The 57,671-nt window shown below is 58.6% G+C and carries 48 protein-coding genes and 2 pseudogenes; 27 read left to right on the top strand and 23 right to left on the bottom strand.

The annotated features are described in order from the left end of the window. Nucleotides 1–58: 58 nt before the first annotated feature. Nucleotides 59–235, bottom strand: a complete 177-nt coding sequence (locus FHK95_RS10550) for a DUF3094 family protein (protein WP_150304582.1) — start codon at nt 233–235, stop codon at nt 59–61. Nucleotides 236–468: 233 nt separating this feature from the next. Here FHK95_RS10550 and FHK95_RS10545 point away from each other — a divergent pair, with 233 nt between their 5' ends. Next, the gene (locus FHK95_RS10545; protein ID WP_150304581.1) at nt 469–1,146 is read left to right on the top strand and encodes an energy-coupling factor ABC transporter permease; all 678 of its coding nucleotides are present in this window, start codon (nt 469–471) and stop codon (nt 1,144–1,146) included. 74 nt (nt 1,147–1,220) lie between these two features. Further along, nucleotides 1,221–1,436: a hypothetical protein gene (locus tag FHK95_RS10540; protein WP_150304580.1), complete on the top strand. Its 216-nt coding sequence runs from the start codon at nt 1,221–1,223 to the stop codon at nt 1,434–1,436. On the opposite strand, the gene FHK95_RS10535 is transcribed toward FHK95_RS10540, so the two are convergent. Next, complete coding sequence (locus FHK95_RS10535; RefSeq protein ID WP_150304579.1) at nt 1,433–2,140, bottom strand: SIMPL domain-containing protein; 708 nt, start codon at nt 2,138–2,140, stop codon at nt 1,433–1,435. The two genes, FHK95_RS10540 and FHK95_RS10535, sit on opposite strands and share 4 nt — an antisense overlap. A 120-nt stretch (nt 2,141–2,260) precedes the next feature. Here FHK95_RS10535 and FHK95_RS10530 point away from each other — a divergent pair, with 120 nt between their 5' ends. Next, the gene (locus FHK95_RS10530; RefSeq protein WP_150304578.1) at nt 2,261–3,550 is read left to right on the top strand and encodes an ATP-binding protein; all 1,290 of its coding nucleotides are present in this window, start codon (nt 2,261–2,263) and stop codon (nt 3,548–3,550) included. After that, the gene (locus FHK95_RS10525; RefSeq protein ID WP_150304577.1) at nt 3,547–4,098 is read left to right on the top strand and encodes a response regulator transcription factor; all 552 of its coding nucleotides are present in this window, start codon (nt 3,547–3,549) and stop codon (nt 4,096–4,098) included. The genes FHK95_RS10530 and FHK95_RS10525 overlap by 4 nt, the downstream gene beginning before the upstream one ends. A 53-nt stretch (nt 4,099–4,151) precedes the next feature. On the opposite strand, the gene FHK95_RS10520 is transcribed toward FHK95_RS10525, so the two are convergent. Further along, the gene (locus FHK95_RS10520; RefSeq protein WP_150304576.1) at nt 4,152–4,997 is read right to left on the bottom strand and encodes a Tim44 domain-containing protein; all 846 of its coding nucleotides are present in this window, start codon (nt 4,995–4,997) and stop codon (nt 4,152–4,154) included. A 235-nt stretch (nt 4,998–5,232) separates the two neighbouring features. On the opposite strand from FHK95_RS10520, the gene FHK95_RS10515 reads away from it, so the two are divergent. Further along, nucleotides 5,233–6,258, top strand: a complete 1,026-nt coding sequence (locus FHK95_RS10515) for a Leu/Phe/Val dehydrogenase (protein WP_150304575.1) — start codon at nt 5,233–5,235, stop codon at nt 6,256–6,258. A 310-nt stretch (nt 6,259–6,568) separates the two neighbouring features. On the opposite strand, the gene FHK95_RS10510 is transcribed toward FHK95_RS10515, so the two are convergent. The 5 genes from FHK95_RS10510 to FHK95_RS10490 all read right to left on the bottom strand — a co-directional run bounded on the left by FHK95_RS10510 (nt 6,569) and on the right by FHK95_RS10490 (nt 15,390). Next, nucleotides 6,569–7,393, bottom strand: coding sequence for an SDR family oxidoreductase (locus FHK95_RS10510; protein ID WP_150304574.1), 825 nt, complete (start codon nt 7,391–7,393; stop codon nt 6,569–6,571). A 23-nt stretch (nt 7,394–7,416) separates the two neighbouring features. Beyond that, nucleotides 7,417–7,878, bottom strand: a complete 462-nt coding sequence (locus FHK95_RS10505; RefSeq protein ID WP_150304573.1) for a multidrug transporter — start codon at nt 7,876–7,878, stop codon at nt 7,417–7,419. Nucleotides 7,879–7,936: 58 nt separating this feature from the next. After that, entirely contained in the window at nt 7,937–8,728 is a 792-nt protein-coding gene (locus FHK95_RS10500; RefSeq protein ID WP_150304572.1) for a TatD family hydrolase, read from the bottom strand. A gap of 861 nt (nt 8,729–9,589) precedes the next feature. Further along, nucleotides 9,590–11,179 (bottom strand): peptide chain release factor 3, encoded by a 1,590-nt coding sequence (locus tag FHK95_RS10495; protein WP_150304571.1) that lies wholly within the window; start codon nt 11,177–11,179, stop codon nt 9,590–9,592. 380 nt (nt 11,180–11,559) lie between these two features. Further along, nucleotides 11,560–15,390: a DUF1631 family protein gene (locus FHK95_RS10490; RefSeq protein ID WP_178114762.1), complete on the bottom strand. Its 3,831-nt coding sequence runs from the start codon at nt 15,388–15,390 to the stop codon at nt 11,560–11,562. 589 nt (nt 15,391–15,979) lie between these two features. Here FHK95_RS10490 and FHK95_RS10485 point away from each other — a divergent pair. Then, nucleotides 15,980–17,143 (top strand): type III PLP-dependent enzyme, encoded by a 1,164-nt coding sequence (locus FHK95_RS10485; protein WP_150304569.1) that lies wholly within the window; start codon nt 15,980–15,982, stop codon nt 17,141–17,143. A 235-nt stretch (nt 17,144–17,378) separates the two neighbouring features. Here FHK95_RS10485 and FHK95_RS10480 read toward each other — a convergent pair whose 3' ends face one another. Next, on the bottom strand, nt 17,379–18,284 hold the full coding sequence (locus FHK95_RS10480; RefSeq protein WP_150304568.1) for an SDR family oxidoreductase: 906 nt from the start codon (nt 18,282–18,284) through the stop codon (nt 17,379–17,381). A gap of 310 nt (nt 18,285–18,594) precedes the next feature. Between FHK95_RS10480 and FHK95_RS10475 the strand changes: the two genes are divergently transcribed. Both FHK95_RS10475 and FHK95_RS10470 read left to right on the top strand, forming a co-directional pair. Next, the gene (locus tag FHK95_RS10475) at nt 18,595–19,539 is read left to right on the top strand and encodes an alpha/beta fold hydrolase (protein ID WP_150304567.1); all 945 of its coding nucleotides are present in this window, start codon (nt 18,595–18,597) and stop codon (nt 19,537–19,539) included. Between the two features lie 158 nt (nt 19,540–19,697). Next, nucleotides 19,698–20,912, top strand: coding sequence for an ABC transporter substrate-binding protein (locus FHK95_RS10470; RefSeq protein ID WP_150304708.1), 1,215 nt, complete (start codon nt 19,698–19,700; stop codon nt 20,910–20,912). A 68-nt stretch (nt 20,913–20,980) separates the two neighbouring features. On the opposite strand, the gene FHK95_RS10465 is transcribed toward FHK95_RS10470, so the two are convergent. Next, nucleotides 20,981–21,427 (bottom strand): DUF3010 family protein, encoded by a 447-nt coding sequence (locus tag FHK95_RS10465; RefSeq protein ID WP_150304566.1) that lies wholly within the window; start codon nt 21,425–21,427, stop codon nt 20,981–20,983. Between the two features lie 179 nt (nt 21,428–21,606). On the opposite strand from FHK95_RS10465, the gene FHK95_RS10460 reads away from it, so the two are divergent. The 6 genes from FHK95_RS10460 (at nt 21,607) to FHK95_RS10435 (ending at nt 24,409) form a co-directional block, all read left to right on the top strand. Further along, nucleotides 21,607–21,855 carry a DUF3297 family protein gene (locus FHK95_RS10460; protein WP_150304565.1) on the top strand — a complete coding sequence of 83 codons (249 nt, stop codon included), beginning with the start codon at nt 21,607–21,609 and terminating at the stop codon, nt 21,853–21,855. Between the two features lie 62 nt (nt 21,856–21,917). Continuing rightward, a complete protein-coding gene (locus FHK95_RS10455) occupies nt 21,918–22,400 on the top strand; it encodes a YehS family protein (RefSeq protein ID WP_150304564.1) in 483 nt (160 codons plus the stop codon). A gap of 209 nt (nt 22,401–22,609) precedes the next feature. Beyond that, a complete protein-coding gene (locus FHK95_RS10450; protein ID WP_235906765.1) occupies nt 22,610–22,918 on the top strand; it encodes a GNAT family N-acetyltransferase in 309 nt (102 codons plus the stop codon). 86 nt (nt 22,919–23,004) lie between these two features. After that, entirely contained in the window at nt 23,005–23,400 is a 396-nt protein-coding gene (gene fos, locus FHK95_RS10445; RefSeq protein WP_150304562.1) for a fosfomycin resistance glutathione transferase, read from the top strand. Nucleotides 23,401–23,514: 114 nt separating this feature from the next. Continuing rightward, nucleotides 23,515–23,820 (top strand): monooxygenase, encoded by a 306-nt coding sequence (locus FHK95_RS10440; protein ID WP_150304561.1) that lies wholly within the window; start codon nt 23,515–23,517, stop codon nt 23,818–23,820. 175 nt (nt 23,821–23,995) lie between these two features. Next, complete coding sequence (locus FHK95_RS10435) at nt 23,996–24,409, top strand: lysozyme inhibitor LprI family protein (RefSeq protein WP_150304560.1); 414 nt, start codon at nt 23,996–23,998, stop codon at nt 24,407–24,409. A 46-nt stretch (nt 24,410–24,455) separates the two neighbouring features. On the opposite strand, the gene FHK95_RS10430 is transcribed toward FHK95_RS10435, so the two are convergent. Beyond that, entirely contained in the window at nt 24,456–25,856 is a 1,401-nt protein-coding gene (locus tag FHK95_RS10430) for a PQQ-dependent sugar dehydrogenase (protein ID WP_150304559.1), read from the bottom strand. Nucleotides 25,857–26,272: 416 nt separating this feature from the next. Here FHK95_RS10430 and FHK95_RS10425 point away from each other — a divergent pair, with 416 nt between their 5' ends. The 8 genes and pseudogenes from FHK95_RS10425 to FHK95_RS10395 all read left to right on the top strand — a co-directional run bounded on the left by FHK95_RS10425 (nt 26,273) and on the right by FHK95_RS10395 (nt 31,932). Next, complete coding sequence (locus FHK95_RS10425; RefSeq protein ID WP_150304558.1) at nt 26,273–26,623, top strand: DUF3147 family protein; 351 nt, start codon at nt 26,273–26,275, stop codon at nt 26,621–26,623. Nucleotides 26,624–26,694: 71 nt separating this feature from the next. Next, the gene (locus FHK95_RS10420; protein ID WP_150304557.1) at nt 26,695–27,576 is read left to right on the top strand and encodes an oxygenase MpaB family protein; all 882 of its coding nucleotides are present in this window, start codon (nt 26,695–26,697) and stop codon (nt 27,574–27,576) included. Nucleotides 27,577–27,829: 253 nt separating this feature from the next. After that, on the top strand, nt 27,830–28,315 hold the full coding sequence (locus FHK95_RS10415; protein WP_150304556.1) for a VOC family protein: 486 nt from the start codon (nt 27,830–27,832) through the stop codon (nt 28,313–28,315). Nucleotides 28,316–28,339: 24 nt separating this feature from the next. Continuing rightward, nucleotides 28,340–29,041 carry a DUF899 family protein gene (locus FHK95_RS10410; protein ID WP_150304555.1) on the top strand — a complete coding sequence of 234 codons (702 nt, stop codon included), beginning with the start codon at nt 28,340–28,342 and terminating at the stop codon, nt 29,039–29,041. Nucleotides 29,042–29,082: 41 nt separating this feature from the next. Beyond that, nucleotides 29,083–29,337 (top strand): DUF2164 domain-containing protein, encoded by a 255-nt coding sequence (locus FHK95_RS10405; protein ID WP_150304554.1) that lies wholly within the window; start codon nt 29,083–29,085, stop codon nt 29,335–29,337. Nucleotides 29,338–29,571: 234 nt separating this feature from the next. Then, nucleotides 29,572–30,360: pseudogene (locus FHK95_RS20460) on the top strand (HAMP domain-containing protein); the annotation flags it as partial. Nucleotides 30,361–30,678: 318 nt separating this feature from the next. After that, nucleotides 30,679–31,218, top strand: a pseudogene (locus FHK95_RS20455) (methyl-accepting chemotaxis protein); the annotation flags it as partial. 102 nt (nt 31,219–31,320) lie between these two features. Beyond that, the gene (locus FHK95_RS10395) at nt 31,321–31,932 is read left to right on the top strand and encodes a class I SAM-dependent methyltransferase (protein WP_206668561.1); all 612 of its coding nucleotides are present in this window, start codon (nt 31,321–31,323) and stop codon (nt 31,930–31,932) included. Between the two features lie 53 nt (nt 31,933–31,985). Here the strand turns inward: FHK95_RS10395 and FHK95_RS10390 are convergent, their stop codons facing one another. The 8 genes from FHK95_RS10390 to FHK95_RS10355 form a co-directional block, all read right to left on the bottom strand. Next, nucleotides 31,986–32,228 carry an acyl carrier protein gene (locus tag FHK95_RS10390; protein WP_150304552.1) on the bottom strand — a complete coding sequence of 81 codons (243 nt, stop codon included), beginning with the start codon at nt 32,226–32,228 and terminating at the stop codon, nt 31,986–31,988. Then, entirely contained in the window at nt 32,225–33,511 is a 1,287-nt protein-coding gene (locus tag FHK95_RS10385; protein WP_150304551.1) for a dihydrolipoamide acetyltransferase family protein, read from the bottom strand. Before FHK95_RS10385 ends, FHK95_RS10390 begins: the two co-directional genes overlap by 4 nt. Further along, the gene (gene pdhA, locus FHK95_RS20255) at nt 33,508–35,520 is read right to left on the bottom strand and encodes a pyruvate dehydrogenase (acetyl-transferring) E1 component subunit alpha (protein WP_150304550.1); all 2,013 of its coding nucleotides are present in this window, start codon (nt 35,518–35,520) and stop codon (nt 33,508–33,510) included. Before pdhA ends, FHK95_RS10385 begins: the two co-directional genes overlap by 4 nt. 25 nt (nt 35,521–35,545) lie before the next feature. Then, nucleotides 35,546–37,264, bottom strand: coding sequence for an acetate--CoA ligase (gene acsA, locus FHK95_RS10375; RefSeq protein ID WP_150304549.1), 1,719 nt, complete (start codon nt 37,262–37,264; stop codon nt 35,546–35,548). A gap of 303 nt (nt 37,265–37,567) precedes the next feature. Next, complete coding sequence (locus FHK95_RS20250; RefSeq protein WP_235906764.1) at nt 37,568–38,356, bottom strand: hypothetical protein; 789 nt, start codon at nt 38,354–38,356, stop codon at nt 37,568–37,570. Between the two features lie 8 nt (nt 38,357–38,364). Further along, nucleotides 38,365–41,253 carry a two-partner secretion domain-containing protein gene (locus FHK95_RS10365; RefSeq protein ID WP_150304548.1) on the bottom strand — a complete coding sequence of 963 codons (2,889 nt, stop codon included), beginning with the start codon at nt 41,251–41,253 and terminating at the stop codon, nt 38,365–38,367. A 79-nt stretch (nt 41,254–41,332) separates the two neighbouring features. Then, entirely contained in the window at nt 41,333–43,003 is a 1,671-nt protein-coding gene (locus FHK95_RS10360) for a ShlB/FhaC/HecB family hemolysin secretion/activation protein (protein WP_150304547.1), read from the bottom strand. Between the two features lie 471 nt (nt 43,004–43,474). Beyond that, entirely contained in the window at nt 43,475–44,527 is a 1,053-nt protein-coding gene (locus FHK95_RS10355) for a class I SAM-dependent methyltransferase (protein WP_206668566.1), read from the bottom strand. 161 nt (nt 44,528–44,688) lie between these two features. Here FHK95_RS10355 and FHK95_RS10350 point away from each other — a divergent pair, with 161 nt between their 5' ends. Next, a complete protein-coding gene (locus tag FHK95_RS10350; protein WP_150304545.1) occupies nt 44,689–45,768 on the top strand; it encodes a GlxA family transcriptional regulator in 1,080 nt (359 codons plus the stop codon). 47 nt (nt 45,769–45,815) lie between these two features. Here FHK95_RS10350 and FHK95_RS10345 read toward each other — a convergent pair whose 3' ends face one another. The 4 genes from FHK95_RS10345 to FHK95_RS10330 form a co-directional block, all read right to left on the bottom strand. Further along, a complete protein-coding gene (locus tag FHK95_RS10345) occupies nt 45,816–46,649 on the bottom strand; it encodes an ion transporter (protein ID WP_150304544.1) in 834 nt (277 codons plus the stop codon). 217 nt (nt 46,650–46,866) lie between these two features. Next, complete coding sequence (locus FHK95_RS10340) at nt 46,867–47,343, bottom strand: cupin domain-containing protein (RefSeq protein ID WP_150304543.1); 477 nt, start codon at nt 47,341–47,343, stop codon at nt 46,867–46,869. A gap of 102 nt (nt 47,344–47,445) precedes the next feature. Further along, nucleotides 47,446–48,570, bottom strand: coding sequence for a PilT/PilU family type 4a pilus ATPase (locus FHK95_RS10335; RefSeq protein WP_150304542.1), 1,125 nt, complete (start codon nt 48,568–48,570; stop codon nt 47,446–47,448). Between the two features lie 202 nt (nt 48,571–48,772). Then, nucleotides 48,773–49,954: an acetyl-CoA C-acyltransferase gene (locus FHK95_RS10330; protein ID WP_150304541.1), complete on the bottom strand. Its 1,182-nt coding sequence runs from the start codon at nt 49,952–49,954 to the stop codon at nt 48,773–48,775. Between the two features lie 189 nt (nt 49,955–50,143). Between FHK95_RS10330 and FHK95_RS10325 the strand changes: the two genes are divergently transcribed. The 4 genes from FHK95_RS10325 (at nt 50,144) to FHK95_RS10310 (ending at nt 57,629) form a co-directional block, all read left to right on the top strand. Next, nucleotides 50,144–51,826: a fatty acid--CoA ligase gene (locus FHK95_RS10325; protein WP_150304540.1), complete on the top strand. Its 1,683-nt coding sequence runs from the start codon at nt 50,144–50,146 to the stop codon at nt 51,824–51,826. A 262-nt stretch (nt 51,827–52,088) separates the two neighbouring features. Further along, a complete protein-coding gene (locus FHK95_RS10320; protein ID WP_150304539.1) occupies nt 52,089–53,444 on the top strand; it encodes a DUF1329 domain-containing protein in 1,356 nt (451 codons plus the stop codon). 112 nt (nt 53,445–53,556) lie between these two features. Further along, nucleotides 53,557–56,280 (top strand): LuxR C-terminal-related transcriptional regulator, encoded by a 2,724-nt coding sequence (locus FHK95_RS10315; RefSeq protein ID WP_150304538.1) that lies wholly within the window; start codon nt 53,557–53,559, stop codon nt 56,278–56,280. A gap of 101 nt (nt 56,281–56,381) precedes the next feature. Further along, the gene (locus FHK95_RS10310; RefSeq protein WP_150304537.1) at nt 56,382–57,629 is read left to right on the top strand and encodes a dicarboxylate/amino acid:cation symporter; all 1,248 of its coding nucleotides are present in this window, start codon (nt 56,382–56,384) and stop codon (nt 57,627–57,629) included. The last annotated feature ends 42 nt before the right edge of the window (nt 57,630–57,671 follow it).

Below are 57,671 nucleotides of genomic sequence, written 5' to 3'. Positions count from 1 at the left end.
GCGGCCGCGATGAAACGTCAACAGGCCCCGAGAAATCGATCGTCAGTCGTTATGCCCCTCATATGTGGGCAAGTGTGGCCAGGAAGCGCGCGAGCAGGCCGAGACCGATCACCGAGCCGACTATCACGGCGAGCAGCAACCAGACTTTGAAAGGCTTGCGTTTAACCTGGTGAATCGGGGAGGCAAGGTATTCATCGACCCGTTTCTGGTCTTCAGGAAATAAGCGGCTTGGCATGGCATGACCTTTTTGTGGTGTACGCAATTCGATGTTGCGCGCTCAGGCTTGACTGACTATGCCTGCATTCTATTATGCGGGTGCAAAGAATGCATCTCGCAGAGTTTGATCCTGCTCCAGTTTCCATTTCGCGTCGGTTTCGTTGGCTCGCGCCGAATCTTTGCTGCCAGGGGCAATACACCTGGGATAGCCCAGGCCCGTCACGTTGAAGCAGTCCGTACCCAGAGGTTTCTATGCTCGCAGCCAGTCTGCTTACCGGTTTTCAGTCCATTGCCAGCCTGCTGCTTTATGGCGGGGTGCTGCTCTGGGCGCTGGCGCGTGCGCCCTGGGTTGAGCTGGCCGCCGACGCGCGGCGGCAGCACCTGCTGTATGGCAGCATCTTTCTGCTGTCTGTGCTGTGGCTGATGCGCCGGGAGTTCGACAGTGGCCTGACCTTTCATTTCATCGGCATGACCGCCGTTACGCTGCTGCTGGACTGGCCGCTGGCAATTATCGCCGGCACGCTGGCCCAGGTCGCCATGGTGGTGCTCGGTATGGACGATGCGGCAGCCTTCGGCGCCAACGGCCTGGTGCGTATTATCGGCCCGGTCGCGGTGACGATACTCATCAGTCAGGCGCTCGAGCGTACCAAACCCACCAACCTGTTTGTGTATATCTTCGTCAGCGGTTTCTTCGCCGCCAGCTTCGCTGCAGTGGCTGCGGTATTGCTGGGGATGGGTATGTTGAGCTGGTCGGGTGCGCTGACGCCGCCGGACACCTTGCTGGAGTTTTTTGGCTACATGCTGCTGGTGATGTTTCCTGAGGCGTTCATCAACGGCATGATCATTTCGGGACTTGTGGTGTTCTGTCCCGAATGGGTCGAAACCCTGAATTCGGACCGTTATTTCCAGGAGCCCCACGACAAACCTTGAGCCGGATCAATGGTTGAGTGCGGCGGTTGTGGTGCAATCAAGCGCTATTAAAGACTGTTTCGAGAGGGCTGCGCATGTCTGTTTACACACTGGCAAAAACCATCATGCAAGACGCGAGTGAGCAGGCCAGAACGGCCGGTTACAGTGACCAGGGCCTGGCCCGGGCGCTGATGAGCGAGCTCATCGCAGTGTATAAGCGCGAACGCAGCGACCAGGATATCGCGCATGAACTCAACTTCCTCGCCGAGAACCTCGACGAGGATGCCGAATACGCCTTTATGCGTCCTTAACGCAGCAGCACTTCAATAGTGCCATCGGCACTGACGGTCACGTCCGCCTGGCCACTCTCGACCGAGGGCGCTGACATTTCCTTATCAGCTGCCATCGCCATTGTCCGGTTGCGATACAGAGCCGGTGGCTGCGATATCTGCGAGTTCAGGTTCAGGTGTACCACCTTGTAACCGCTGCCACCCAGGCCGCGGGTTGCCAGATCGGCTCGCGCCTTGAATGCCTCGATGGCTTCCTGCATTAATTCGTCTTCGGTAGCGCGGCGGGTCACGGGTGACAGGCTGAATTGCATGCTGCCCAGGTTCAGATCGCCCATCAGCTTGCCGGTCAGCTCTGTCAATACGGCGAAATCGCTACCCTCCAGTATTATCTCGCCGCGCTCACGCCAGGCGACGATGTTTTCTCCTTCCTTGTCATAGACCGGCTGACTGCTGCGATTGCCGCTGGAAACCTTCACTCCCTTTGCCTGTCTGGCCGTTTCCAGGCCGCGGTTCAGGCGTGTAGTAATGTTTTCAGCGAGTATCGACGGTTCTTCATCCTGATCCTCGGCGAAGAAGGTGACGCGCAGGGTGTCGTGACTGACCGACTGCTGCACTTCGGCACGCAGGGCGACCTGGTTATAGCGTTGTTCATACTGGTCGGCCAGAACCGACGCGGATGCGCAGGACAGACCTAACAGAACGGCGGCGAAAAGGGAGCGATGCATGAAGTTCTCCTTGAAGGTGCGGTGAAGCATTGCTCAACGAAGCGGGTTCGCTGAGTAAACGAAAAGGGTATCCTGCCGATGTTATAGCTATATAGATACAAACTTGGAGCACTACACGCCATGCAGCGGTTTTTTGTCAGCCCTAACACCCTTGCGCTGTCTCCGACGCGCCAGAACCTCTGGCGGCTGATTCTCATACGCTTGTTGGTCTGGGTCGCTCAGTCGCTGTCTGTTGCAGGAGCCTACCTGAGCGGCTGGTTCCCGCTGCCCTGGTTACCCCTGCTGATGACACTGGGCATTTCTGCACTGGTATCGGTGATTACCCTCTTGCGTCTCAGCCGCGGCTGGCCGGTGACAGAGCCTGAGTACGGTCTGCAGCTGCTGTTTGACATGGTGGTGCACAGTGTTCTGCTGTATTACTCAGGTGGTCCGACGAATCCCTTTGTGTCCTATTATCTGGTGCCGCTGACCATCGCCGCAGCGACCCTGCCATGGATTTACGCATTGGTATTGGCCTGCGTGGCGATCAGCGCCTACAGCGTGTTGCTGGTGTGGTACAAGCCGCTGGATGCGTTCGAGCTGCCAGTGGTCAGCTACATGATCAATCTGCATGTGATTGGCATGTGGCTGAATTTCGCCATGAGCGCAGCCTTGATCAGTTTTTTCGTCGTGCGAATGGCGGCCGCGCTGCGCCATCACGCCGATCGGTTGGCCGAGCGCCGCGAACAGGGGCTGCGCGATGCGCAGCTGCTTGGCATTGCCAGCGTGGCGGCGGGGGCCGCGCATGAACTGTCGACGCCGCTGTCGACCATGAGCGTACTGCTCAAGGACATGCGCTCCGACTACAGCGCGGACGCGCAGATGCAGGAGGATCTGGTGTTACTGCAGCAACAGGTCGCCCAGTGCAAAGAAAGCCTGCAACATATGGTGCGCACTGCCGAAGACGATAGGCTCAAGCCCCGCCGGCGCGAGCGCGCCGACACCTGGCTGACCACCGTGCTGGCGCGCTGGCATTTGATGCGCCCTGAGGCGAGCTGGCAGTGGGGGACGCTGGCCGAAGGCGAGGTACCCTGGATCCAGACCGGTCCGGAGCTGGGGCAGGCGTTACTTAATCTTTTGAATAACGCAGCCGATGCCTGCCCGGATAACATAGAGGTCGCAATTGCCTGGGACGCGGATTGGGTAAGATTGCGCATTCGCGACCATGGTCCTGGCGTGCCGCTGCATATCGCAGATCAGTTGGGCACCGCCTTCCTGACGACCAAGGGCAAGAAAGGCTTCGGTCTGGGACTGTTTCTCAGTCAGGCAGCGGTCGAACGACTGGGTGGTAGCGTTAGGCTTTATAATCAGGACGGAGGAGGGACCCTCACTGAGGTGACTCTGCCAACCGCAACAGAGGTGGATCTATGACTGATGAGAGTACTGAAGAGCAGCCGCTACTGTTGCTCGTGGATGATGACCCGACGTTCACCCGGGTATTGGCCCGAGCGCTGACCCGTCGCGGGCTGCGCGTCGAGACGGCAGGCGGTGCAGAGGAGGCCATGCAACTGGCCAGGCAGGAACGCCCTGATTTCGCGGTGCTGGATCTGAAGATGGAGGGGGAGTCCGGACTGGTGCTGATGCCGCGTCTGCTGGAGCTCTATCCTGATCTGAAGGTGGTGATTCTTACTGGTTACTCGAGCATCGCCACGGCGGTGGAAGCGATCAAACGTGGTGCCTGCAACTATCTGTGCAAGCCAGCGGATGCTGACGATGTGTTGACTGCTCTGCTGTCTGATAAGGCCGACCCGGACACCCTGGTCCCTGACCATCCGATGTCCGTCGATCGCCTGCAGTGGGAGCATATCCAGCGCGTGCTGGCAGAACATGAAGGCAATATCTCCGCAACCGCCAGAGCCCTGGGCATGCATCGGCGCACCTTGCAGCGCAAGTTACAAAAACGCCCGGTACGTCGTTGACGTCCGGGCGCTTGGCGATTGGTTGATGCACGCATCAACCAATGAAGATACCGTCAGCTGTTCTGACGGATCCCGCAGATAATCCACGGCTGGTTCTCACCGGCCGCGCGCTCCAGACGCCAGCTCTCATCGAACCAGGTGCCGTCATCTTCTGGTGCGTCGCGATCCAGGCCGGTGAAACCAACCGTAGCGATCGCGCGACCATCGATCTCATCCACGCCTTCCAGCCGAACCTGCAACTGCTCGACGAAGCCATTGGCGGTCGGAGGATTGTCGCTGCGGGTGGCCTGCAGTTCCTGTAGCAACTGCGGATCGACATATTCAGCCATACCTTCCACATCGTTGTCGCGCCAATGCCGCTGCAAGGTGAAGAAGTGTTCTTCTGCGCCGCGCAGGAAGCGTTCGCTATCAAACCAGGCAGGGGTATTCACCGGTGCTGCGCTGGCGACTACTGATCCGGATGCCATGGGTGTGGGCCGGGTTGGCTCCATGGGCGCTTGACGGAACTGACCGCCGCCGGCCGGTTGGGGCTGCGGCTGGCTGGCGTGCCGGCGCGTGAATAGCTTGAACAGCATGAAGGCGATCAGGCCGAAGATGAGCATGTCCAGTAGCTGAATACCCTGGAAGCCATCACCGAACAGCATTGAGGCGAGCAAACCGCCAGCAGCGATACCGGCCAACGGACCCAGCCAGCGACCGGCACCGGAGGTTGCGCCAGGCTGTTGCTGGTTGCGCGGAGCTGCCTGCTGGTCCTGGGACTGCTGGCGTTGAGCCGGTTGGCTCTTGTGTGCAGGAGCGGAACCAAACGCCTTGCCGCCGCCGAACCGGCGTGCTTCGGCATCCGGAACAGCCAATCCGACCATTAGAAAGACAGTGAAAAAGGGTATCAACCAGCGCATGTGCGTTACTCCAATTTGATCAGCCGAAATAGTGCCAAACACTATTGGTCACTGACCAGCTTTAATGTGTATCGTTGTGTCAATCCCACATTTTACGGGAGCCTCTGGAAAGTCTGGCGAGCGACTTTCAGGCACGTCGCAGCCAGCGCACAAGCGGGTCGGACATGCAGGGTCGTATCCTTCGTCCGGATGCCACCGGTGCAATGGCTTTCCAGAGACTTCAGGCGAGGACAGCATGTTTACAAAAATGCATTCGGACAACGTTCAGGCACTCCATGTCTTCACTGATCAGGCGACCGGACTTGAGGCCGTAATTGCTATTCACAACACCAGGCTGGGGCCGGCGCTGGGTGGTTGTCGTTACCAGCCCTATGCTGATTTTGATGCTGCGGTCGCGGATGCGATGCGGCTGGCCCGGGGTATGAGTTACAAGGCCGCGCTGGCCGGGCTGGAGCAGGGTGGTGGCAAGGCGGTCATTATCCGCAAGCCGCATGTCGAGAACCGTGCGGCGCTGTTCGAAGCCTTTGGCCGCTGTATCGAATCCCTGCGCGGTGGCTATATCACGGCGGTAGACAGCGGCACCAGCAGCCAGGATATGGACTGCATCGCCCGTGAGACGCGTTTTGTTACCAGCACGACGCAAGCGGGTGATCCCTCACCGCATACTGCCTTGGGCGTGCTCGCCGGCATCCGTTCGGCCGCGCGCGAGCGTTTGGGGCAGTCGTCGCTGAGTGGGGTACGGGTCATGGTGCAGGGCTTGGGCAATGTGGGTTATGCGCTGGCCGAGCTCCTGGTGGCTGATGGGGCCGAGGTGTTGGCTGCGGATATCGATCCCGGCAAGGTACGGCTGGCGGTGGACGAACTCGGTGTGCAGCCGGTTGCCCTGGACGCTGTGTATGAATCCCCCTGCGATGTGTTCGCGCCCTGCGGGCTGGGCGGCGTGCTCAATGCCGACTCCATCCGGCAAATGCGCTGCGCCGCAGTGGCAGGTTCAGCCAATAACCAGTTGATCGACGCCGATGCAGCGGACCTGCTGGACGCCCGCGGCATGCTCTACGCGCCGGATTATGTGATCAACGCCGGGGGGTTGCTCTACGTAGCGCTGACCTACAAGGGGGAGTCGCGAGCCAGTATCGCTGGACGCATTGATAGCATCGGGCAGCGGTTGGACAGCATATTCGCGCAAAGCGAGGCCGAGGGACGCTCGCCGGCGACCATCGCGGATCGCCAGGCAGAAGCGATTCTCTATCCCACAGCCTAGGGTCTGTTCCCGTTTCATCGCGAGCCGCGTTGCTGTGTCAAATGGCGCCAGGCCGGGCGGCGTTCCGCAAGGCGCGGGACGCAGGTAATGGTTGTTCCCTTGCCAAGTCCCGCAACGCCGCATGGCGTCATTTGCCACGCAACCTAGGCGGCCCCACCCGAAGGGACGGGGCCCGTTTAGCACAGCACTGCGTTACTCGTCGCTTATTTGGAACCACCAAATTACACTCCTCGCGCCTTGTTCTGCACTAAGCGGGCCTCCGTCGCGGCCGCGATGAAACGGGAACAGACCCTAGCGAAACGGCGAGCGCCTAGGCTTTGTCCAGGCTGAAGCGCTTGCGTAACTGAGCGTCGAGTATTGATGTGGGCAGCCAGCGTTTCATGCTGACCATCTTCCGGCTATTGGTGCCGATCAGCGCCTCCTCCGGGCGTAGTGGATTCTTGATGTAGCCCATCAGCTCCAGCGCGAAATCGCGCGCTGGGGTGGACTCGCCTCTTTGCGAGGCCATCGCCCGGGCCTGGACGCCTTTCTCCCAGGGTTTGAACCAGGAGTTGTCATCGATGGTGATAGCGGCGGTTGCGTTATTGCCGAAGTCTGAGGCGATTGCACCGGGCTTGACTGTCAGCACCTGGATGCCGAACGGTGTGAGTTCGAGGCGCAGCGCATCGGACAGCGCATGCAGCGCGGCCTTCGAGGCGCAGTAGACGCCGGAAAACGGTGTAGTGGTTACGCCGGATACGCTACCAATATTTACGATTAACCCCTCGCTGGCCCGTAACAGATCCGCCGTGGCACGTACCAGCTGCAATGGCGCAAACACATTGGTATCGAACTGCTTGAGCAGAGTGTCGCGGTCTGCGTCGAGCACCGGGCCCATTGCACCGTAACCGGCATTATTGACCAGTACGTCCAGCCGTCCGGCTTCGCTGCGCAGGCGTTCGGCGCAGGCGGCCAGTTGCTCGGGGTTGTTGACATCCAGCTCTACCGCCACGGCGCCACGCTCGACCAGTGGGGCAAGGCTCTCGGGTTTGCGCGCGGTGGCCCACACCTGATACCCCTCGTCGATCATTACCTGTGCCAGGGCCTGGCCGATGCCGGATGAGCAACCGGTTATCAATGCTACGGGTGTGTTCATGCTGCGATCCTGATTATTGTCAGTTATTGAAATTCGGCGCGAACATGGTCTGGCCGATAGTCCAGATCCGGCGCACGGTAGCCGGTGCGCAAGCGTGGAACCTGATAACAGCCAGTCCAGTTTCCATCGGGCGGGATTAGCTGATCTACCCGGTACGTGGAGGCTGCGGTACTGGTGTCCACTAGGTTGCTGTTGTAGCCGGGCTGTGCCGCGAGCAGACGCCAGCTGATGTGGGTAACCGGATTCGCGCTGTTGTTGGTGATATCAACGCGCAGGGGTTTACCGAAATCGCAGGCTTCAGGCGCGTAAGCGATGCTGATATCCAGCTGATCCACGCGTCGGCTGTCGAGCCATTGCATGGTTGCAACGATAGCGCCGAGCAGCAGGGCCAAAGCAGCGATGACCAGGCTCGCTGGGACCATGGGGCGCGGGAAGCGCAATAGCAGTATCAACCAGGCCAGTAGCAGGACAATGCCCAATGCCATGAACAGCTCCTTGTGCAGGGTGGTTGGATGGTTGCGTGTGTGAACGACTCTAACAGACCTACAGCTCAGTTGATGACCAGCCGAATAATTCACAACTGTTATTAAGGCACGCCTGGGCCAGCGTTTCGGTTGTCTCACCGCGCAGTTCGGCCAGCTGGCGGCATATTTCTGGGAGAAACTCCGGGCTGTTGCGCTGATACGCCTGGAAGCTGGGCGCCATATCCGGCGAGTCCGTTTCCAGTACCAGGCTAGAGCGCGGCAGTTCCGCTAGCGTCCGACGCAGTCGCTTGGCTTGTGGCCAGGTCGCCGCGCCGCCGAGCCCGAGCTTGAATCCCAGCTTGATATATTCCCGCGCCTCCTCGCGGCTGCCGCTGAAGGCATGCACTATGCCTGTTCGGTGCAAGCCAAAGCGTTTGAGCGTTGCAATCATGGGGGCATGGGCGCGGCGCACATGCAGCAATACGGGCAGGTTGAAGTCGCTGGCCAGCTGTAACTGCGCCTCGAGCAATGTCTGTTGCCGCTCACGGTTCAGTTCGGGCAGAAAATAATCGAGTCCGATCTCGCCTACCGCGCAGCACTGCGGATGATCAACAAGGGTGGCCAGACGTTGCTGGAGCCTATCGATATGCTCGTCCCGGTGCGCATCAAGGAATATCGGATGCAGCCCGAAGGCTCCAAACAGCGCCTGATCTGACAGCACCAGTTGCCACAGCCGATCCCAGTTCGAGGCCGTGATGCCCATGATCAGTATCCGCTCGACGCCAAAGGATTTCGCATTACTAATCACTTTATCGCGATCGGCGTCAAAATCCGGACAATCTAGGTGGGTGTGGGTATCGATATAGCGCATAATTGACACATTCAAAGGGTAGCTTGCCAAATAGCATGGCACACTTTGCGGTATCCGATTCGCTGTAAATGGGGTTGGAATACAACGCCCACTTTCAGTGCAGAGTTGCGGTATTGGCACATTCTGGTGCGTTGCGAAGTGCGATGTATTGAGTGGTTAACTAAAAAATACAGTAAAATCAGGCGTATATGGCGCTGGTTCGCTTCTTGCTTGGGTGATTCTGTCCTGGCCGGGGTGTCCTCCCCATGTGTCGTCCAGGAATGGATGCCGCTCATGTTTGATTTTTGGATCCATACTTTGGCGGGCAATCAGTAGCCAGCCCGAGTCAGTTTTCTGTCAATAGCAGATCGCAAGCGGAGTGTGATTGGCATGAACAACACAGTACATAGGATGCATTCGGGGATCGGCATGTCGGTCGTGTTGATGTGCCTGATGGCGATAGCTTTCGGTATGCAGGCGAGCAGTGAGCTTCCTGTGCAGGCAGACCCCAGCTCGACGTCCGGTCTGCGCTTTTGTTATGAAGCGGTTCAGAAGGGCGCCAGCCAGGTGCAGCAACAGAGTGCTCCGTCCGGGCGTTCAGGGCGGTCACGCCGGTGCGGAGAATTGGCGCAGTTCAGTGCGTTTGACGCTAAGGCGCCACCCATGGTCAGCACCCAAGCGCCACGCAATCTAACCGGTGATTGCCTGGCCGGCCGTAGACCGACCGTGAGGGGGAGTATTCATCAATCGGCATTCTCTCGCAGTGACTGCGAGAACGCCTTGAACGGTACTTTGGCGCAACCAGTCGAACGGTTCTGGTTCTGATTGGTTGATCATCCGTCAGGCCAGCGGCCCGTTTCGCAGGGCCGCGAAGCGCCGGGGCTAGTGGGCTTCCCGGGTGGCGCGGAAGCGGATATCCGGCCAACGTTCCTCGGTCAGCTTGAGGTTGACCCGCGTTGGCGCCAGGTAGGTAAGATGACCGCCACCGTCTATGGCAAGGTTCTCCATCGCTTTGTTCTCAAATTCCTCAAGTTTCTTCTTGTTGTCCGATTCGATCCAACGCGCTGACCAGACGTTGATCGGCTCGTAGATGCATTCGACCTTGTATTCTTCCTTGAGACGGCTGGCGACCACGTCGAACTGCAGCACCCCCACCGCGCCGAGGATGATGTCGTTACTGCGCTCGGGAAAGAACACCTGCGTGGCACCTTCTTCGGCAAGCTCCTGGAGACCCTGACGCAACTGCTTGGATTTGAGCGGATCTTTCAGGCGTACGCGGCGGAACAGTTCCGGTGCAAAGTGCGGGATGCCCGTGAAGCCAATCTTCTCGCCCTGGGTAAAGGTGTCACCGATCTGGATGGTGCCGTGATTATGCAGACCGATAATGTCGCCAGCCCAGGCTTCCTCCAGGTGTTCGCGCTCGGCAGCAAAGAAGGTCAGGGCATCGGGCATGCGCATATCCTTGCCGGTGCGCACATGGTGCATCTTCATGCCTTTGTCGTAGCGGCCGGAACAGATACGCATGAAGGCGATGCGGTCCCGATGCTTGGGATCCATATTTGCCTGAATCTTGAACACGAAGCCGGTGAAGGTATCTTCGATCGGCTCGACGGTGCGCTCCAGAGCGGGGCGCGGCAGGGGAGATGGCGCCCAACGGACGATGGCGTCCAGCACCTGCTCAACACCAAAGTTACCCAGGGCGGTCCCGAAGAACACGGGGGTCATTTCGCCGCGCAGAAACGCATCCTGGTCGAATGCGTGGCAGGCACCCTGTACCAGCTCCAGCTCATCGACGAAACGGTCATACAGATCGCCCAGATGCAGGCGGGCTTCATCGGAGTCCAGCTTGTGGATGATGCGCTGCTCGGTCCGTTCATGACCATGTCCCGACTCGTAGACGATGATGTGGTCTTCGGACAGGTTGTACACGCCCTTGAAATCGCGATAGCAGCCAATCGGCCAGGTGATGGGGGCGGCCTTGATGTTCAGCACTGCTTCAATTTCATCAAGCAGCTCGATCGGGTCGCGAATGTCGCGGTCCATCTTGTTGATGAAGCTGACGATAGGCGTGTCGCGCAGGCGACACACATCCATCAGCGCAATCGTGCGCGGCTCGACACCCTTACCGCCGTCCAACACCATCAAGGCCGAGTCCACTGCTGTGAGGGTACGGTAGGTATCCTCGGAGAAATCCTCGTGACCGGGGGTGTCCAGCAGATTGATCATGCAATCGCGATAGGGGAACTGCATTACCGAGGTCGTGACGGAAATACCCCGTTGTTTCTCCATGGCCATCCAGTCGGAGGTGGCGTGGCGATCGGATTTTCGCGCTTTCACTGTGCCGGCCACACTGATCGCCTGGCCCATCAGCAGCAGACGCTCGGTAATGGTGGTCTTACCCGCATCCGGGTGCGAAATGATCGCGAAGGTACGGCGTTTACCGACCTCGCGCTGTATAGCGGTGTTTGTCATCTGTTAGATCTTCTGGTGTGCGGGCGACAGGGCCAACCGGGCGGCAATCGACACGTTGGGGTTGGATACGCGCAGGGGAATAACCTGGCCGGCATTTTCGTCGATTTCGCGTCGTGACTCAATGCATGGCTGCATACAGTGCAATACGGCGTTAAAAGACCCGTTGGTTTTGTAGGAACGTCGACCTCGGCGCGACGGCGTCTGCAGGACGCCTTGGGTTTTTGGTTATGAGGAATAAAACAACTGGCCTGGCGGCCACATCGCCGTAGCGGTTCGGCGTTCCGATCATGCCTCCCACGACGGAATGCGGTGGTTGGGTGCAAAATCGTAGGAACGTCGACCTCGGCGCGACGGCGGCCGCAGGACGCCCCAGGGTTTTGTTAGAGCTCTACTTCACTGGTAGCTGGCGGCGCCAGCACCAGCTGGTCAAGCATCACATGCGTGCCGAAGTGAAAGCCCTGCGCATAATCCACACCAATCGATGAGACTGCGGCGAGGATAGCGGCATCCGCTACGTATTCGGCAATGATCTTCTTGTCGAGGAAGTGGCCCATCTCGGTGATGGAGCGAACCAGGGCAAAGTCCACCGGATCGTCGGCGATATTGACCACAAACGAGCCGTCAATCTTGATGAAGTCGACGGGCAGGCGCTTCAGGTAGGAAAACGACGATTGGCCGACGCCGAAGTCGTCCAGGGAGAACCGGCAACCGATGCCGCGCATTTCGGTGATGAAATCCGATGCATCGTCCAGGTTGGCAATAGCCGTCGTTTCGGTAATCTCGAAAATCAGTTTGTCGCGCGGGACCGGATAGCGGATCAGAGCGTCGAACAGGAAGTCGGTGAACGTTTCGTCGTTCAGCGAGTGCCCGGACAGATTGATGGAAAACCCCCCAATGTATTCAAGGCCCGGGAGGTGTGCGGTCATCCAGCCAAATACGGCTTCGATTACCCAGCGGTCGACGGCCGCCATCCGATTGAATTCCTCGGCAGCCCTGATGAATTCGCCCGGTGGTAAATGGGCGCCATTGTCATCCACGACGGTCAGCAGAATCTCATAATGCGGCAGCATGGTGCCGTGGATCGGATTGATCGCCTGGCAGCGGATTTTCAATGAGTTCTCGTCGAGCGCGCGGTTGATGCGGGTAACCCAGCTCATGACCTCGTCGCGCTCTTCGAGTCGAGCGTCGCCAGGATGGACGACCTGGATCTTGCGGCGCCCCGCCTTCTTGCTGATCTCCGACGCGACTTCCACGGTGCGGAGCAATTCCATAACCCGGTCGTTGGTATGGTCAAAACCGAGCACAGCCATTGCGGTATTGATTACAAAGCTGTGTCCGCCTTCCTCGAAACGTGTGCCTTCTATTTCAGCCTTGATCGATGAGGCGAGCTGAAAACCTTCCACTGCGGCATCCAGCGGAATCACCACGCCGAACTCAGCGGCGCCAATGCGGCCAACGATAGCCTTGTCCCCCGCGAGGTTCTGCAGGCTCCGGGAAAGCTCCTGCAGAAGCCGGTCGCCGGCCTCGTAGCCGCAGGTGTTGTTGATCAGCTTGAATTGCAGAATATCAATGAAAATCAGCGTGTAGCGGCATCTGTGCTGTTTGGCGTTGGCAACACTCTGTGCAATGCACTGGGAGAACTCTCTGCGGGTGCAGAGGCCGGTGAGCTGATCGTGGGACGCCTCGAACGCCAGTTTCTCGTAGATCTTCTGCACCAGCGTGTCGAGACCCTGCTCCACAGCAGGCCGAGCGGCGTGCTCAAGTGCAGCAAGCGAGCGTTGACGCAGCTTCTCGGCCATTTCCTGCAGCGTGAGTTCAGAGACCTTCTTACCCTGTTGATTAGCCAGAATGAACTGGCTGAAATCATCCGCTACCCAGGCAAGCTGATACAACACAGTGGCTTGCGGCGGTGCCAGCGCCTCAAGCCACTGGCCCTTGCGCAGACCCTTGGCGCGCTTGATCCAGCGCAAGGCAGTGGGGTCGCTTGCGGGCGGCTCCTCGGCTGGCTCCGTTGTACTGTGATAAACCGAGGAGGTAAATGTCTCGCCATTGAGCAGTCTTTCGATACGCTCGAGCACCTGTTCATGCCGGCCCTCGGCATCGTGGACTTTGGCCAGACCCTTGCCGATCAGTCTGAGCAAGGCGTCGATGCGGATCAGGTTGGCGGACGACTCCTGGCTATCAGAAAGCGTGCGGGCGACCAGCTGATCCACGATGGCCAGGGTCAGATCCCAGGAGCGGCTATCGTCGCCTTGCCGGAACAGGCACAGCATCATCAGGCCTTTCCAACCGTGTTCAAGCAGTTCCAGCACAGGGGTCGGGACGGGTCGTGACGCCAGCCGGCGAACCAGCTCGCGATCGATCAGCTGATGGGCTTTGCGAATCCGTTGTTGGCCTTCGGCGGCCTCGGCAATGCGCCGCAGGTTGCGCTCAACCTGCCGCTTTTCCTTGGCGACCAGCTGATCGAGGATCAGCAGCGAGCGGCTGAAGCCTTCGTCGTCACTGCTCTCGAGAATGGTGGTGATGGCATTGATGACTGCCGTCTTGTTGTACGCGGCATGCGTGCTGCTCTGATCCGACAATAGCGCAATATGATTGACTGCCTGGCGCGCCGGATGAAAGTCAGCGGTGAACAGGCTCTGGTCCTTGAGCATGACGCGTAGCACGGGCACTTCCAGCTTGCGTACTTCGTCGCGCAGATCCTCTGCCACCTGGTCGCTCTGTACGATGTTATCGAACAGATTTTCAATCATATCCGCCGAGTCTTCTTCAAACTCCGAGAGCTGCAGGCCGGAGCCACTGGCCTCAATCAGCTGCTTGAGCGCGCCGGGTTGCCCCAGGTCTGCGTGGTGTACGAGCAGTTGTTGCTGCATCTGCTGCAACGCCGACAGCGTCGCTCCGCTGGGCTGTGGCGGTTCGGTAGACTCTTCGGCCATCGGCAGTCGACTGGCAGTGCCATTGTTCAGGCGTTTGTGAGCGGCCCACAGACGCGTGGCGGTATTGAATGCGCTAGGTGAGGACTTTGTTTGATCGGCGGTCGCGCCCGCTGGGTCCGTCTGGCCTGCTGGCTGAGACAGGGCGCTCGGGGCAGGGGAGCCGGTCGATACTTCGACTGGCAGTGCCTCGGGAGCACTGTGCTGATCGCTGGCCTTGCGCTCGCGTATTGCCTGTTCGGTCAGATATTGCTCGACATCGATGTCAGGCAGCACGCCAGCCTCGATGAACAGCTTGTTAAGACCGCGATATAGCGGTGCAAGATTGCTCAGGAGCACATCGTAGAAGACCTTGAAGGCAACTACCTGCACCTTTCCGGTCAGGCGCCAATCGCGCGTGACGTCGGCAAATCCGTAACACAGGGCGCTGGGCGCGTAGGGGTTGTAGCAGTGAGCGGAATCCGGGGAGCCGAATGCTGCGTCCAGCCGCAGCTGAAGCTCCAGCAACTGCTCCCGGAGAATGATCTCGGCCTTGGAAATGGCCTTGCGGATGACCAGCCAATCCTCGAAATCATTCTTCTCCACCAGCGACAACCCGGCGCGCTCGTTGCGAGGCTTGCGAGCCTGCCAGGCCTCGATGAAGCGTCCGTCGGCCACTTCCGCGGCGTCAGTGCTTATCTTGCCCGAGAGATCGGGAACCAGATGGGCCTGCTGCGTCCGGATAATGCCCAAGGTGTCGAAGAAGGGTTGTTGAGCGGTCTGGCTGCGCTGGCGGTCGGCTTCGGTAATCAGCGCGTCTTTTACCTGGCTTATGTAGTCAGGCAGACAGCGGGTAAAAAACTCGGCGATGTGGTGGTTGGTGATCTTGATGAGCCGGGCCTTGCTAAGTGGGTCAAGTGGCCGCTGAGTCGGCGCATCAATTTTCATCGACGGCCCTGACTGCTCGACAGCGAACAACCGTGCTGCGCGCTGGATATTGAGTACGAAGCGAGGGTCCTGTTTCACCAGCTGCAAGCCAATGCCCTGACGGCTCACATGGGCGACGCTGACCTCAACGGAAATACTCTTGCCCTCAAGCTGGTAGACAACCGTGGCCTGCTTCTCGACCTTGAGCAAATTGCGGAGTCGGCCCAACTGACCGGCGCCAGTCAGTATGACCAGCATGCCGCCCTGGCTAAAATCGCTGATCACACACTCAAACTCGCCCTGATTGCCTAGCACTAGCGTGCCGGCAATCGAAGCTGATTGACGGGTGAATTTACGTTTTTCCGCCGTCACAATATCCCCGGTTGACTGGCCTGATCCTGCACGACCCATTTTAGAGCATTGGGACCTGATGCACAGGTACGATAATTCAGTTGGCCGTGCCAAGCCAGCGGTGCGCGGATTTCCTGCGAAACACACCACGATGCCGCGCTGTCCGCCAGAGCCATGGGCCTACGCTGAACAGCAACCGAATGACCGGTGGGTGGCGCGCTTGGCAGGCTGCGGCTTGCGACCAGATTGTCCGCCAGGAGGTTTTTCCGAACGGGTATTGACCCCGTGTTCGCAAGGTTCTATGGTTCGCGGCGAACGTTGACGCTGGCACGATCCATACGGCTCAAGTACTGACGACGAGACAGCAAGACCGCGGTTTTGCGGGCTTATTGCTTTCGGCGCACGCCTTGGGAAGTAGGCGAACCAAAGTGGGGATACTGATCAGACGTTCGCACCCCCGGGTTGTGTGTTGAGTATGCGTTCAGAGTCGCTTCCGTCGGAAGGCGCCGCTCTCCTGCGGGAGAGAGTCAGGCCGCCTGTCTGCCCTGCATCTGATCATCCATGTCCTCACCCGCCCCGAAACTGAATTTCGTAGCTTTGGAGCCATGCCATGTCCATTAAACTTGAAGATTATTTCGACCAGGAAACCTTCGACCGCATCAAAAAGTGCGCCGATCAGCATGAAACGCCCTTCCTGGTGGTTGACTTGAAAACCATTGATCGTGCCTATGATGAGCTGGTCGAAGGTTTTCCCTACGGCAATATCTACTACGCGGTGAAGGCCAATCCGTCGAACGAAGTGCTGACCCTGCTGAAGAACAAGGGCTCGAACTTCGATATCGCCTCTATTTACGAACTGGAAAAGGTCATGGCGCTGGGCGTCAAACCAGAACAGATCAGCTTCGGCAATACCATCAAGAAATCCCGTCATATTCGCGCCTTTTACGAAAAGGGCGTGCGCCTCTACGCCACCGATTCAGAGGCTGACCTGCGCAATATTGCCAAGGCCGCGCCGGGCTCCAAAGTCTATGTTCGAATTCTCACAGAGGGCTCCACCACTGCCGACTGGCCGCTCTCACGCAAGTTTGGTTGTCAGACCGACATGGCCATGGACCTGCTGGTGCTGGCCCGTGAACTGGGTCTGGAACCCTATGGTATTTCCTTCCATGTTGGCTCTCAGCAGCGCGATATTGGCGCCTGGGATGCCGCTATTGGCAAGGTGAAGGTGATCTTCGAGCGTCTGAAGGAAGAGGACGGCATTGTCCTGAAGATGATCAACATGGGCGGCGGCTTCCCGGCCAATTATCTCACCAAGACCAACACCCTCAAGGTGTATGCCGAAGAAATCACGCGGTTCCTGCACGAGGATTTCGGTGACGAATTGCCGGAGATCATTCTGGAGCCAGGCCGCTCCTTGATCGCCAACGCCGGCATCCTGGTCAGCGAAGTGGTGCTGGTGTCGCGCAAATCGCACACCGCGCTGGAGCGTTGGGTATACACCGACGTCGGCAAATTCTCGGGCCTGATCGAGACCATGGACGAATCGATCAAATTTCCGATCTGGACCGGCAAAACGGGTGAGCTGGAAGAAGCGGTTATCGCCGGACCTACCTGCGACAGCGCTGACATCATGTACGAGAACTACAAGTACGGCCTGCCGCTGAACCTCGCCATCGGCGACCGGATGTACTGGCTCTCCACCGGTGCTTACACCACCAGCTACAGCGCCATCGAGTTCAACGGCTTCCCGCCGCTGGAAGCGTTTTACGTCTGATTTTCGGGCCCGTCATCGCCACATGTAGCGGCGATGGCGGAAGCGCCGATCCCCGGGAGGTTCGAGCACCAGCTCGTACTAAAGCCCGCCTGCCCCTCGGAGCTGCTCCATTTCCACTCCATCGAGACCGATCGCGGCCTGTGCTCTGCGGTTCCTAGATGGAAACCGCTGCGAACCTAGCAGTCAACTTCATAGAATTAGGAAAGCTCTGCTCCTTAGAAGCAGAGCTCCTCCCTCAACTAAACTTCTGAATATTCGCCATCAACTCACGCAACGCCTCGATATTATCCTTCGGATGCACCGCATTCTCGAAGCTGCACAGCTGCTCGAAATTCGCCGCTACATCTTCCGGGCTATATCCTTCGTCGGGGTTAAAGCCGATACCCAGTGAACGCTCCCAGCGCACCTTGCCCATCCAGCCACCGCCCACCTCAAACAGGCTGGATGTTTCCTGACACTGCTCGGAACACAGGTACACCACCAGCGGGCTGACCAGCTCCGGCTTGAGCTTTTCGAACGCCCCAGGCGGGAACAGACCTTCGGTCATGCGCGTACCGCCAGTCGGGGCGATGGCGTTGACGAAGATGTTGTTCTTGCGGCCTTCGATGGCCAGGGTGCGGGTCAGACCGTAGAGGCCCAGTTTGGCCATACCGTAGTTGGCTTGTCCAAAGTTGCCGTAGATGCCGGACGTGGACGCAGTGAAGATGATCCGCCCGAAGTTGCTGTCCTTCATATACGGCCAAGCTGCGTGAGTGACCTTGTACGCGCCTTCAACGTGAACCCTGTAGACCAGATCCCAGTCAGCGTCGGTCATCTTGGCAAAGCTCTTGTCACGCAGGATGCCGGCGTTATTGACCACCACGTCGACACGGCCAAAGGTATCCATCGCGCACTGGACGATCTTGTCGCCGTCGATCACGTTGTCCGGGTTGGCTACCGCAGTGCCGCCGGCGGCCTTGATCTCTTCAACGACCTTCAACGCTGCCTCGCTGTTCGCGCCTTCACCCTGAGTGCTGCCACCCAGATCATTAACCACGACTTTGGCGCCATGCTTGGCGAACAACAGCGCGTGCGCACGACCAATACCGCCGCCGGCGCCGGTTACGATGACGACCTTGTCGTCAAAACGGATATCGCTCATGAAATGCTCCTATGTATACGGGCGTTGAAAAAAGGACTGCCAGTGTTAAACACTTGTTTCAATTCGCCAAGGGGCAGGGGTAACGTGAATAGCCCGGCATAAGCTGCTGAATATCGCTTCCAGGCTGCGCACTGACCGATCCCGCGCGATGCGCCTCCGCAACGCGCGAGTCAAAACGGAAGTACGTCGCAGAATCTGCGCTGCGCAAAAACTTAACATTGAAATCCGATCCAATGTTACTGCCGCCTATGCAGCGTGCCAGAGCAGCTGCGTGTATGCGCATCAATAGCTAACGGCCCGGGATTACAAAATGAAAAGACTTGTTCTATCAGCGCTCGGTGCTTGCGCTTTGGCCCTGGCGGGCATCGCCGCATGGGTCCATGCAGGGCCGCCTCTCCACGTGTCCGCCGCGTATCTCGCGGTTGAGCACAAACTGGCCGATCTCGAATCGCGCACAGTGGATATCCCCGGCTTCCGCATTGCTTACCTCGAAGGCGGCACGGGAGAGCCCCTGCTTCTGCTTCACGGTATGGGTGCCAATAAGGACGAGTGGAACAGGGTTGCCTACCACCTGACGTCCCAGTACCGGGTTATCGCCCTAGACCTCCCGGGGTTTGGCGACAGCGATAAACCGGCTGACGGCCGTTACTACACGCCCGATCAAGTTCGCTATCTGACCGACATCATCGAGGCGCTGGGCTTGGATAAGGTGCATCTCGGTGGTAACTCCATGGGTGGCCGCATTGCTACCGCCTACGCCGCGCGGTATCCCGACACAGTCAAGAGTCTATGGCTGCTGGCACCGTCGGGCGTAATGAGCGCCAAGCCAAGCGAAGTGATAAAACGTCTACAGCGCGGCGAGCAGCTGCCACTGGTCGTGAGTAATCGCGAAGACCTGGACCAATCACTCGAGCTGACCACCGAGCGAGCGCCTTACTACCCCGATCCCGTCAAGGATGCCTTTGCTCAAAGCGCCACTGAGAACTACAGGCTTCACAGCCGGATCATGGCAGAACTCAATCAAGAGGCGGCATCACAGCCTCTCGAACGCATCGCTGCGGGCTTGTCCGTCCCCACGCGTATCGTATGGGGCAAACAGGACAAGCTATTCCATCACTCCTCGGCTGAGGTTCTACGCGAACTTATCGACGGTAGTTCGGTCTTCCTGCTCCCCGACACAGGCCATTTGCCGATGATGGAAGCACCAGCCGAAGTGGCTGAAGACTACCGGAAGTTTCGGTCCAATTTGCCGTAGCGTAGTCACCATTGGTAGCTATAGACCAATAGCTAATCCCCTGAGCGTAGCTACTGAGGTATATGTTGGCCTTTACTATAAATCCAATAAAAATAACAAGGATCGGCCAAGTGAAGAACACAAGGAAGTATTGCCTGGTGGGTAGTCTGTTCTGCGGGATGCTGATCGCCCCGGCTTTGAATGCTGCAGAGCCTATACTGCTTGGGCTTAACACGCCCCGCTCTGGCGAGTACAAGCAGGAGGGTCTGATGCAGACCCGGGGTGCGCTCATGGCAGTGGATGAGATCAATCAGGCGGGAGGCGTCCTTCGACGTCCCCTGGCTTTATTGGAGCGCGATACAGCATCCAAGCCAGATCGAGCGGTCAACAATGTAAATGAACTGGCAGCCGAAGGCGCTCAAATGCTCTTCGGTGGCGCATCCAGTGCAGTAGCCGTCGCAGCCGGGAAACGCGCTCGCGATCTCGGCTTGTTGTATTTCGGCACCCTTACTTATTCGAACGACACGACGGGCAAGGATGCTCACCGGCACATGTTTCGCGAGAGTTACAACGCCTGGATGGCGTCCCGCGTACTGGGGCAGCAGTTGAACGAGCAGATGCCGGATAGTCGCTACTTCTACGTCACCGCCGACTACACCTGGGGCCATACTACTGAGAAATCCATGCGTCACTTCACCGGCACAGATGACGTTAGCGAACATGGTCGAACGCTGATTCCCTTCCCCAGCTCAATGCAGAAAGATCTCCGGGTGGCCATGCAGGCAGCGGTAGATGCCAAGCCGGACGTCCTGGTGCTGGTGCTGTTTGGCAATCAGATGGTGAAGGGCATGCGCATGGCTCACCAAATGGGCCTGACCACGTCGACGCAGGTAGTGGTGCCCAATCTGACCTTGAGCATGGTCGAACAGGCTGGGCCAGCGTTGATGGAAGGTGTGCTGGGCGCCTCCGCATGGACCTGGAATGTGCCTTATGTGTACAACCACCCCCGCGGGCAGGCTTTTGTTGAGCGCTTTGTCGAACTCTACCAGACCTATCCCTCCACCTCCGCCGCCTCGGCCTACAGCATCGTTTATCAGTGGGCAGATGCGGTAAAACGTACCGGCAGCCTGGATACCGAGCGACTGATCAGCGCGCTGGAAGGGCATGAATATCAGCTGCTAAAGGACGCTCAGACCTGGCGCGCTTTTGACCACCAGAATGTGCAGACGGTTTATGCGGTACGCATCAAGCCCCGCGCCGAGGTCATGCTTGACCCTCTGCGCAAGGATTATTTTGAATTGCTGGCGGATATGCCGGGTGAGCAGGCTGCGATGAGCAAAGAGCAGTGGATTACCGAGCGGCGTGCGCATAACCAGCCTGAGCAGTTGCGGTAAAGCAGCGCACGGTTTCCACGAACGCATGCTGCGTTCCCAACTGAGAATGGCCGCGCTGCCGGGCGCCGCTATTCTTCCCTGGGGGCGTATTTGTCTTTCATCAGATAAGCATAGGCAGTATTGAAGGCAACCTCCTGGTAGACCTTCAGGTCAGTTTCGCCATAGTCAATCTGTATCGGGTTGCGCTTCAATGATTCCTTGATATCGGTCGTGGACATGATTATCACGTCCAGATCGCTGATCAATTCGATGGCCGCTTCCAGCTTGAAACCGACCGCGCCGCCAGCAAATTTGCCCTTCATCGGTCGCTGCCGGATCACCACCCGGTCCACTTGGTAATCCTGCATCAACTTGGCGAAGGTCTGCTGAAAATAACGCAGCTCGCGTGTGCTGTTGATGTCTGTCAACGTCAGCCGCCGGGAGCGAAAACCAGGCAGCTCAAAGATTTCATCTGTCAGCGATAACAGACATACATTCACATCATTACTGTTGATTTCAACACCACACACTTTCATAGAGCACCCGGTTTGGCTAGACCGGCGCATTGTAGCGCAAAATTCCTGAGCATCAGGGGGATTGCAGCCAAATCGCCTCCGGACGTCAATTTTCGGTGCTGGAAACCTTGCTGCGGTTCTTGAGTGCTGGTTCTCTACTGTCTAAGATGGTCGGCTTTATTCCAGCTCAGGATCACCGCATGAACGATACGAAATCGCCACCTCCTTTACCGGATAGACTGTCGAGCAATCCCCGTAGCCCATATTATGTAGAAGAAATTTTCGAACATGATGTTGGCATTCGCTTGAACGGAAAAGAGCGTACCAACGTCGAGGAGTATTGCATCAGCGAAGGCTGGATAAAAACGCCTTCCCCTAAAGGGTTGGACCGCCGCGGACAGCCACTGCTGATCACGCTCAAGGGCACGGTTGAAGCCTTTTACAGCTAAACCAAAACCTCCAGTTACTATCTGTAAGACGTTTGGCTTATCTGAAAACCAGGAATTTAATTTTGACCAACAATGATATTTTACGCCGCTTACGCTATGCATTTGATTTAAAAGATAGTGCTGTGATCGACATAGTCGCCTTGGCCGATGTTGACGTGACCGAGGAGCAGGTGGCTGCCTGGTTAAAAAGAGAGGACGACGAAGGCTTTCTGAAGATGAGCGACAGGGAAATGGTGGCTTTCCTGAATGGGCTTATTAACTTCAAGCGAGGCAAGCGCGATGGAGCGCAACCACCGCTAGAAGAGCGTGTTAATAATAATATGGTATTGCAAAAACTGCGGATCGCTCTCAATTTGCAGGCTGAAGGCGTTTTACACATGTTGGAGTTAGCTGACTTCCGTTTGAGCAAACATGAGTTAAGTGCTTTTTTCCGCAAGCCCGGCAATAAGAACTATCGAGAGTGCAAGGATCAGGTCCTTCGCAAGTTTCTGCTAGGCATTCAACTTCAATTCAGACCTGGTGAGATCGATCCAGAGCTAGAATAGGACCGTCCAGCTCGACACCAATAAACCATCCATGGGAAGTGGCGTCAGGTCTTACCTTTTGAAACTGCCGCGACGACAAGCGTTAGCTGCCCAGGGAAGCCATGGACATCGAGTATAGAATCAACGCCCCCGTCACCACTGATCAATTCATAGATCTGCTGGTACGCTCCACGCTGGGAGAGCGGCGGCCTGTACAGGATCGTCAATGCATGGAAGGCATGATCTCAAACAGCAACCTGACCGTTACCGCTTGGGAGGGCGAAACGCTTGTCGGCATTGCTCGGTCTGTGACTGATTTCCACTATGCCTACTATCTGTCGGACCTTGCCGTGTGTAGGTCTCGTCAGGACCGGGGCATTGGCCGGCAGCTGCAAATTATCACGCAAAATCAGCTTGGCCCTCGGTGTAAGCTCATTCTTATCGCGGCTCCTTCTGCAAACAGCTATTACGAATACATCGGCTTTACCAATAATCCGCGCTGCTGGGTGCTTGAACGCGCTACACGGATCCGCGGTTAGGCAGTGAAGAAGCTGTTATTTAGCCTGGTTAGTACTGCAATTTCATTAGCAGAACCTGTGCGTTACGTTTTCTCGAGGTAGAGCGCATGATCACTGGTATCAACCACATCACCTTTTCGGTTCGGGACCTGAGCTCGTCGATTGAGTTCTACCGTGATCTATTGGGAATGAAGCTACACGTTTTCTGGGATGCTGGCGCTTATCTGACAGCGGGGGATACGTGGCTATGTTTGAGTCTGGGGCAGCCGGTGCCCGGCAAGGACGACTCACATGTCGCTTTCAGCGTCGGCGAAGAGGAGTTTGTGGTGCTGCAAGCTCTAAGCCAGGCCGGTGTTGAAGAATGGAAGCAGAATACCAGTGAGGGCGATTCTATCTATTTCCTCGACCCGGACGGGCATCGACTTGAGCTCCATTGCGGAACGTTGGCAAGCCGGCTGGCTGAGCTGGCGAGCTCGCCCTATAAGGGGCTGGTGTGGTGCTAAAGCCCTCCGCGCCATGACTACAAAAGCCAATGAGCTGGTCGGCGCGGCTATTCGCTTCTAAACTTGTCCCTAATTTTCTACCGTGCTTACTAACAGAATAACGGGAGAGCGGCCGTGAAAAAATTATTGCAGGTGGATTTCGATTTCGAAGGCCCGTTTGGTGATGAAATGGCAAGCAAGATGGCAGGCTTAGCTGAGTCAATCAATAATGAGCCGGGCCTTATTTGGAAAATCTGGACTGAAAGTGAAAAGAATAAATTAGGCGGAGGTATTTATCTATTTGAAGATGAGGTGACGGCTGATGCTTATTTGAAAATGCATTCGGCGCGCTTGCAAGAGATGGGAGTAAAGGACATTAGAGTACAGATCTTCGATGTAAACATTCCTCTAACGGCTATCAATAAAGGCCCTGTCGCCTAGTCAAGAATCGTAGTCATAAAAACGTTGATGGGATCGAGTCAGCAGTTCCTCCAGGCACCGCCCGATAGGTGGGCCAAGAGCAGGACAGGAGGTTCACTCTGAGCCAACCCTGAAACGGCTCTTTCTCGTGAGCGCGTTCGTGTCCATCTCTGCTGGATCCTTTTCGAGGCGACTTATGAAAAAGTGTATTGCAATAATGCTGGCTGGCTTATCTTTTATCGTTACGGCAGAGGATAAGCCTGCTGACTGCGGTAATGCTTTGACGACACTTGAGATTAATCAATGTGCAGCCATCGAATTAGAGCTGGCTCAGAGTGAACTAGCCAAATATCTCGAAGTGAGTTTTGAACACAATGCTAATGATCCTGAGTTGATCGAGTCCATTAAGGTTGCCCAACAAGATTGGCTGGAGTATATGTCATCTCATTGTGATTCTGTTTATACGAAATGGCGTGAAGGCACTATTCGAGATGTAATGGCTATTTCATGTAAAACGCAGCTGACGGAGCAGAGAACGCATGAGGTTTGGGCGAATTTCCTAACCTATATGGACAGTACGCCTCCAGTTCTGCCAGAGCCCAAAAAGTAGTCAATCAACGACACACGCATTCGTTAGGCTCGGCTGAAGGTTCTTTTTAACGAGGTCCGGCAGTGGAAACCTTGGTGGGGACAGGGTCAGGCGTCTCGCGCGCTGCCGTTACGCGCCAGACTGCGTTGCCAACGTCATCGGCCACCAGCAGACCTCCACGTCCATCCAGTAGCACTCCCACAGGCCGCCCGCGAGCGTTGCCGTCCGCATCCAGGAAGCCCGACAACACGACCTGCATTGGGCCGGTTGGGCGCCCGTCGGCGAAGGGTACAAAAACCACTTCATAGCCATTCAACGGCCGTCGGTTCCAGGAACCATGCAGGCCGACAAATGCGCCCGCACCAAACCCGGCCACGCCGCTGTTGTTGAATGCCAGCCCCAACGGCGCCACATGCGCCCCGAGTGCGAAATCAGGCGAGACGGCGCGAGCCACCAGCTCTGGTTGTTGGGGGCTTACGCGCTCATCGACGTGCTGGCCGAAATAGCTGTATGGCCAACCGTAGAAAGCGCCCCGGCGCACTGAGGTCAGGTAATCGGGCACCAGATCGCTGCCGAGTTCGTCGCGTTCGTTAACCACTGCCCACAGCGCACCGGTGTGCGGCTCCCAGTCCAGGCCCACCGGATTGCGTAGGCCTGAAGCGAATACCCGCGTCGCGCCGGTGGCAACATCGACCTCAAGTATCGCGGCGCGCATGTGCTCGACAGCCATGCCGTTTTCTCCGATGTTGCTGTTGGATCCGACGCCCACATATAGGTGGGCGCCATCGGCACTGGCGAGCAGGCTCTTGGTCCAGTGATGGTTCAGCTCGTCGCCCTTGCCGGGCAGGTCAATAACCTTGGCAGGCGTAGCGGTTATGGTTGTCTCGCCGCTCTGATAAGCCACTTTCACTAATGCATCGGCATTAGCCACGTACAACGTGTCCCCGACCAATGCCATGCCGAAGGGCGAATGCAGGCCCTGGAGAAATACACTGCGGAAGTCGGCCTTGCCGTCGCCATCGGTATCGCGCAACAGGGTGATGCGGTTGGCGCTCGGTACCGCGGCTCCGGCGCGTTTCATGACCCGTTTCATCATCCATCCCTTGATGCCGCCAATTCCGCTTTTCCCCGGTGGCGCGTTGGTCTCGGCGACCAGTACGTCGCCGTTCGGCAGCACGTAGAGCCAGCGCGGGTGGTCAAGACCCTGGGCAAAGGCCGTCACCTCCAGGTCTGCGGCTGGGGTCGGAGTAGCGCCCTCGGACCACCCGACCGCTGGGGCGATCTCGACGATGGGAATCAGGGTGGGGTTGGGCTGCGGCAACTGCGGATTAGTGCCGGCCCCGTCTTGCGGCGACAACCGCGCATGTCCTCCGCAGGCTGACAAGAGGCCAAGCAGAGAAAGCAGTACCAATGTGAATGCGGTTGTTCTCACGGTGACGCCCCCATTCAGTGGTGATCCAGTGGTCATCGCTCTCGGCCTCAACGAGATTGAGGGGCGAAGTTGTAACCAACCCTCGCTGAATGAAATATAGCAACGCTATGGGACGTTCGCAGACGCCTGGGCAATGGAGCGCCATTAAAATCATGGAGCAGCCTGGTTCGCAAGCCAACGACGATTGCGGAGGCGTAGAACCTCAATGAGTCTCTGCCCCATAAGGCTCGAACCCCGCGCCTGAGTTGATTGGGTTCAGATGAACATAAGGTCCGATCACGCAGTCTGAGAAGGGCCACTGACCGAACCGTCCATAATACTGCGTTACGGTATTACCAAGCGCAGTAAGGTCGCCTGCGGGCTTGAACGGCCATTTCGTAGTCCCTGGCTACCTAGAGTTTTTGTGAAATGGGGGGGTGGGGGGGTACGTTGCCAGCAAGAGGTACACACAGTTGATTTACTACATCGCAAAAGTCGCGGTAACCGCTGTGCTTGTGGTGCTGATTTCGGAAATATCCAAGCGCAGTTCATTTGTCGGGGCTGTTCTGGCATCAGTGCCTTTGACTTCCGTCCTGGCAATGCTCTGGCTTTACATTGACACGGGGGACGCTGGCAGGGTCACCGAGCTTGCAAGCAGCATATTTTGGCTGGTTCTGCCATCGCTGGCACTGTTTGTTGCGCTGCCGATTTTCCTGGCCCATGGGGTCAATTTCTACCTCAGCCTTGGGGTATCAATCGGTATCACCGCAATATGCTATTTGTTGATGGTAGTGGTTCTCCGTCACTATGGAATAGAGCTTTGAAGGTCTTTTTTTAATCGGCAACATGAACATCCTTTAGAGTTTGCCCACGTGCATTTGCCCGGAGAACAAAAATGAATGCGGATGGGACAGGATCACAACTAATACCCGCGCGGGCGCGCGAGCCAATCCCATTGACCGCACGCGAGTTGGATCAACAGTTCCCCGGTATTCTGGATGCGGTTTCACTTTTGGCAGGTGGTGCGAATGTCATCCTGCAATTGGCGCGCCCTGGGGTGGGCTATGGCGTGCTGGAAAGCCGCGTAGAAAGCGGGCAGATCTTTCGCCGTCCGCTCAAGCGCACGCGTACTACATTGACTTATCTCATCGTAGCGCTGGCCGGTACGGACGAGGAAAAACAGGCCTACCGGCAGGCCATTAATACAGTGCATGCGCAGGTTTATTCCACACCGCAATCACCCGTGCAGTACAACGGCTTTGATCATGACTTGCAGTTATGGGTGGCGGCTTGCCTTTACTGGGGGTTTGCTGACACCTGGCGTCTGTTGCGCGGGGAGCCCGATCCGGTATCGGCTGGCATCTTCTATCAGCGTGCCGCTGCATTGGGTACCACGCTCCAGGTTTCGCCGGAGCGGTGGCCGTCCGATCTCACGGCTTTTCAGACCTATTGGCAGCTAGAGCTGGCGCGCATCCACATCGACCCGCCGGTGCGTGCCTATCTAACCGACATCGCAGAGTTGAAGTTCCTTCCAGCTGTATTCAGTCTAAGTTTGGGGCCGTTAAATCGTTTCCTTACTGCCGGCTTTCTTCCGCCTAAGGTGCGTGAGGAAATGCATTTTACTTGGGGAGCAAAGCAGCAAAAAAGATTTGATCTGCTCATCTCGGCTGTCGCATTCGTAAACCGTTGCCTGCCGAGGGTTATTCGGCAACTGCCTTTCCTCGTTGTGCTGTGGGACTTTCGCAGACGCCTGCGCAACGGAGCGCCGTTGCTATGACGGAGGAGTCAGCAACGGATGCTGTTTTGGGGGCGCCCATCGCTCTGCATTACGTTCGTCATCCGCGCGGGTAAGCAGGCTGGAACTCTCGGAACCTGACGCTAGACTCCAAATAATGAGACTGCTCACGTGGATGATTGTCGTCCGTGCGATGCTTCCAGCATGGCGCTATAAGCGCCCATGAGGCTGTTTGCGGACGATTTGGTGGCGCAGTCTTCACGCTTACTAGCGCGGCTGCGAGGTGTGATGCGATATGAGTACCCCAGCGAAGAATACAATTTGCCTCTGGTTCAACCGCGATGCCGAAGACGCGGCACGGTTTTACGCCAATACCTTTCCTGACTCTTCCGTAGAAGCTGTTCACCGTGCACCGGGCGACTTTCCGTCGGGTAAGGAAGGTGACGTTTTGACCGTTGAATTCAGCGTCATGGGCATTCCGTGCCTTGGGCTCAACGGCGGGCCTGCGTTCACGCACAGCGAAGCATTCTCGTTTCAGGTTGCGACGAGCGATCAAGCCGAGACAGATCAGTATTGGAACGCAATCGTCGATAATGGCGGTCAGGAGAGTGACTGCGGTTGGTGTAAAGACAAATGGGGGATTTCCTGGCAGATCACTCCGGTCGCCTTGATGCAAGCGATCACCCATTCAGATCAGGCGGCAGCCAAGCGTGCATTCGATGCAATGATGACGATGCAAAAGATTGATATAGCTAGGATCGAACAAGCATGCCGTGGCTGAGGCGCATGTTCAGAGGAGAATGCCATGACAGAGTCGGCAACACCCAGAATCGTTGGCAGTGATGAGTGGGAGCGGGCCCGTGCTGAACTGCTGGACCGCGAGAAGGCGCACACGCGCGCCGGCGACGGACTGGCAGCCGCTCGACGGCGCCTGCCGATGATGCGAATGGAGCCGGTAGAGGTCGTGGGGCCGGACGGCTCCATCTCCCTGCACGATGTCTTCGCCGGCCGGCGCATGTTGCTCGTGTACCACTTCATGTGGAACGAGGGTGCGCCTCACGATAAGCAGTGTGAAGGATGCACGCACAGCCAAGCCGCGATGAACGCCGCCGTCCGCGCCTATCTGGCCGAGCGCGACGTGCACTACGTCGTCTTCAGCAGCGGTCCCTGGAACGAGATTGTCGCTTACCGGGATTTCATGGGATGGACGACGCCGTGGTACTCGACCGCCGATTCGGCAGATGTGCTGGCGACCCGAAATGGGGGTGACCTTCGCTGCTACCTGCGCACAGACGATGAGGTGTTCAAAACCTATGAAACGAAGTGGCGGGGCATTGAGGCCATGCTGCCCACTCTGCAGTTGCTCGACCTTACTCCGTACGGCAGACAGGAAGCGTGGGAGGACTCGCCCGCCGGCTGGCCACAAGACGACGAGGCTGGATCGTGGTGGCGGCGTGATGGCCGCCCCGTTGCGCAATGGACGCGCACCGACGCCACAGTAGAATAGGGTTACACATCGCTGCGGCGTCGGGCCCCTATGGAGAGTACATGTCAGACATCAAGTTCACGAAGGATGAAAAGGCAGTCATCATTCATAAGATACAGCGTTACTTCACGGAAGAGCTTAGGCAGGAAATTGGACAATTTGACGCTGAGTTCTTGCTCGACTTCTTCTCCGGTGAGGTCGGATCATATTTTTATAATCGTGGGCTATCCGACGCTCAGACCATTCTGTCCAGTAAGCTCGAAGACTTGTCCGATGCGATCTATGAGCTTGAGCGCCCAACGGAGTTTCGGAAATAAGCCTAGCAATGCTGCTTGAGCGGGTGGAGGAGAGGAGAAGGGCCGACAGGGCCCGCCACACGCGAGTGAAATACATTGGCGGACCGGATGGTCACGCTGTGACTTGAGACCTGTTAAAGGGCATGGCCGCCTAAAGTGTAAGGTTAATCCGCCGATACTACGGATGCTGGTATTAAACGGACTTAGCCCGCGTGGGCTCCAGCTTTCCCGAGTGCACCATCGCTGGAGTTGACCATGTTCAATCTGTTCCGAAATCTAGGCTTTCGCTGGAAACTGACACTGCCGCTGGGTTTGCTGGTGGCGCTATTCTGCGCGCTGGGTGGCGTTTCGTTCATCGCTGTGCAAGATCTCACCGCTCGCCTGCAACTATTTTCCTCTGACCTGCTGCCGCAGGCGACCAACCTGCTTGAAGCCGACCGTGACCTGTATCAGGCGCTGGTGGCCGAGCGCACGCTGGTGCAGCTTGCAGGGAATGGCAGTCAGCCGGGGCTGGAAGCCGAGCATCGAGACAATATGCAGCAGGCCTTCGACCGCGTGAACGTCTTCGCCAGCAAGACCGACTCGACGCACGGCAAGGCGCTGGCGGACAGGTTTGCCCAAGCTTTCGACGCCTGGAAGCGTGGTAGTGAAGAGGTGGCCATCCTGGCGCGCAGCACATCCTTCGCAGATAACCAGCGGGCTCATGAGCTGAGCTTTGGTATCTCATACGAGCGCTTCAGCGCGGCGCGCGAGTTGATCGATCAGATGACCCAGCAGGTCGACAGCCAGTCGGCGGCTGAAGTCGTAGCAGCCGAAGCAGCCGTTGCGCGTGATACCGGGATCTTCACTACGGTTGCGCTGGTCGGGTTGCTGATCTGCGCGCTGCTGATCGCCTTCCTGCCGGGTCTTATTCTCAAGCCATTGCTGGCCATCCTCGGGCGCATTCGCGATATCGCTGATGGCGAAGGCGATTTGACCAAGCGTGTCGACGTCACCTCCACGGACGAGATTGGCCAGCTCGGGCAGAGCGTTAACATGTTCCTCGAACAGCTGCAGACGCTGATCCAGCAGGTGGCCGATTCGACCATGCAGGTCGCATCAGCCTCGCAGCAAATGAGCACCATAGCCGTGACCCAGCAGCAGCTGGTGAACGAACAATACATGGCGATTGATCAGGTCAGCACCGCAGCCACGGAAATGAGTGCGGCCATTCACGAAGTCTCAGGCAACGCCCACAATACAGCCGAAGCCGCCCGTCAGGCGGACAAGCAGGGGCATGCCGCATCGGAACTGGTCGGGAACACCATGGGGGCGCTGCGCAGACTGGCCGGAGATGTGACCGAGGCCGCAGGCGTGATCAACCGGCTTGAGCAGGATAGCGAGCGGATCGGCGGCGTGCTGAGCGTAATCCAGGCAATTGCTGAACAGACCAATCTGCTGGCGCTGAATGCCGCGATTGAGGCGGCCCGTGCAGGCGAGCAAGGTCGTGGATTTGCGGTGGTGGCCGATGAGGTGCGCGCACTCGCCGGTCGCACGCAAGCCTCCACGCAGGACATCCAGAAAATGATAGAAAGCCTGCAGGCTGGCAGTGCCCAGGCAGTCAGCGTGATGCAGCGCAGTGCAGCAGTGGCAGCCGAGAGTGTGGAGCAGGCGGCAGGTACCGAGCGCGCGCTGGGCGACACGGCTCAGGCGGTGTTACAGATTAACGACATGGCTACGCAGATCGCCGCGGCCTGTGAAGAGCAGAGCCAGACCACCGAAGAAATCGCCCGCAACATTAGCGGCATCCGCGATCTATCGAATCAGGCTGCACATAGCTCAGAAGAGAGCCGCGGCGCGAGCGAGTCTCTGGCGCGCCTGGCAGAGGGGCTGCAACAACAGGTAGGGCGGTTCAGAACCTGATCGCACCCGTGGGATGAGCTGCACATTTTTCGAACCGGGTGGGTATAGATCCCGCTGCTATAATCGATTAACCAGTCCAGTCAGCCAGGGGGTGAGAAGATTATGATGGAAGCAGATGGTAGCCCTAAGGCCGATTCAAACCGTAGAACAAGCCCTGCGGCCTTCTTCCGTGGATTCCTACGCGAGCCGAGTCAGGTAGGCTCGGTTATCCCCAGTTCGCGATTTTTGGAGCAACGGATCGTCGATGCGTCGGGCCTTTCTACGGCCAAGCGGGTGGTTGAGCTAGGGCCGGGTACCGGCGGCACCACGCGGACGTTTCTCCGGCACCTTGGTCAGGATGCGCAGCTGCTTTCAATCGAATTAAGTCCTTACTTCCACGAACTGCTTGGCGAGATCGCCGACCCGCGCTTCACCAATCACTTGGGCAGAGCTGAGGATCTCGCTGCGATCCTGGCGTTGCACGATATGGAGCAACCGGATGTGATTATCTCCGGCATCCCCTTCTCGAAAATGCCGAAAGCTGTGGCTACCCGCGTGGCGCAGGCGGTGAAGGCGAGCCTGGCTGAGAATGGGCGTTTCATTGCCTATCAGTTTTGCCGGGATGTAGCCTGGATTACCGACCCGATCATGGGGGCGCCATCCAGTTGTAAGCTGGAACTGCGTAATTTCCCGCCGATGCGGGTTTATAGCTGGTTCAAGACTGCGGATGGTTGAGCCGAAGGCCAGAGCAGCTCCGGATTGGAGCGTATTCTGGGTGCGGTGGAGGCTCAGAGCCTTTGTTCCAGATAATCAATCAACTCGGCGACACAGTGCATGCGGGCATAATCCTGGTCCGGAATATTCACGCCCAACCGTTTGTGCACCGCTGCCGCCAGGTTCAGCGCATCCATGGAATCCAGGTCGTATTCGTCCTGTAGATTGGCGCTGTCGTCGAAGGATGTCAGGTCTATATCCGGTGCAATACCGGACAGTTCTTCCAGTACCACCTTGCGCAGTTCATCTCGATTCACAGTGCCTCCGGTTGCTGTAGCAGTTGTTCAATCTCATTGAGGAAGAGGCCGCCGAGGTGTCCATCACAGACGCGGTGATCTGCCGCCAGAGTGATATCCACCGCCAGTCGCACGGCGACGCCGTCATCCACCGCCAGCGGTTGCCGGCGTGGGCGGCCAATACCGATCATGGCGACCTGCGGCGGGTAGATGACGCCATACACGGTGTCCACGCCGCGATCCCCAAGGGCGGTGACGGTGGCGGTGCCGCCGACCATCTCGGAGACGCGCAGACCGCCGCCGCGGGCGCGGCGCACCAGATCGCGAAGCTGGTGCATCAGTTCCGGCAGGGTCAAGGTATCGGCGTCCAGAATGGCCGGGGCCACCAGGCCGCCGCCTCGCAGGCGCACGGCCATGCCGAGGTTGACCTGGGACGCGGCGGTGAAGCCGTCTTCAGCATAGTGGCCGTTGAGTTCGGAATAGCGGGCCAGAGCCATTGCGCTGGCCTTCATGAACAGCGCCGATAGCAGCAGCCGGTTCTCCGGCGGCTGGTGTTCGTTGTAGTCGGTGAGCCATTGCTCGGCGGCATGCAGGTCCACGGTGTTGGCCAGGTAGTAATGGGGTATCTCGCGCTTGGAGCGGCTCATGGCGGCGGCGATGGCACCGCGCATCTTTCCGTAGTCAAAGCCTGCTTCCGGGCGGGATACCGGTCTGGTGGGCTGGGCGCCTTGCAGATCGCGGAGGACGACGGCGCCGCCCGGGCCAGTGCCATGCAGCTCCGCCAGTGCAATGCCGGCCTCCCGCGCTTTGCGGCGCGCGGCGGGGGAGGCCGTCACCCGGCCTCCTGCTTCGGACGTGATGGCGGCCGGCGGCGAGGGCGAAGCCGGTTGCGCGCGCGGTATTTGCGGTTGGTCAGGTTGGCCTTTGGGTGTGGTACTGGCGGCCTGCGCCACGATAGGTTCCTTTGCCAGGGTGGTTTCAGGCGTGGCTCCCGGTTCGGTTTTGGTTTCAGTCGGCGGCGTCGGTTCCTCTTTCCCTGCGCCTTCGTGCTCCTGCTTGCCGACATTGCTGCCATCGCCGATCCGGGCCAGTGGCGTGCCGACATCCACGCTTGTACCTTCTTCCACGTACAGCTCCTCGAGCACGCCGTCCTCGAACACCTCGACGTCGAGTACCGCTTTGGAGGTTTCCACTGCAGCGATGACCTGGCTTTTCTTCACCCGATCACCGGGTTTTACCTTCCATTCGACCAGCTTGGCGCTGTCCATGTCGTCGCCCATCGAGGGCATGATGAAATCGCTCACGGTGCTTCTCCGAGCGTCCGCTTCGCGGCGGCGACAATGTCCTCCACGCTGGGCAGGGCGGCCTGCTCCATGTGTTTTGCGTAGGGCACCGGCACCTCGGCGCTGCACACTCGGGCCGGCGGTGCGTCCAGTTCCCAGAATGCCTGCTCGGTAAGGATCGCCACCAGCTCGCCGGCCAGGCTGCCGGTTTTCCAGCCTTCGTCGACGATGACCGCGCGCCGGGTGCGGCTCACCGATTCGAGCAAGGTGTCAGTGTCCAACGGCCGCAGCACGCGCAGATCAATGACTTCTGCTTGGATGCCCTCGGCGGCCAACTGCTCGGCGGCCTTCAGCGTTTTGTACAGGCAGCCGCCGTAGGTGATCAGGCTGATGTCCGTTCCGGGCCGGCGAATAGCGGCTTTATCGATATTCACGCCCTGCGCTTGCGGGGTCAGTTCGGCCTTGTGGTTGTAGAGCATGACATGCTCAAAGATCAACACCGGGTTAGGGTCCTGCAATGTCGCCCAGAGCATGTAGCGGGCATCTTCCACGGTGGCTGGTGCCAGCACGCGCAGGCCGGGCACGTGGGCATACCAGTTCTCCAGGCTGTGAGAGTGTTGTGCCCCCACCTGGCGACCGGCTCCGGTGGCCATGCGAATCACCACCGGCACATTGAACTGGCCGCCGGACATGTGCAGTAAAGCGGAGGCGTTATTCACGATCTGGTCGATGGCCAGCAGGCTGAAGTTTACCGTCATGATTTCGATCACCGGTCGCATGCCGCCCAATGCGGCGCCCAGACCGGCCCCGGTGAAGCCGTTCTCCGCCAGCGGGGTATCGATGATGCGTTCGGCACCGAATTGCCCGAACAGGTCACGGGTGACAGCATAACAGCCACCGTAACGGCCGATGTCCTCGCCCATCAGGAAAACCCGATCATCATGTTCCAGAGCTTCCTCGAGCCCGCGATGAAAGGCTTCGCGCAGGGTGGTTTCCGTAGCCTCGGTCTCCGGCGCCGGGGGCGGTGCCAGTGGCTCGGGTAGCGGCTGGATGAGATGTTCAAATAGCGTGTCTGGAGTCTCCCACTCCGCCGCGTCGGCGAACTGAACAGCGTGCTCGATTTCCTCGGCGATCTCCGCCTCCATGGCCTTGCGCTGCTCTGCGTCGATCAGCTTGGCCTGGGCCATCCAGTCGGCCAGTCGGTCGATGGGATCTTTCTTCTTCCATTCATCCACCTCAGCCTGATCCCGATACAGCTGGGGATCGAACATGGAGTGCGCGCGGAAACGATAGGTCTCGCATTCAATCAGGTGCGGACCCTTGCCTGCACGGGCGGCTGCCATGGCCTTGCGCGCTGCCGCTTCCACCTGGACCACACTCATGCCGTCAACCCGTTCGGCGGGCACGCCAATGGCTTCGGCCTTGCGGAAAATCTCCGGTTGAGCGTGTTCCACCGCGATGGGTGTGCCCATCGCGTAGTAATTGTTCTCGCAGACAAACACCACCGGCAGTTGCCAGAGAGCAGCCAGGTTCAGGGATTCGTAAAAGACACCTTCCGAGGCGGCGCCGTCGCCGAAGAAACACACCGTGGCCCGGTTGCTGCCGCGCATCTTTTCCGCCAGCGCCAGGCCAACGGCAAGGGGGATGCCGCCGCCGACGATGGCATTGCCGCCATAGAAGCGGTTGTCGGCATCGAACAGATGCATGGAGCCGCCCCGGCCCATGGCGCAGCCGGAGACCTTGCCGTACATCTCTGCCATCACCTGCTGCATGGTCAGCCCCTTGAGCAGGGCATGACCATGTTCGCGGTAGGCAGCCACCACCGCTTCGTCGTCGGCGATATTGAACATGGCGCCAGCGGCTACCGCTTCCTGGCCGATGCAGACATGCAGAAAGCCGCGAATCTTCTCCTGCGTATACAGCTCCACGCAGCGCTCCTCGGAGCGACGCACGCGCAGCATGTCGCGCAACAGTGCCAGCGCATGCTCCCTGGTCAGCCGAGGTTTGCCCGCAGCGTTTGCCTCGTTCATGGTCTGCTCCTGGTGTCGGTGCTGATCATTCGCCGGTACCTTCCAGCGTGGAGGTGTCGCCTTCGGGCAGCCCCAGTTCCCGTGCGCGCAACAGGCGGCGCATGATCTTGCCGCTGCGGGTGCGCGGCAGCTCATCGCGGAAGGCGATATCGCGTGGCGCCACCGCTGGGCCCAGGCGTTTGCGAGCCAGCGCCATGAGCTCTTTGCGCAGCGCCTCGTCCGGGTGGTATCCCGGCTTGAGTGAGACGAAGGCCTTCACCGATTCACCGGCCACTTCGTCGGGCACCCCGATCACGCCGACCTCGGCCACCGCTGGGTGCTCGAGCAGCACGCTTTCTACCTCGAAGGGTCCTATAAGATGCCCGGAAGACTTGATCACGTCATCGTTGCGGCCGATAAACCAGAAGTAGCCATCGGCATCCCGGCGCGCCAGGTCCCCGGTCAGATACCAGTCGCCAACAAAGCAGCTGCGGTACTTTTCCTCCTGATGCAGGTAGCCGCGGAACATGGACGGCCAGCCTTTTTTCAGCACCAGTTCGCCGGTTTCGTTGGGCTCATCAATCAGTTCGATTCCGTCTTCGGTCCGGCGCGCCACGGCGGCCTCGACACCGGGAATGGGCTTGCCCATGGAGCCGGGGCGGACCTCCAGAGCGGCGTAGTTGCTGATCATGATGCCGCCGGTCTCGCTCTGCCACCAGTTGTCATGGAAGGGCCGGCCCAGCACTTTTTGCCCCCAGATGACCGCTTCGGGATTGAGCGGCTCGCCGACGCTGGCCATGAAACGCAGCGAGGACAGGTCATGGGCTCGGGGCAGTTCCGGCCCCAGCTTGATCAGCATGCGGATCGCCGTGGGTGCGGTGTACCAGAGCGCCACTTTCTGGTTCTGGATGATCCGGTACCAGCGCTCGGCGTCGAATTCTGCCTCGTCCACCACCATGGTCACGCCGTTGGTCAGCGGGGCGATGATGCCGTAAGACGTGCCGGTGACCCAGCCGGGGTCTGCCGTACACCAATAGATTTCCCCCGGATGCATATCCAGTACATAGCGGCCGGTCATGTGATGGGTGACCACGGCGGCATGCACATGTAAAACGCCCTTGGGCTTGCCGGTGGTACCGCTGGTGAAATGCATCAAGGCGGGCGCCTCTGGATCCATGGCGCGGGTGGCATAGTCGCCGCTGGCAGCGTCCATCAATGCCGCCGCATCCAGCGTGCCCTCGGGCGCTTCGTCGAGTTCATCGATCAGCAGCACATGGCGCACCGAGGGTTTGTCGACCACCCAGTCGGCGACCTTCTTCTGGTACAGCCGTTTGCTGGTGACCAGCACCGCCGGCTCGCCGATCTCCACCCGCTGGCGGACCGGCTCGGGGCCGAAGGCGGGAAACAGCGGCGTGAATACGCAACCATGTTTGAGGGTGCCGAGTACCGCCGCGTAGAGGTCGGGAATGCGGTGGGACAGACCATAGACCCGCTCGCCGGGCTTAACGCCCAGATCCTGCAGCACATTGGCAAAGCGATTGGCGCGCTGGTTCAGTGCTCGGTAGCTGATATCCACCGGAGTCTCGCTGTCTCGCGCCAGAAAGCGAATAGCGGTGCGCTCTGCCGCGTCCGTGTGCATGTGCTTGTCGAGGGCCTCGAAGGCGATATTGAGCTGGCCATTGCCCATCCATGCCAGCTCCCGGCGCGCCCGATCCCAGGAGAAATCGCGGCAGAACTGTTCGTAGTCCGGAAGATTAGCCGACATTGTTTGCGTCCCCTGTGGTTTCCCTTCGCCGCCTGGATTGACCTGTCAGGACAATGCCTCTGGCCAATCCCGTCAGCCGCGTCGCTGACGGGTAATGAGTTCTTTCAGCATAGATCAAGGAAGGAGGTGGAGCTGAGCCGTCCGGACGGTAGGAAAGTAGTCGAGGCTCAATCAGGGGCAGGTGGTCATTGGAGTCAGATGAAGATACTTGTCCACTGCGTCAGGGGGCAGTGTAGTGAGCTTTGAGGGCGGAGCATGGGCACCCGACGATCAGTCGGCTGCCCACTAGCTTCTTTTTGATACTTACTTGGACTCGTGCTCATAGTAGGAGTTGAAGACCGCGTGGTTGTCGCGGGTTTCAGGCAAGGTATACACAACGCCATTGGTGCCGGTAAACGCTGGAATCACGACGCTGTCGAAGAAACCCGGTGGGACATTGATGCACCCGTAGGAAATCCGTTTGTCGTCAATACGCGGTGAGGCCAAGCGTTCGGCGCGACGCTCCCTGACGTTGCCAGTGACGACTCGGTGCAGCGAGATTGCTGCATCGTAGTCTATCCAGAGAATATCTTTACCCGCGAGGTTGCGCCCCAGCGATGCCACAAACCGACCGGCTGGTGTGGTGCGCTCCTCTGGCAACATGCTTGACAGCCTGCGCTCGCCGATACCGGGCACCGTGTCATCCCCTACAGCCAGACCTAGCAGCGCCGACGCAGCGCCACTTAGTTGTCCTTTGGCGTCGAACATCAACACCTTGGCTTGTGCCTTGTCCACAATCATGAAGGGCATGCCTTGATTATCGCCGGAATCAACCACCCAGTTCGCTGCTTTACGTGCGGGCTCGGAGACCTTTTCGTCCTTGAAATCGGCCTGTTTGCGCGTTGGCGTTGGCGTTGGCGCTTTGCCTGCTGCCGTCGGGCCTCCTTGCTGCCAAACGACAGGTTGGCCCAGCGAACTTGTTTGCCAGTCGTCTGCCCAGGCCGGGTGGTAGATGGCGACTCCCGCCATTACCACCAGCCCCATGCAGACTTTCTTCGCACGACCGTCACGGCCGTGCGCGGCAACCGCCTTGCTGATCCCCTCCCTGTTCATGAACCGGCTCAGTTGCGATCCTGCCGTGGTGCAAAGACCGGTGGCACATAGATCGGCTTAGGCTGTTCTTCCACTATAACGACCGGGTCAGCTGGCAGCTCGGTCAACTGTGCTACCTGCAAGTTTATCCCTGGAGCTTCAGTAACGTGGTTCACGCCAGGGCCCGGAGGTGCTGGTGGGGAGCCGACTGGCTGGTTGATGACACCAGCGATGGTCTCCTTTGATGGAGCCTCGGTGGTCAAACTTGGATCTACCGGATCTACCGGATCTACCGGATCTACAGGGTCAACTGGGTCTACCGGCGGATCGACGGGATCGACCGGAGGAACTACTTGAGTGATCAGTAGTTGACCGTCGACATAGTTGATATCGTAGTTGTCCGGATCAAAGGTGCCTGGAACCGCGTCACTCGGGGTGATGGCATAGGGGCTATCATCAACCGTGGCCGTCGCTACCGTCCCGTCGCTGTTCAGGGTGACACCACCAATGGTCTCGTTCCTCACCAGGCCTACCGAGGTAAAGGCGGAGGTGCCGAGAACCAGAGTCTCACCGAAGACCTTGGTGGCGTTATCGGCCGTTATGGTCAAGGTTCTCGGGGTAATATCCGCCCGGGTGACATAGCTGCCTAATGCCGTGCCGAAAGGGGCAAATAGATCAAAGACCGCATCGGAAAACGTACTTTCGTAGGTGATCAGCTTTTCAATGCCAACATCCTTGGTATCGAATTGCGCGTTAGTGACGGCGCCCAGGGTGACGGGCGGCGGCGTATTGGTGATATCAACTTCAAGCCCACTGACTGTTGCATCGCGCAGACCGTCATAAACCTTGTTGTCGCCCTGCCCGAATACCCAGGCTTTGGCGTCCAAAACTCCGCCGCCGGTCAGGTTGAGACCGTAGGCAATAATTTCAGCATCGGTCGTAGCGTAGCTTACCGGGTTGAAGCGAATGCTTAGATCGCCTGTGCCAATGGTGATGCAATTGCTGCCGCAGGTGATCAGCACGGTGCCGGCGTCAACGCCAGGCCCAGTTCCGTCGTTGTCGGCGCGCAAAATGACATCGCCAGTGGTGACCGTCATGGCTGCGTTCAGGTTAACGTTCTGGCCAGCAACGGCAGTGAGGTCACCAGTGGTGATGGTCGTGGCCGCATTCAGGGTGACGTCGTTGCCGGCGATAAAGCTCAGACTGCCCGTGGTGGTGGTGATGTCAGCGTTGACATTGATGTCGCGCCCGGCGTTTGCCATCAGGCTACCGTCGGTTCCGGTGATATCGGCACCCAGGCTTACGTTAATGTCACGATCGGCATTAAGGGTCAGAGTCGTCGGTGCTAGCCAGGTCACAGCGCTCATGATTGTGATGTCGCCGTTGCCGCTACCGCTGGCACCGGTGTTCTCGGTTGTCACGGTGATATCGCTGCCGCCAAGAGCCGTGACCAGGTCATTCACATTGATATTGGATGCGTTGACGCCGGAATCGGGGGCGAACACATTGTTAGTTTCAGTAGCACCCGAAGTGGCTGCGCTGGAAATAGTGATATCCGCCGGATCAAGCAGCCACATGCCGAACTGACCATTCTCTGCGCTGGTATTGACCTTGATGCCTGACACATCCAGCCAACCGCCGGAGGTTTCGATCAGGCCACCGTTGCCTGACTCGGCGCCGCCGCGGGCGGTGATGGTGCCGTAGGCGCGGGTTGATTCATTGCCCCAGATCACCACGGTACCGCCATCGCCGGTAGTGATGGCGTCAGCGTTGATGCTGGAGTCCGCGCTCATATAGGCTGCTTTGGCATTTTCCACGGCCGGATCCTTGCCCTGGTAGCCACCGCCGAGCAGCACGGTACCGCCGCCAGCGTCACCGGATGCATTTATTTTCGCGTCAACCAAACCGACATGACGAGCTGTCGCCGTAATGTTACCGCCGGTTTCTCCTGCGCCGTTACCAGACACATCTAGAATGCCGCCCAGATTGACGGTGCCGCTGTGCATATCGCCAAGCAGGGTAATGGTGCCATTGCGGTTTTCGATGCTTTGGGCACGGACCACGCCGGTGTTATTCACAGAGGATTGGAACAGATCGCCCGCCGAACGGGCTGTCATCAATACCTTGCCGCCATCGGCCTGGATCATCCCGCCATTCTGAACCAGCGCTTCTACTGAGCCCTGGTCAATGGCGACATTGAGCAAGCCGTCGCCGGCCACGTCGAGGGTGATGGCGTCGCCTGCCGCCAATGCTACGGTACCCAGATTGGCCTGAATAACGCCCTGGTTGCTGACGTTAGCGCCGAGCAGCGCAACATAGCCGCCGTCGGCATTGATCGTGCCCTGGTTGACGACGCTGCCGTCACTGGTGCCGGTGAAGACGTAGTCGCCTGCCATGAAATCGCTGTCGGAAATATTCAGCGTCGAGGCGACCAGGCCGCCGACATTCACTGCAGCACTTTGACCAAAGAGCACGCCATTGGGGTTGATCAGAAATACCTTACCGTTGGCATCCAGCTTGCCCAGGATGCTTGAAGGGTCGGAACCCAACACCCGGTTGAGCGCAACGGCGCTGCTGTTAGGCTGGACGAACTTCACTGCCTCGCCCTGGCCGATACTGAAGCCCTGCCAGTTGATGCTGACATTTTGCGACGTTTGATTAATGGTCATGTTGCCTGCACCGCTTTCGATGCTGGCAGCGCCCGCGGCAACTGAACCATCAACCGGCAGGGCATAGACATTGAACCCGGCAGCCAGCATGACTGAAGCGGCAAGCGATTTGAGAGCAAAGCCGACAGTTCGGCTCATGCTGATGCGACGTGCGCCAGCATTCTTCTTGCCGCCGGCCTTGGCGTGTTCCGAGGCGGCGACATAGGTGCCGGTCTTGGCGTTCCAGATCGACTGGTAAATAGCATTCATGGTGTATTCCTACCCTGTTGCAGGCATTTTTTAGGGGCGTAGTCACGCCCATGTTCTGTGTGCTGAGCGAGGACTGAGATCAAAAGTATTTGACCAGTTGCACCCATACGCGGCCGTCCGAATCCGGCGCAGCGGTTGCTTTCTCATTACCCAGCTTTTGCGCGTAGGAGGCCTTCACTGAGAAGTTGTTGGTGTCGATCCAGTTGACGCCCACACCGGCCCCGGTAAGGGTGCGGCTGTTATCCGAACCATCCCAGGAATCCTTGTTCACGGTGACCGTACCGCCATCGACAAAGCCAATCAGATGCACCTGGCCAAGCTGTTCGCTACTCAGCTGCGCAAGCAGGTACCGGGCTTCCAGCGTTGCCAGATAGCCTTCATCACCAAAGGCTTCGCCCTGTGGGTAGGCGCGCACGCCGTACATGCCGCCAAGGGACATCTGTTCAGAGCTGTCGAGGTTCTTCGAAGCGATCTGCCCGCTGATCGCGCCATATAGCGAGACGCGGTCAGTAATGTTCTGCAGACGCATGATCTGCATCCCCAGCTTGTCGTAGTGACCATTGGTGCGGGCTGTACGGGCATCGGCAGCACGGGTTTCTGGCGTCTCGATATCAAGCACGCCGGTCGACCAGGTCAGCGAGGCTCCTGTCACGCCGCCACGACCGAAGTTGTCGCGATGGTCGCCACGCAGGCTGGTCATCAGCACATGAATGTTCTTGTCGGTAACCAGAGATGGCGAAACCGCATCGATACGGTCTTCGAAGGTCTTGTAGTCATAGCCAACCTGCGCATAGAGGTTGCTGCGACGTGTGCGAAGCAGTGGATAGCTGGCAAACACGCTAGCAATATCCGCCGTGCCGTTGGCATCCAGAGCACTGAATTGTTTGCCCAGCTCATATTCCATCCGGCTGTAAGCCACGCCAGCGGTCGCCCGGCCAAACTGCATCTGGTAGGCCGCGCGGCCATAGTTCAGGCCGTCGAAGCCGTGAAGCACGCGCAGCGTAGCCACGTCGCCCAGACCTGCCAGGTTGTTGGCGTTCAGCGTTGCGCCCAGACGATACTCGCCGGTGTAATAGTTGCCTGCGTTGTCGGCGTCGATGCTGCCAGTCAACGTTTGCCCTGGGGTGACGTCAACTATCAAGTCGGCGGCGCCGACGGATGCACCGGGAACCAGCGTCGATCTGACGTTCACGCCAGGGGTGTCCGACAGCCGCAGCAGGCGGTTTTCCAACTCTGACGATTCAATTACTTCGCCGCTTTCAAGGCCACTTAGGGAGCTATGCGCCTGTCGGTCCGAAAGATTGCTCTGGTTGCGCAAGCTGATCTCGCCATAGCGGCCTTCCACTACCGCGATAGTTACTGCGCCTTCCTCGATTTTCTGAGCAGGCAGATAGGCCTGGGCAACGAAGTAGCCTTTGTCATGATAGAAAGCAGCAATGCGCGAGGCCATCTGCTGCAACTCACCGAGAGTCAGCTCCCGGCCTGCGGTAAATCCGGTTACGCCGAGCAGTTCAGCTTCGGAGTACAGGGTCTGGCCCGTCAGATGCAATGAGTTGACCTGAATTGTTTCCGAGTCCTCTGCCGGAGCAGCAGGCGCCTGGGTTTGCTCAACCTGAATTTCAGGCGCAGTTTGCTGCAGGGTAGGCGATGGTGGAATTTGTTGTAGCTGGGTACCGCCGTCGGGGAACGATGCGGCGAACACACTGGAGCTCAACGTCAGCAGCGCAAACGAGATACATTTTTTTTGCAAGATAGTCCCTTCAACATGCCCAGACGACTTCAAGCGACCCGGGGAGTAATCCGCACGAGCACGCTTCGCGCTGTAAAACGCGGAAGTTGTAGAGGTATGGAATATTTGAGGAGGTGAAACTGCCCGAATGGGCTTAGCGTTCTTGGCCGGACTTTGCTGTGAGTCCGCAACTTGCGATCTGGTTAAACCAGATACGCCTTGATTGGTATCGTCAATATAACGGCGTGATATTGGGTAGTAGCGTAAGTTTATGCAATTTCGATACCACCTTTGATCGAGCAATGCCGGGCCAGGCTAACGACCCATCTTTACGCAGCGCCATGACATAGGTATCGGCAGCTTGCTTTAAAACTTGAGCGTCCAATGAAGAAATAAGGTACGCAGGAGGCAATCGGGAAATGGGCCGATAAAGCCAGGTGAACAATTCCAGTCCCCGCCCCGCGCCAGAGGGGCAGGGATTTTGAAGGCATATCAGAGCCGTGCCTCAAGGATCAAATTGAAAGGCGTCTCGGCAGCGCGTCTGAAGTGGCTGAATCCTGCTGTGCGAAATACATCGGCGAGCCGTGCTTCACCTGCTTGCGCCCCGAGCACCAGCGTTCCGCCTTCTGATATCGCATGGGCGCAGCAGATGGTGGTGGATGCTGAGTAGTACATTCTGCCCACGGTAGACAGATTGTTCTCAACCCTGTCCTGAGCGAAAGGCTCTACCAGCATGACCGTGCCGCCGGGGGCCAATACCTTGGCGGCATAGCGGGCGGCTGCCACGGGGTCTCCCATATCGTGCAGGCAATCGAAAAAGCAGATCAGACCGTATTGCCTGTCGGGATAGTTATCGGCCCGGGCGACCTCAAAACTGGCGCGCTGCGCAACGCCTGCGTCGGTAGCGTTTTGCCTGGCTTCGGTGATTGAGGGCTCGTGGACGTCGAATCCGAAAAAGCGGGATTGCGGGAACGCCTGTGCCATGAGCACTGTGGAGTGCCCGTGGCCGCAGCCAATATCCGCCACGTTGATGCCAGCATCCAGTTTCTCTACTACACCCTGCAGCGCGGGTAGCCACTCGGGTACTAGGTTGCTGCGATACCCATTGCGGTAAAACGCTGCGACGCCACATTGCAGACGGCTGTCATGATCGCCCCAGGCTACGCCTGCACCGGTACGAAAAGCCTGGAGGGTTTTCTCCTCATCGAACCACATGGATGCAGGTACCTGCCAGGCAGGGGGGATGAACACCGGACTGGTGTCATCTGCCAGCACCATTGCCTGTTCCGGAGACAGTTCGTAGCAGCTGCTGGTCGCGTGGTAGTCCACGTAACCGCCCGCTGCCTGGGCATTCAGCCACTCGCTTAGATAGCGTTCGTTGCAGCCGGTCCGTTGTGCAAGTTCATGGGCGGTAACAGGGCCAGCGCCGGCCATGGCTTTGTAGAGTCCCAGTTTATTGCCTAGGCTGACCATGATTCCGCCGTATGCTGCCGACAGGTCATCAACGGTACGAGTGACAAAGGCCTCAAGTTTGGTTTCATCGATAGTGGTAGCGCTCATGGTTTTGCTTCCTTGACTGTCATTCGAGGAGTTCGAACGTTAGGAGAATGATTGCAGTGGGAGCCGGCTCGAATAAGGGTGTAAATCGCCCGGAACCGGTTGCTTCATGCCAAATCATGACTCATGCGCCATGAGAGATATGCGCCATGACCCAGCCCGATCCCAGCCCGTCCTGCCGCCTGACTTCTTGCGCCACGCCTCGCGCGGTTCACGTCAGCCTGCTGGCTTTTCCGGACGCAGTCGTTTCTACGCTGGCGGGCATCTACGATGTGATGAACTCGGTGGCACTGTTGGGCCTGGCGCCAGAGGGCGCATGCGCGGGCTTCGATATCGATATTGTGGGTGAGGCGGTCGGCCTGGTGGATCTGGCAAGTGGCGTGCCCATCAGTGTGCAACGTGCGATCGACACCGTTGAGGTGACAGATATCGTGATCGTGCCTTCGGTGTTACTGCAGCCGGGCGGCTGGAAGAAGGGCCGCTATCCTGAGCTCGTGAATTGGCTGAAAAAGATGCATGCGCGCGGCGCGATACTGTGCTCGGCCTGTTCCGGAGTGTTTCTGTTAGGCGAGACAGGCGTGTTTGATGGCAAGGATGCCGCCGTGCACTTCGACTACGCGCAAGCGCTGCAGGCTGCATACCCCACGATCACGGTTCATCCGGAGAGAGTGCTGGTGATTTCCGGCGTGCGCGAGGAGCTGCTTAGCTCTGGCGCTTCGATGAGCTGGCACGATCTGGTGCTTTACCTGATCGCTCGTTATACCGGAGTCACCGCAGCCCATCAGATCGCAAGGCAGTTCGCGCTGCAGTGGCACCAGGACGGCCTGACGCCCTATATGGTGTTTGAGGGCAGGACGGATCATGGCGATGCCGAGATTCAGTCAGCGCAGCAGTGGTTGAGCGCACATTTTGCAGTGGCGCACCCGGTGGAGGAAGTGATCAGGCACTCCCGGTTGGCCGAACGTACCTTCAAGCGTCGCTTTCTCAAAGCCACCGGACTGACACCGATGGTGTATGTCCAGCGCCTGCGCATTGAGGATGCCAAGCGCCGGCTGGAACGCACCGATGCGTCTATCGAGGAGATCAGCTGGCGGGTCGGCTATGAAGATGGCGCTTTTTTCCGGCGTCTATTCAAACGCATCACCGGCCTCGCTCCAGGCGCTTATCGCAAGCGCTTCCGTATGCCGGACTTTGCGATGCCTGTTTCCAAGGCTCCGCAAGAGAGCTGAGGCGCATTGGAGGAGCGAATTGGGGGCAGATGAGATTGACGACAAGGTCACGATTGCGGTGGTTGTCGCGACAGGGCGCGGATCTCACTTCGCAGGGCGCTTATCTCATCCCGAAGCGCGGTAAGTTGTTTGGCCCCAGCCACTTCGGCGTCGTTACTCTCAGCGTCGCGACCGACAAAGAAGGTAGCGAGCGTCGCTGTCACATAGCCAAAAATCCCAAAGGCATACAGCGCCAGAAAACCGCAGAGTACACGCCCCTCAACTGTTTGCGGCCAGTACTCCGAGCCCAACGTTGCCATGATCATGGCAGTCCACCACAGCGCCTCGCCGTAACTGTCGAGGCCGCCGGTTACCTGGTTCTCAAATGCGTACATTCCGGCTGCGCCAGCGAAGGTGACCAGCACCGTCAGGGCGATCACATATCCGAAACCTCGTCGGCTCAGGCTCGCACCCAGCGCCTTCATTCCACGGTTCAGCGAACTTACCACCCGCACCAGTCGCAACCCGCGCCCCGCTCTGGCCACGCGGAGCAACCGAAATAAGCGGACAATGCGGAAGATCCTCAGCGCGGGGAGGAGCAGGGCAATGGCGGTCAGCCAGTTACGCTTCAGGTAACTGATCTTGTTTGGGGCCAGGATTAACTTCACGGCAAAGTCGATGATGAAGACGACCCAGATAGCGGTGCCCAAATAGTAAAACAGCGGGCTCTCCCCCCGCACCAGCTCCACTATCAGTAGCACCAGCCATGCGAATGCCAGAACCAGCATCGGCGTTTCCAGCCAGCCCTCAAGACGCTGAAGCAGCTCGTATCGCTCCCGTTTCAGGTCCTCTGCTTCCGCGGAGTTTGCATCAGGGTTTTCGTTCTTGCCTTCCTTGCTCATCGGATGTTCTCGCGCTGTTGGGCGGGTACTCCTCACTGGACTACACCACTCTGGAAAAATTCGGGTATGAAAAAGCGCGATACCGGCTGCTGTACCTCTGAGCAAGGGGGAGGGTTACGAAATAAAGCCGATACCGGCTAAGAGTCTGAGTGGCGAGCTGCGCTGCGCAAGGACAAGCGGCATTGCCGCCCGTCCTTGCGCAACGTTCAGTCAGTGGCTATTCATCCACTGCGAAGGCATCCACCGGCTTGTCGAAGGAGATAAACAGCACACAATCTTCCTGCGATTGGCAGGTTGCTGTGTGGGGGAGCTCGGGTGGACCATAGGCATAGATGCCCTGCTCCATTACCACCGATTCCTGATTATCGTAATCCACCCTCATTTTACCGGACAGCAACACCATGCGTTCTGCGGAGGTGTGCCAGTGATGCGGTGCAGTGGTGTCGCTACGCAGGCGGAAGAGAACATCGGTATTGTCCTTCTTGGGGTCGCCTTGCAGTACGGCCAGGCCACAGGAGTCCGGCATAAAGGTGGGACAGGGGCCCCACTCGATGTTGTCACTTGCATAGTTCCGGATGAATGCTTGCTCATCGTCGGCAATCGCCCCGCTGGCCACCAGGAACAGCGCACTAATGATGCCTATTCGCACCGAGAGGCAGGTCATTGCAGTTTCGGTCATTCGCCGTGATGTCATGATTATTCCTCCTCTTTGTTAGTCGACACCGGTGGCGGTCAAATAATTTCGGACAAGGCGATAAAGTTATTGGGAACAGGGCCATCAAGGCCTTGCTCCGTATTAACGAAAGTCATCCGTCAGGTCGCCGTCGCGCAATACCTTCATCTCGTTTTCTTCGTAACTGAAGCCCTTTGCCAGGCGCGTTTTCAGGGTCAGGTCCGTGCGTGAGTCGGCGTGCTTGAGCGCTTCGTCCAGGCTGATTGCGCCGCTTTGTACCAGCTGATACAGGTGCTGGTCGAAGGTCTGCAGTCCCTGTTCGGGACTGCGGCTCATGGCGGCTCTGATTTCCTCTAGCTCGTCACGGGCAATCAGGTCCACGATATAGGGCGTGCGCAGCAGTACCTCCACGGCAGCCACCCGCTTTTTCTGAATCCCCGGTACCAGGCGCTGCCCGATAACTGCCGCCAGGTTCATGGACAGGTCGCCCAACACCTGCTTGCGCGCCTCCTTGGGAAACATGTTGGCGATCCGTTCCACCGCCTGAAAGCTGTTGGTGGCATGCAGTGTGGCCAGCACCAGATGGCCGGTGTCGCTGTAGTGCAAGGCGTGCTGCATGGTTTCCAGGTCGCGGATTTCACCGATCATGATCACATCCGGGGATTCGCGCAGTACGTTGCGCAGGGCTTCGGAAAAACTCAGGGTATCGAGGCCCACTTCGCGCTGGTCGATGATTGCCTGCTGGTGGCGATGCAGAAATTCGATGGGATCTTCGATGCAGACGATGTGGCCAGGGCGGTTGGCTGCACGGTAGTCGAGCATCGACGCCAGGGTGGTGGACTTGCCCGAGCCGGCCGCGCCGATCACCAGGATCAGACCGCGATCAAGCATGACCAGCTTCTCCAGCTGGGCCGGTAACCCCAGGTCGGCGATGCGCGGAATGGTATGGCTGATATGCCGCACCACCATCGCCACTTCGCCGCGCTGATAATAGACGTTGACGCGAAACCGACCGGCATTCGGGACACCCACAGCGAGGTTCATTTCCAGCGTGCGTTCGAATTCGGCGGTCTGTTTCTGGCTCATCAACTGGTAGGCCAGCAGCTTGACCGAGCCGGCTTCCAGCGGATGTTCTTCCAGGCGGTGATAGTTGCCCTCCTGCTTGAGAGTGACCGGGGCGCCAACGCTGAAGAACATGTCCGAGCCGTTGCGCTCGGAGAGGGCGTGAAGATAGTGAAAGACATCCATAGCGATAAAATATCCCGACCAGATTGGCGAACAGCATAGCTCAGCTCGTTAGTCTGGAGTGTATGACTCGTTTCGAGACAGGGTCAGGCAGGGAAGAGGAGTTGGTGAATTTCTGGTGAGAATGTATAGAAGCAGGAAACATCGAGCTGAAGGGGAAGTGGGCAGAATGGCTGAGTAAATCAACCATTCTGCCCGTGCGGGTTCAGATCAGCTCAATCGCCACCGCAGTCGCTTCGCCGCCACCGATGCACAGCGAGGCAACGCCGCGCTTGCCGCCGGTTTTTTGCAGAGCGTTGATCAGGGTGACGATCAGCCGCGAGCCGGTGGAGCCAACCGGGTGGCCCTGGGCGCAGGCGCCGCCGTAGATATTGACCTTGGCGTGATCAAGATCGTGCTCACGCATCGCCAGCATGGTGACCATGGCGAAGGCTTCGTTGATCTCGAACAGGTCAACGTCATCCTTGGTCCAGCCGGTCTTGTTGAACAAGTTGCTCATGGCGCCAATCGGGGCCAGGGTGAACTCGCTCGGATCCTGGCTCTGGGTCGCATGGCCGACGACGCGGGCCAGCGGCTTCAGACCACGACGTTCGGCTTCGGCGGCGGTCATCATGACCAGCGCGCTGGCGCCATCGGAGATGGAGCTGGCGTTGGCGGCAGTAACGGTACCGTCCTTGCTGAACGCGGGGCGCAGGCTCGGAATCTTCTCGATATTGGCGTTGTGCGGCTGCTCGTCGTCCTTGACGACCACATCACCCTTGCGGGTCTTGACGGTTACCGGGACGATTTCACTGTCCAGCGAGCCATTATCAATGGCCGCCTTGGCGCGTCTCAGCGATTCAATCGCATACGCGTCCATATCTTCACGGGTCAGGCCGTTGCTGTCAGCGGTTTCCTGAGCGAAGGAGCCCATCAGTCGACCGGTGCGAGCGTCTTCCAGGCCATCGAGGAACATGTGGTCCTTGATTTCGCCATGGCCCATGCGCAGACCGCTGCGGGCCTTTTCGATGATGTAAGGTGCGTTGGACATGCTCTCCATGCCGCCTACGACCATGACCTCGTTGGTGCCGGCCTTGAGCGCGTCATGCGCGAGCATCACGGCCTTCATACCGGAGCCGCAGAGCTTGTTGATCGTGGTGCAGCCGGTGGAGGCGGGCAGGCCGGCATTCAGACTTGCCTGGCGGGCCGGGCCCTGTTTAAGGCCGGCGGGCAGGACGCAACCCATGATGACTTCATGCACATCGGCAGCCTGGATGCCTGCTCGCGAGACGGCTTCGCGGATGGCGAGCGCACCGAGTTCAACGGCCGGGACGCTGGACAAACTGCCCTGAAAACCGCCCATGGGTGTACGGACGCCACTGACAATAACAATGCTGTTATCAGACATGCTCTACTCCTGGTATGTGACTGAGTCGGTTATTCAGCCGGATTAAGGGCGCAGATTATACCCGGTTTTCGCAGGTTCATACTTTGGAACGATAGGTAAGCCGCGCCGCCGTTGGCTATAGTCCGATCACTGGTAAGCTACGGCATTGCCGAAAACCAACAATTCCAAAAGAAAAAGCAGGTCACTCCCATGTTGAATACGCGCATTCTCAAGCCAACCGATAACGCCCATTCCACGCCTCTGCTGATCAAGAATCTGCTGCTGTCTGGCCGCCGCTATGAGCGTAGCCAGGAAATTGTCTATCGGGATATTAGTCGGTACGACTACGTGACCTTCAACGAGCGCATCTGCCGCCTGGCCAATGCCTTGACCGCTGCCGGCGTCAGGCCGGGCGATACAGTGGCGATGATGGATTGGGACAGTCACCGTTATCTGGAATGCATGTTCGCCGTACCGATGATTGGTGCGGTACTGCACACCGTCAATATCCGTCTTTCACCCGAGCAGATTCTCTACACCATGAACCATGCCGAAGACATCTTCGTGCTGGTGAACAGTGAGTTTCTGCCGATCTATCAGGGCATCGAAAGCGGGCTTACCACGGTACAGAAGACCATCCTGGTGACCGAAGGCGACGTCAAGACGGCCGAATTGAAGGGCCTGGTCGGTGAGTATGAGGAACTGCTGGCCGCCCAGGAGCCGAGTTATGAATTCGCCGATTTCGATGAGAACTCGGTCGCGACCACCTTTTACACCACCGGTACCACGGGCAACCCCAAGGGCGTGTACTTCACGCACCGTCAGCTTGTGCTACACACTCTGACCCAGGCCGGCACCATGGGCGGGCTGGACAGTGTACGGCTGTTTGGCAACCGCGATGTGTACATGCCGATTACCCCCATGTTCCACGTACACGCCTGGGGCCTTCCCTATACCGCGACCATGCTTGGCGTGAAGCAGGTCTATCCGGGCCGCTACGAGCCGGACATGCTGTGTCAGTTGATCACAAACGAGAAAGTCACCTTTTCCCATTGCGTGCCGACCATTCTGCAGATGGTGCTGAACGCCGAGTCGGCAAAGGGCATGCGCTTTGACGGCATGAAGGTCATCATCGGCGGCAGTGCGTTGAACCATGGTCTGTATAAGGCGGCCACCGCAACTGGCATGACCTTGTCGGCAGCCTACGGCATGTCGGAAACCTGTCCGTTGATCTCCGCCGGCTATATCAATCTCGAGCTGGAAGCCGGCACCCAGGAAGAGCAGGAAACCTTCCGTTGCAAGGCGGGCGTGCCGGTGCCGCTGGTGGATGCGCGGCTTATGGATGAACAGGGCAACTTCCTGCCGGCCGATGGCAAGACGCAAGGCGAACTGGTCCTGCGCGCGCCCTGGCTGACCCAGGGTTACTTCCGTGAGCCGGAGAAGAGCGCCGAGCTATGGCAGCACGGTTGGATGCATACCGGTGACGTGGCGACCATCGACGAGATGGGCTTTATTGATATCCGTGATCGCATAAAGGATGTGATCAAGACCGGTGGCGAGTGGATCTCCTCCCTCGAGCTCGAAGACCTGATCAGTCTGAGTCCTGCCGTGAAGGAAGTCGCCGTGGTTGGGGTGCCTGATCCGCAATGGGACGAGCGGCCCTTTGCGCTCATCGTTCCCACGGACGGCCATGAAATGAACGCCCGGGTGTTGCGCGATCACCTGAAGAGTTTTGTTGATGAAGGGCGCATCAATAAGTGGGCAGTACCCTCACAGATCGCGACTGTTACTGAAATACCCAAAACCAGCGTTGGTAAGCTCGACAAAAAACGGATTCGCGTCGAGATCGGGCAGTGGCAGGAGAGTCAGGCACCGTTCCTATCCACTATTTGATGGCTTCGGGCGGGCGGCGCGCCTGGCGCCGTCTCGCCCGGACCGGTTCTGCGTCGTATTCAACCGCCAGCCGGTCTGGCGTCTAGTGCGTTGAGACAGATTCTGTATTTGTACTAGAATCACACTTTGGATGGATCCCAGATGCCTGCGGCTTGGCTATAGTGCGCCGCCTGTATCCGTTTCGTGCTGCGCGCTAGTTGCGTGCGGTGGTGCCATCGTCAACACGTCAGACAGTCCTGACCCGCTAGCAGAGAATTCAAGAATGAAACCTACGCTTTTCAAAACCGCCGTTCTGGCTGTTGCCATTGCGACGGGCAGTGCCCACGCCGCCACCGAGCAACAAGTCGCCGAACTGGGCAAGAGTCTGACCCCGATCGGGGCAGAGAAGGCCGGTAATGCGGCCGGCACCATTCCGGAATGGGATAGTGGTCTGGCAACCGATGCAGGTGAGCTCAAGGACGGTTTTCTGACCAACCCTTACGCCGGCGAGCAGCCGCAGTTCGTGATTACCGCAGACAACTACGAACAGTATGCCGAGCAGTTGGCACCTGGCCAGATCGCCATGTTCAAGCGCTATCCGGAAAGCTACCGCATGCCGGTTTACGAGACCAAGCGTAGCGTCAGTATGCCGGACGAGATCTATGAGGCCGCCAAGCACAACGCCGCCCAGTCCGAATTGGTCAAGGACGGCAATGCGGTCACCGGCTACAAACTGGCGCATGCTTTCCCGATTCCGTCCAATGGCCTGGAAGTCATCTGGAACCACATCACCCGCCTACGCGGTAGTTCCTTTGAGCGTGTGGTTACCCAGGCGACCCCCCAGGTCAACGGTGATTTTGGTATCGTCCGCTTTGTTGAGCAATACGCTCTGCCAGAAGCGTTGAGCGATTATGACGCCGAGAGCATGGGCAACATCCTTTATTACTTCAAACAGCAAGTCACCGATCCGAGCCGTTTGGCCGGTAACGTATTGTTGGTGCACGAGACCGTCGATCAGGTCGAGACCCCGCGTATGGCGTGGATCTACAACGCTGGCCAGCGCCGTGTGCGTCGTGCTCCGCAGGTGTCCTATGACGGTCCAGGTACGGCTGCCGACGGTATGCGCACCTCGGACAATCTGGATATGTTCAACGGCGCCCCTGATCGTTATAACTGGGAATTGGTCGGCAAGCGCGAGCTGTTCATTCCCTACAACAGCTACAACCTGGGCTCCCCCGAGCACGAGTACAGCGACATCATCCAGGCCGGCCACATCAATCAGGATCTGACCCGCTACGAGTTGCATCGGGTGTGGGAAGTGGTTGCGACGGTGAAGTCCGATCAACGCCATATCTATGCCAAGCGCCACTTCTTCATCGACGAGGATTCCTGGCAGGCTGCGCATATCGACCACTACGACTCCCGCGATACCCTGTGGCGTGTAGCGGAAGCCCATGCCCTGCATCGCTACAAGGATCAGGTACCTGGCTACGCTCTTGAGTCGCTGTATGACCTGGTAGCCGGTCGCTATCTGGTAATGGGCATGAACAACGAAGAGAGCCAGGATTACGATTACAGCTATCGTGCCAGCTCACGGGAGTTCACCCCGACAGCGCTGCGCCAGTCCGGCGTACGCTGATCTGCTCTGACCTGGCGGCCCCCTGAGGCCGCCAGGTTTTCTTTTGCGCCGGTTCCCGGTAGCGCTACAAACCGCATGACCCAAAGCCCGTGCAACCGATACACTCGTTGCCATGGTTTCAACGATTCCCCTGCATCCCGGCAAGATCTATCGGCCCCCGTTACCGGCCGACCATCTGCCCCGCCCAGAGCTTATTGCGCTACTTGATCAGGCCGCTTCTCGCCGGCTGGTGATGATTTGTGCGCCTGCCGGATTCGGCAAGAGCACGGTGGCGATCGAGTACTCTGAGCACCTGTCGGCGTCACGCCGTTCTGTCTGGATTTCCCTTGATCATCATGACGCTCGACCAGGACAACTGCTGCGCAGTCTGATCGCGGGCCTGCGTACCCTCTATCCTGAACTGGGCGAGTCGGAGCTGGCATTGCTGCAGCAGAGCCACAGCGAGCAACCACTGGCACTGGAGCAACTGACCCTGTCGGTGCTGGACAGTCTCAATCAACGTCATCTGCCTGAGCAATCGGTCGTGCTGGTGCTGGACGATTACCACCTGGCCCAGAACCCGCAGTGTGATCGGCTCTGTGCCTTGCTGCTGGAGCGCTTGCCGAGTTCGTTTCAGTTGCTGCTGACCAGTCGGCAACGGCCCGGTTGGCACCTGGCAAGATTACGGGTTGCCGGCCAGCTGCTCGAGATAGGCGAGGTGCAGCTGCGCCTGAGCGCCGAGGCCTCGACTGCTTTTCTGAGCCGTGCCGGCATGGCCACCGACGATCTCGAATGGTCGCGGCAGATGGTCGAGCGAAACGAGGGCTGGATCGCCGGCCTGCGTCTGGCGACGGTCGCGGCGGAACAGGCGATTACTGCCGGCTATGCGCGCAATCTTCCGGTGACGCCCGGGCCGCTGATTGGCGAATACCTGCTTGAAGAAGTCCTTCAGGCGCTACCCGAACAGGTGCGTCAGTTCCTGTTTGCCATCGCCTGGCTGGATTGTTTTGCGGCGCCGCTATGTGATCGGGTTCGTGACCGCGACGACAGTCGGGAGATCATCGACTTCTTGTTGCAGCACAAGGTATTTCTGGTGCCATTGGATCACCTGGGTGACTGGTACCGATTCCATCATCTGTTTTCTGATTTCCTGCTGGAGCAGGTCGCCAGAACCAGTCCACAGCAACGCCAGGTGGTGCATGCGCGTGCGTGCGACTGGTTCAAGGAGGAGGGTCGGATCAGTGAGGCCGTCGAGCATGCATTGGCAGCTGAGCTACCGGAGCAGGCCGCCGGTCTGGTTCAGTCACTGCCCCTCGAGCAACTGCTGGCCGCTCAACCAGTGGCCAAGCTCCTGCGTTGGAAAGCCGAGCTCCCGGCGGTGCTGCAGGGCAGTTCGGCGCAGCTGGTACTGGTGCACGCATGGACTCTGGCGCTCGCCTGCCAGCTGGAGGACGCCGAGGACATGCTGAGCCGGCTGCAGCGTTTTATGCCTCAGCCAAGCGCCATCAGGCAGTCCACGCTGATCGGGCAGGCGCTGGTTTTGCGCAGCTTTCTGGCCCGAGCGGCGGGGCGGCTGAATGAGGCGATCGATCTGGCCACTCAGGGCCTGGCCTGTCTTGCTGCGAAGGAGGCTGGCAGCCGACTTATGGCCATGCTGACCCTGGCCGAAAGCGAATTGAGCCGGCAGCAATTGGAGGCTGCGCGGGGCTGGGCCCAGAGCGCAATTGAGTTAGCCCAACGAATCGGCGATCCGCTGTTCGAGGCGCAGGTAGCGTTGTTGCGTGCCCGCCTGTTGCAGGCGCGTGGCAAAGTCGAGCGCGCGCGGCAATTGGTAGCGGCGCAGCGCGCTGACCTTGAAAAACAGCCGATGCTGTCAGCGGGGTCGCCCATCCACGCGCGGTTGGTGCTCTACGAAGCGTATTTGCTCAGCCTGCAGGGCCAGCGCGTTGCGGCCGACACATTGCTGCGCCAGGGTATTGATGAGGCGCGACGTCATCGGGATGTTCACGTTCTAATCGGATTCTGTCAGCAGGCCGTGCATCAGGCCCAGCTCGATGGGGCGGTGACGGCGGCGTTCGGGACGTTGGCCGAGGCCGAGCGGCTGATGTACCAGTGGGACATTCCGCCGGTGTATTACCTGGGCTGGATTACGGCGATAAAAAGCGATCTGTGGATCAGCTCGGGGCGATACGAACTGGCTGAACAGTGGCTGCCGCGTTTGTATCAGACCTATTGCGCGGACGTCCCGGCTGCTCCGCCGCCGATTTATCATGCATTGCCTGTAGTGATCGGCCTGGTGCATGCGCGCCTGCTGTGGGTACAGCAGCAACGCGCGCCCTGCGAATCACAACTGCACAGCTTATTGGTTACTCGCCAGGGGTCCGGCGAGCGCTTGCAGGAGCTGAGCATTCTGGTCTATCTGGTCTGGGTGCAGTTCGAGGGTGGCCGCACCGCTGAAGCCGAGCACACCCTGCGCCAGGCACTTGTGCTTGCCGAGGACGACCAGCTTATCGGTCCCTTTTTCCCATTGGTGCGGGGCGCTCCGGCGGGGTTGAGCGACGCATTGAGTCGAGCACCCGCGTCTACCTTGCGCGACGAGTTGCTTGCCTTGCTGCCGGCCAACAATATCACTGCTGATGCATCGAGCCCGGCCAGGATTCAAGAGGCGCTCAGCGTCCGTGAGCTGGAAGTGCTTCGCTGCATAGCGCTGGGGTATTCCAACCAGCAAATCAGTGAAGCCCTGTTCATTTCTCTGCACACAGTCAAAAGCCATGCGCGACGTATCAACAGCAAGCTCGGCGTGGCGCGGCGGACCCAGGCGGTCGCGCAGGCCAAAACGATGGGGCTGTTGGCGTAGAGGTTGAGAGCAGGGCGGACAGTCTGTTGATCTCACTGTCTGATTAAAAAGGCATTTGATGTATCCTTTTTATTCCATTTGCCATCGCGGAGCCGCGAGCCATGCCAAGCCTGAATCGCCAGATCATCATTGCTGCCTGCCTCGGGTTGCTCATTGGCTGGCTGCTCAGCGGCGTGCCGGTGGAGGCAGAGCTCAGGCAAGGGGTGATCTATGCGAGCACCTTGGCCGGCAGCATCTTTGTCGGCTTGCTGAAGATGGTGCTGGTGCCGCTGATTTTCACCTCGATTGTGGTGGGGGTCGCCAGTCTGCGGGCACATCATCAGGTGCACCGCGTCTGGGTCACCACTCTGGTCTATTTTGTGTCGACGCTGGCGCTGGCGATGCTGGTGGCATTGGTCGCGGCGAATATATTCAAGCCGGGCGCCGGGTTATCACTATCGCTGTTTACCGAGGCGATGGAGACGTTCGAGGCGCGACAGCTGACCATCGCCGAATTCTTTCTGCATTTCTTCAGCAACCTGTTCCAGAATCCGTTTACCGCCTTCGCCAACGGCAGCATTCTCGCGGTGGTGGTGTTTGCGCTGTTTCTGGGTATTGCGCTGGTGTCCGGTGGCGAGCGCTACGCGAACATCCTGCAGGTAATGGAAGAGTTTCTCGATCTGATGCTGCGTATCGTCGGCTGGATCATGCGCCTGGCGCCGATCGGCATCATGGCACTGCTGATCCGCCTGGTGGCCGAGCAGGATGCCTCGTTGCTGGTCACCATGCTCGGCTTCATCGTACTGGTGTTTGCGACGACGATTTTTCACGGCGCAGTGGTCCTGCCGACGATTCTCTATGCCGTCGCACGCAAATCGCCCCTGTGGCTGTGGCGCGGTGCCCGTGAAGCGCTGATCACGGCATTCGCCACCAGCTCCAGCGCCGCTGCGCTGCCTATCTCGATGCGCTGCGCCGAACAAAACCTGGGCGTACGGCAAAGCGTCGCTGGCTTCGTGCTGCCACTGGGCGCGACGATGAACATGGACGGCACTGCCCTCTATGAGGCTGCTGCCGCGCTGTTCGTGGCCAATCTGGTGGGCATCGAACTTAGCTTCGCGCAACAGATGGTGGTGTTCTTCACCGCCATGATCGCCTCCACCGGCGCCCCGGGTATTCCCAGCGCAGGGATGGTGACGATGGTTATGGTGCTGCAGGCAGTCGGCTTGCCCGCCGAAGCGATCGCCATCCTGCTGCCGATTGATCGTCTGCTGGATACTGTGCGCACCGCTGTGAACGTCGAGGGCGATATTGTGGGGAGTGTGGTCGTGCAGGCAGTGACGGATCGGGCTGAAGTTCGAGTTAGTGGTTGAGTTTTAAAAGGAAAAGGCTGAATCCCCCCTAACCCGAATGGC

The organism is Pseudomonas saliphila (genome assembly GCF_008638345.1).
Taxonomy (GTDB): domain Bacteria; phylum Pseudomonadota; class Gammaproteobacteria; order Pseudomonadales; family Pseudomonadaceae; genus Halopseudomonas; species Halopseudomonas saliphila.
This window is presented reverse-complemented; position numbering and strand designations above follow the sequence as displayed.

What these genes read in the sequence shown, in the direction of transcription:
- FHK95_RS10330 (WP_150304541.1), bottom strand. Translation starts at nt 49,954, where the DNA reads ATGTCTGATAACAGCATTGTTATTGTCAGTGGCGTCCGTACACCCATG.
- FHK95_RS10310 (WP_150304537.1), top strand. Translation starts at nt 56,382, where the DNA reads ATGCCAAGCCTGAATCGCCAGATCATCATTGCTGCCTGCCTCGGGTTG.
- FHK95_RS10405 (WP_150304554.1), top strand. Translation starts at nt 29,083, where the DNA reads ATGTCAGACATCAAGTTCACGAAGGATGAAAAGGCAGTCATCATTCAT.
- FHK95_RS10340 (WP_150304543.1), bottom strand. Translation starts at nt 47,343, where the DNA reads ATGACATCACGGCGAATGACCGAAACTGCAATGACCTGCCTCTCGGTG.
- FHK95_RS10430 (WP_150304559.1), bottom strand. Translation starts at nt 25,856, where the DNA reads ATGACCACTGGATCACCACTGAATGGGGGCGTCACCGTGAGAACAACC.
- acsA (WP_150304549.1), bottom strand. Translation starts at nt 37,264, where the DNA reads ATGTCGGCTAATCTTCCGGACTACGAACAGTTCTGCCGCGATTTCTCC.
- FHK95_RS10495 (WP_150304571.1), bottom strand. Translation starts at nt 11,179, where the DNA reads ATGACAAACACCGCTATACAGCGCGAGGTCGGTAAACGCCGTACCTTC.
- pdhA (WP_150304550.1), bottom strand. Translation starts at nt 35,520, where the DNA reads ATGAACGAGGCAAACGCTGCGGGCAAACCTCGGCTGACCAGGGAGCAT.
- FHK95_RS10485 (WP_150304569.1), top strand. Translation starts at nt 15,980, where the DNA reads ATGTCCATTAAACTTGAAGATTATTTCGACCAGGAAACCTTCGACCGC.
- FHK95_RS10525 (WP_150304577.1), top strand. Translation starts at nt 3,547, where the DNA reads ATGACTGATGAGAGTACTGAAGAGCAGCCGCTACTGTTGCTCGTGGAT.
- FHK95_RS10510 (WP_150304574.1), bottom strand. Translation starts at nt 7,393, where the DNA reads ATGAACACACCCGTAGCATTGATAACCGGTTGCTCATCCGGCATCGGC.
- FHK95_RS10410 (WP_150304555.1), top strand. Translation starts at nt 28,340, where the DNA reads ATGACAGAGTCGGCAACACCCAGAATCGTTGGCAGTGATGAGTGGGAG.
- FHK95_RS10335 (WP_150304542.1), bottom strand. Translation starts at nt 48,570, where the DNA reads ATGGATGTCTTTCACTATCTTCACGCCCTCTCCGAGCGCAACGGCTCG.
- FHK95_RS10415 (WP_150304556.1), top strand. Translation starts at nt 27,830, where the DNA reads ATGAGTACCCCAGCGAAGAATACAATTTGCCTCTGGTTCAACCGCGAT.
- FHK95_RS10450 (WP_235906765.1), top strand. Translation starts at nt 22,610, where the DNA reads ATGGAAGGCATGATCTCAAACAGCAACCTGACCGTTACCGCTTGGGAG.
- FHK95_RS10470 (WP_150304708.1), top strand. Translation starts at nt 19,698, where the DNA reads ATGCTGATCGCCCCGGCTTTGAATGCTGCAGAGCCTATACTGCTTGGG.
- FHK95_RS10480 (WP_150304568.1), bottom strand. Translation starts at nt 18,284, where the DNA reads ATGAGCGATATCCGTTTTGACGACAAGGTCGTCATCGTAACCGGCGCC.
- FHK95_RS20250 (WP_235906764.1), bottom strand. Translation starts at nt 38,356, where the DNA reads ATGAACAGGGAGGGGATCAGCAAGGCGGTTGCCGCGCACGGCCGTGAC.
- FHK95_RS10435 (WP_150304560.1), top strand. Translation starts at nt 23,996, where the DNA reads ATGAAAAAGTGTATTGCAATAATGCTGGCTGGCTTATCTTTTATCGTT.
- FHK95_RS10350 (WP_150304545.1), top strand. Translation starts at nt 44,689, where the DNA reads ATGACCCAGCCCGATCCCAGCCCGTCCTGCCGCCTGACTTCTTGCGCC.
- FHK95_RS10465 (WP_150304566.1), bottom strand. Translation starts at nt 21,427, where the DNA reads ATGAAAGTGTGTGGTGTTGAAATCAACAGTAATGATGTGAATGTATGT.
- FHK95_RS10500 (WP_150304572.1), bottom strand. Translation starts at nt 8,728, where the DNA reads ATGCGCTATATCGATACCCACACCCACCTAGATTGTCCGGATTTTGAC.
- FHK95_RS10475 (WP_150304567.1), top strand. Translation starts at nt 18,595, where the DNA reads ATGAAAAGACTTGTTCTATCAGCGCTCGGTGCTTGCGCTTTGGCCCTG.
- FHK95_RS10345 (WP_150304544.1), bottom strand. Translation starts at nt 46,649, where the DNA reads ATGAGCAAGGAAGGCAAGAACGAAAACCCTGATGCAAACTCCGCGGAA.
- FHK95_RS10520 (WP_150304576.1), bottom strand. Translation starts at nt 4,997, where the DNA reads ATGCGCTGGTTGATACCCTTTTTCACTGTCTTTCTAATGGTCGGATTG.
- FHK95_RS10315 (WP_150304538.1), top strand. Translation starts at nt 53,557, where the DNA reads ATGGTTTCAACGATTCCCCTGCATCCCGGCAAGATCTATCGGCCCCCG.
- FHK95_RS10530 (WP_150304578.1), top strand. Translation starts at nt 2,261, where the DNA reads ATGCAGCGGTTTTTTGTCAGCCCTAACACCCTTGCGCTGTCTCCGACG.
- FHK95_RS10535 (WP_150304579.1), bottom strand. Translation starts at nt 2,140, where the DNA reads ATGCATCGCTCCCTTTTCGCCGCCGTTCTGTTAGGTCTGTCCTGCGCA.
- FHK95_RS10460 (WP_150304565.1), top strand. Translation starts at nt 21,607, where the DNA reads ATGAACGATACGAAATCGCCACCTCCTTTACCGGATAGACTGTCGAGC.
- FHK95_RS10420 (WP_150304557.1), top strand. Translation starts at nt 26,695, where the DNA reads ATGAATGCGGATGGGACAGGATCACAACTAATACCCGCGCGGGCGCGC.
- fos (WP_150304562.1), top strand. Translation starts at nt 23,005, where the DNA reads ATGATCACTGGTATCAACCACATCACCTTTTCGGTTCGGGACCTGAGC.
- FHK95_RS10365 (WP_150304548.1), bottom strand. Translation starts at nt 41,253, where the DNA reads ATGAATGCTATTTACCAGTCGATCTGGAACGCCAAGACCGGCACCTAT.
- FHK95_RS10550 (WP_150304582.1), bottom strand. Translation starts at nt 235, where the DNA reads ATGCCAAGCCGCTTATTTCCTGAAGACCAGAAACGGGTCGATGAATAC.
- FHK95_RS10505 (WP_150304573.1), bottom strand. Translation starts at nt 7,878, where the DNA reads ATGGCATTGGGCATTGTCCTGCTACTGGCCTGGTTGATACTGCTATTG.
- FHK95_RS10325 (WP_150304540.1), top strand. Translation starts at nt 50,144, where the DNA reads ATGTTGAATACGCGCATTCTCAAGCCAACCGATAACGCCCATTCCACG.
- FHK95_RS10515 (WP_150304575.1), top strand. Translation starts at nt 5,233, where the DNA reads ATGTTTACAAAAATGCATTCGGACAACGTTCAGGCACTCCATGTCTTC.
- FHK95_RS10320 (WP_150304539.1), top strand. Translation starts at nt 52,089, where the DNA reads ATGAAACCTACGCTTTTCAAAACCGCCGTTCTGGCTGTTGCCATTGCG.
- FHK95_RS10545 (WP_150304581.1), top strand. Translation starts at nt 469, where the DNA reads ATGCTCGCAGCCAGTCTGCTTACCGGTTTTCAGTCCATTGCCAGCCTG.
- FHK95_RS10395 (WP_206668561.1), top strand. Translation starts at nt 31,321, where the DNA reads ATGATGGAAGCAGATGGTAGCCCTAAGGCCGATTCAAACCGTAGAACA.
- FHK95_RS10540 (WP_150304580.1), top strand. Translation starts at nt 1,221, where the DNA reads ATGTCTGTTTACACACTGGCAAAAACCATCATGCAAGACGCGAGTGAG.